This is a genomic window from Mycobacterium yunnanensis (assembly GCF_025823185.1).
GTDB classification, from domain to species: Bacteria; Actinomycetota; Actinomycetes; order Mycobacteriales; family Mycobacteriaceae; genus Mycobacterium; species Mycobacterium yunnanensis.
This window is the reverse complement of record NZ_JACKVK010000008.1, coordinates 572,283-628,642: the sequence shown is the minus strand read 5'-3', so window position 1 is coordinate 628,642 and position 56,360 is coordinate 572,283. Positions and strand designations below refer to the sequence as shown.

The following is a 56,360-nucleotide window of genomic DNA, read 5'->3' as shown; positions in this document are numbered from 1 at the left end:
TGGTCGCCCAACGACTGTGCGCGCTGGCCAAGGAGGACGACGAGCGGGTCGCGCTGGCACTGGCGCTGGTGGTGCGCGGGCTACGCGCCGGCTCGGTGTGTCTGGACCTGCGGTCGGTCGAAGCGCAGGTGGACGTACCCGACCTGCCCTGGCCGGCGATCGAGGGGTGGCTGGCGGCGGTGTGGGCCAGTCCGCTGCTGGAGGCGCCACACGTGTTGCGGCGCCAGGAGCACCTGCTGTACCTCGACCGGTACTGGCGCGAGGAGGTCCAGGTCGCCGAGGACCTGCGGGCGATGGTGTCGCGCAGTGCGGTCGACTCGACGGCCGACGTCGAGCGCCTCTTCCCCGCGGGGTACGAGGAGCAGCGCGAGGCAGCCGAAATCGCTCTGGCGCAACGGGTCACCGTGCTCACCGGCGGGCCCGGCACCGGCAAGACCACCACGGTCGCGCGGCTGCTGGCCCTGTTCGCCGGGCAGGCCGCGACGGGCCGGCGGCTGCGCATCGCCCTGGCCGCACCCACCGGCAAGGCCGCCGCCCGGCTGCAGCAGGCGGTCGGCGAGGAGATCGAGAAGTTGGACCTGGTCGACCGGCGACGGCTCACCGGACTGCAGGCGACCACGTTGCACCGCCTGCTGGGCAGCCGTCCCGACAGCTCCTCGCGGTTTCGTCACCACCGCGGCAACCGGCTGCCCCACGACGTGATCGTGGTCGACGAGACGTCGATGGTGTCGCTGACCATGATGGCGCGGCTGTTGGAGGCCGTGCGACCGCAGTCGCGGCTGCTCCTGGTCGGCGATCCCGACCAGCTGGCCTCGGTGGACGCGGGGGCCGTGTTGGCCGACTTGGTCGACGGACTCGGCGCGGGCGGCGGCTCGCCGGTGGTCGCGCTGCGCACGTCGCACCGCTTCGGCGAATCGATCGGCGCGTTGGCCTCGGCGATCCGCGACGGCGCCGCCAGTGCTGCCATCGCGGTGCTCGAAGCCGGCGGTGACCACGTCGAGTGGATGGTCGACGACGACCCGGCGGTCGCGTTGCGCAAAGTCCTGCTGCCGCAAGCACTTGCGCTGCGTCAGGCTGCGATCCTCGGTGACGCCCGTTCTGCGCTGCAGACCCTCGACGAGCATCGTCTGCTGTGCGCCCACCGCCGCGGACCGCAGGGGGTGGGGCATTGGAACCGGCAGGTGGAGCGCTGGCTGACCGAGGCGACGGGCGAGCCGATCTGGTCGGACTGGTACGTGGGCCGACCGGTGTTGGTGACGGCCAACGACTACGGCTTGGGTCTGTACAACGGCGACACCGGGGTGACGGTGAACGGGCCGGACGGACTGCGGGCCGCGATCGCCGGGGGTGGCGAGCCACGGGCGTTCGCCACCAGCCGGCTGCCCGACCTGGAGACGATGTACGCCATGACGATCCACAAGAGCCAGGGGTCGCAGGCCGCTGAGGTGACGGTGGTGATGCCGCCGGTCGATTCGCGCCTGCTGACCCGCGAACTGTTCTACACCGCCGTCACCCGCGCCAAGACCAAGGTGCGGGTGGTGGGATCGGCCGAGGAGGTGCGCGCGGCGATCGAGAAGCGCGCGGTCAGGGCGACAGGGTTGGCGCTGCGACTGAGGGATTCGAGCTAGCCCGTGTAGGTGCGTGGCCAGTGCGATGAGGTCAACGATCTTCGTGGTTACCCTGACGTCCGTGATCGCCTTCATCACCACCCTGCGCCACCCGCAAAACTCGGCGGACTACGCCATGGTGGAGTCGCTCCTCGCCGACACGCTGGCGTCCGTCACCCGCCAGACGTCCGACGACTTCGTCGCACTGGTGGTGGGCAACCGCCGCCCGCCCTTCGACCTGCCACGTCGGACCCACTTCGTCGAGGTGGACTTCGATCCGCCGACGAACCGCGCCGGTGCCCGGACCGGCATGCGCCCCCTCATCTGGGACAAGGGCACCAAGCTCGGCGTCGGACTGGCCGCCGCTCGCGACTTCGATCCGGAGTACGTGATGTTCGTCGACGCCGACGACTTCGTGCACCGCGACATCGCAGGCTACGTTCACGACCATGCCGGCAGCCCTGGCTGGGTGCTGCGGCGCGGTTTCGTGTATTCGCGCAGGCGAAACGCATATGCCCTGCGGCGCAGGCTGTTCAGGATTTGCGGGACGTCCTTCATCCTGCCGTTCGACGCCTACGGCGTGCCGGACGACCTACTTGTCACGAGTAGTCAGGACGAGGTGGCCGACGCCTTCGGCGACGACGCGCTTCAGGTCGTCATCGGCGAACACCGGTACGGGCTGGAGTGGTGGCGCGAGCGTGGTCGCGAATTGGACACGCTGCCGTTCCCTGGCGCGGTGTACCACGTCGACACTGGTGAAAACCATTCCGGCGCCATGCTATTGGGCTTGGGACTGCCGCATGCCCCGCACCTGTGGGACGACTTCGGCATCGCATCGTCGAAGGACAAGTGGTCCAGTCGGTGGTCGGCCTTCGGTCCGCCGGCGTTCAGGCCCGACCTGACGCCTCGACGCCCGTTCTTCCTCAAGCCCGCGACGATGGAGCTGCCGCGCAACCGTTCGACCTAGCGGGGCAGCCGGTGGTCCGCCATCCAGCGCCGCTCGACGCGTTTGACGCGTTGATGCTCCAACGTGATCAGGATTGCACCGGCCGTGACCAACGCCCCGGCGATGAAGCCAAGCGGCAGTTGCCATTCCGGTTGGTCGTAGGCAGTAGCCGCCAGGAATCCCGCGATCGTGGCGGTGCCGAGCATGATGAGAATGAGTCCGGGCAGCCACAGCGTGTCGATGAACGACTCACCGGCATGCGGCTGGGTCGTCCGGACGTGGTCGACGGGATCTCGATGGGCACCCTTCATGTGCGTCTCCCTTCAGAAGGGATCCTCAATCATACGCCCGTAGTGACCTGTATCACAGCGCTGGTCACGGCCGTATCGGGGCCTAGGGCCGCACAAGATGCCGGCTGAGGATCGACACCCGGTTGAACGCGTTGATGGCCGTCGCCACCCAGATGACCGCCGACAACTCGTCGTCGGTGAGTGCCTCGCGAGCGCGGGCGTATTCGCGCTCGGCGGTGTCGTGATCGGGCAACGTCGTGGTGATCTCGGCCAGCCGCAGCGCCGCCTGCTCGCGGGCGTCGAACAACTCGGTGTCGCGCCAGACCGACAACGTCGCGAGTTGCTTCTCGGTGACCCCGGCCGCACGTGCGCGGGCGTGGTGCACCTCCAGACACGACGGGCAGCCGTTGAGCTGGGAGACGCGGACGTTGACCAACTCGGTCAGGGTGCGCGACAGCCCCGCCTCCCGCGCGGACTTCGTCACCGCGGTCGCCACCGAGACCATCGCGCGGTACGCGTCGGGCGTCTGCTTGTCGATGTGTACGTGCGGAGTGTCCATCGCGCGCCCTGTCGTCGGAAAGATCGGGAAGGATTCGGGGAGGATGAGGTCGGATCGATCGTACGGAGCCAAGGGAGCGCGCCATGACCGAGCTGACCGACAAGACCGGTGCGCCGGTCCACATCGCCCGCGCGGGCGACACGTTCACCGTTGACGTCGAGGGCAAGACGGTGGGACTGACGCGGTTCGTGGAGCGCGACGACCATCGCGTGTTCGTCCACACCGAGGTCGACCCGGCCTTTGGTGGACGCGGCCTCGCGACGGTGCTGATCGCCGAGGCGCTCGCCGCGACTCGGACCGACGGACGGCGCATCGTCGCGCTGTGTCCGATGGTCGCCGCCTATGTGAAGAAGAACCACGACTTCGACGACATCGTCGACCGCCCGACCCGCGAGATCATGGACTCACTGCGGTAGCGAGGGCCTGCCGGGCATAGGCGCGCACGTCGGCGTCACCGTCCTCCAGCGCGCCCTCGAGCGCGTCGCGGGCCGCCGACTCCGAGGCGGCCCACCGGGTGAGGCTGAGCACCGCGGCCTTGCGCACGTCGAGGTGTGGGTCGGCGAGCGCGCGCGAGAGCGGAGGCACCGCGGCGGCTGGCGACGGCGCGCCCGCCAGTGCCCTCGCCGCGCCCTGCCGGATCTGCCAGGCCGACGCTGCGAGTGCCCCCTCGACGGCCGTCGCGTCACCGTCGTCCCAGGCCACCGAGCCCATCGCCGCCAAGGCGGCGGCCCGCACCAGCGGATCGAAGTCGTCGACGAGTGCCCGGACGGCGTCGTTCCCGGTGCGCAGTGTCCCAAGACCGTTGGCCACCGCGATGCGCACCTCTCGGTTGGCGTCTGCCCGCGCTGACGCAACTCCGGCCGCGTCGTCGACGGACACCAGCGCCCGCACCGCCTCGATCCGCACACGATGATCGCGGTCGGACAGCGCGCGCCGGTACTGCTCGCCCTTACCTGCCCACCGGGCACTGAGCACGTACACCGCGACGCTGCGCACCACGGGATCGGCGGAGTCCAGCACGGCAGCCAGTGCCTCCGGCTCGGGTAGCACCTCGACCAGTTCACGCGCGCCGTCGGCGGCGACCGCCCTGACCTCCGCATCGTGGTCGCCCAAGGCGGTGACCAAGGCCTTCGCCCACCCGTCGGCGAGATGCTCGGTGAGCACGTCCACCGCCGTGCGCCGGACGCCGGGGTCGGCGTCGGCGAGGTATGGCGCCAGGTCGTCGAGGGTGGGCTCGTCGAGAGCGAGGACCGCGGCGATTCGCGGCGACGGCGGCAGCCCGACGGACTCGGCGACCCGCGAGACCGCGCTGGCCGGCGCTTGCCCGCCCACCAGGTCGGGCTGGGCGACGACGACGGATTCGGTTTCCCCGCTGGGCAATTGGTCGAGGCCGGGAACGGGAACGAAGTACGGGGCGACGGGCCGCTTCAGGAACTCCATCTCGCCCTCGGACGACAGACGCAGGTTGAGGTGATACCGCCAGTCGACGTCGTCGCGCTCGGGCATGTCGCTGCGATCGTGGTAGAGCCCCCACCGCGACTCGGTACGCGTCAGGGAGGACCGCGCGGCCATCTCCGCACAGTCCCGAATGAAGGACACCTCGACGGCACGCATCAATTCGTGAGGGGTCGTCGCCCCGATCGTCGCCACCTCGTCGCGCATCCGCTCGAAGGTCTGTACGGCCAGGGACAGTTTCGCCGCCGTCTTGGGCGGCGCGACGTAGTCGTTGACGAACCGGCGCAGCTTGTATTCGACCTGCGGCTGCGGTGGACCGTCCGGATGCCGCAGCGGACGGTAGATCAGCTCGTGGGCAGCGGCGATCTGATCGGCCGGGAGCACGTCGGGCGAGACGACGTCGTCGAGCGTGCCCGCCGCGTGCGCGCCGGCCAGCTCCCCGTAAACGAACGCACCGATCATGTAGTTGTGCGGCACGCAGGCCAGGTCACCGGCGGCATAGAGCCCGGGCACCGTGGTCCGGGCGTTCTCGTCGACCCAGACCCCCGAGGCCGAATGCCCTCCGCAGAGACCGATTTCCGAGATGTGCATCTCGACGTCGTGGGTGCGGTAGTCGTGACCGCGGTTGGCGTGGAACGTACCGCGGGTGGGCCGCTCGGTGGTGTGCAGGATGCCCTCGAGCGTGCTCAACGTCTCGTCGGGAAGATGGCTGACCTTGAGATAGATTGGACCGCGGGCGGATTCGATCTCGCTCTTGACCTCGGCCATCATCTGGCCGGACCAGTAATCGGAGTCGACGAAGCGTTCGCCGAGCGCGTTGACCTGGTACCCACCAAAGGGATTGGCGACGTAGGCGCACGCGGGACCGTTGTAGTCCTTGATCAACGGGTTGATCTGGAAGCACTCGATGCCCGAGAGTTCCGCACCGGCGTGCAACGCCATCGCATAACCGTCCCCGGCATTGGTCGGGTTCTCGTAGGTGCCGTAGAGGTACCCGGACGCGGGCAGACCCAGACGTCCGCACGGCCCGGTCGCAAGGATGACCGCCTTGGCCTTCACCACGACGAACTCGCCGGTGCGGCTGTTCAGCGCAACGGCGCCCACGGCGCGGCCGTCGTCGCCCGTCAGCACCCGCACCGGCACCAACCGGTTCTCGATGCGGATCTTCTCCCGCATCGTTCGTTGCCGCAGCACGCGGTAGAGCGCCTTCTTGACGTCCTTGCCCTCGGGCATGGGCAACACGTAGGAGCCGGAGCGGTGCACGCGGCGCACCGCGTACTCACCGTGCTCGTCCTTCTCGAACTTCACGCCGTAGCGCTCGAGCCGCTGCACCATGGCGAACCCACGGGTGGCCGTCTGATAGATGGTGCGCTGGTTGACGATTCCGTCGTTGGCGCGGGTGATCTCGGCGACGTAGTCCTCCGGGGTGGCCTTGCCGGGGATGACAGCGTTGTTCACCCCGTCCATGCCCATCGCCAGCGCACCGGAGTGACGCACGTGCGCCTTCTCCATCAGCAGCACCTGGGCGCCGTGCTCGGCGGCGGTCAGCGCGGCCATGGTCCCGGCGGTACCGCCGCCGATCACCAGGACGTCGCATTCCATCTGGATCGCGTCGTCGATCGCGGGAATCTGCATCAGCTCACCAAGTCCGAATCGTCGAGGGCGGCAATCGCTTCAGCCCTCAGGGAGCTGCGCGACACGTCGGGGTTGCGGGGTGACGGCACCTCGAGCAGCGCACGCAGAGGTCGTCCCGCGCGCCCGAGGACCGCGACGCGGTCCCCCAGTAGGAGTGCCTCGTCGACGTCGTGGGTGACGAAGACGATGGTGGTCGGGTGGGCTCGCCAGGTGTCCACGAGCAATTTCTGCATGGTCGCGCGCGTCTGGGTGTCCAGCGCGCCGAACGGCTCGTCCATCATCACCGCCCGAGGTGCCCCCGCCAGTCCGCGGGCCAATTGCACGCGCTGCCGCATTCCTCCGGACAAACTCTTCGGCAGGTAGCGTTCGAATCCGGACAATCCCACGTCGGAGATCCAACGCAGGGCTTCCTCGCGACGGCCGCTGCGGGGCCTGCCGGCCAGCTTGAGTGCCAGCTCGACATTGGATTGCACGGTGCGCCACGGCAGTAACGCGTTGTCCTGAAAGACCATCGCCCGGTCGCGCGACGTGGTGACGATTGGCGCGCCGTCGGCCAAAAGGTCCCCGCGATCCGGCGCCAACAGTCCGGCCAGTGCCCGCAACACCGTCGACTTGCCGCAGCCCGACGGGCCCGTCAGCACCAGGATCTCACCGGGGCGGACGTCGAGGTGCAGACCGTCGACCACCGGGGTGCCGCCGTAGCTGAGCACCACGTCCCGCAACGTCAGGCTCATCCCCTCGCCGGTCATCGATCGGCTCCCTGGCCTCGCGGCAGCCAGCCGGTTGCCCGTCTGCCGATCAGTTCCACGGCGGCGGAGGTGACGAATCCGAGCACCCCAATCGTGATGATCCCGACGAACACCTCTGGATACGCCAGCACGGTGTAGGCCTGCCAGGTGCGGTACCCGACCCCCAGTCGACCGGAGATCATCTCCGCGGAGATCACGCAGATCCAGGCCACGCCGATGCCCACCGACAGCCCGCCGAAGACGCCGGGGAGGATGCCCGGCAACACGACCCGGGTGAGGACGTCCCACCGATTGCCCCCGAGTGTGCGCACCGAGTCCTCCCACAGCGTGGGTAATGCGCGGACGGCGTGCCGCGTGCTCACCATGATCGGGAAGTACGCGGCGAGGAACGTGATGAAGACGATGCCGGCCTCGTCGGTGGGGAACAGCAGGATCGCGACGGGCACGATCGCGATGGCCGGGATCGGACGGGCCAATTCGACGAGCGGGCCGAAGACGTTGGCGGCCTTCGGTGACCGGCCAAGCATGATGCCGGTGGCGATGCCCACCACCGCGGCCAGCGCGAAGCCGGTGAGGATGCGGATGAGCGATTGCCCGAGGTCGAGCCAGTAGTCCTCGGTGGCCACGCGGCGCGCGAACGCCGAGGCGATCTCGGTGACCGTGGGCAGGGTGTCGAAGCGCAGCCACAACCGAACGTGGTTGACGGTCAACAACTGCCACAGCGCGACCACGGCGGCGACCGAGCCGATCCGAACCAGCCACGCGGGCCATCCTCGTCGCCGCGCCGAGGCGACGCCCAGGACGGCAACGGCAGGCTCGTCGACGGTCAGCACCGCGGGTGGGGCGGTCACGCCGCACCTGCTAGCGCCTGCTGGTAGTCGACGATCGACGCGCCTGGGTGCGCACCGGTGTAGCGCTCGGCGCCGGCCGCGGTGCCGAACGGCAGGAAGTCGCGGCCGTCGCGCACCCACACCGACTTGTCGGCGAACCATCGGGTGCCGAACTCGGCGTCGGGCACGTAGGCGGCGCGGATCTTGGCACCGCGGGCCGTGGCCTCGCGGACGGCACGAAGCAGGCAGCCGGGGTTGGCGGCGGGCTGGGTGGCATCGGCCCCGTCGACCCAGAGTTCGCCGGCCAGTTTGGGATCGTTGACCGCGACGTCGCACACCGGGTCACGGCCCTTGAGCACCGAGGGGTTGGCCGCGGAGTTCAGTGCGGCGTCGTAGTTCTGCCCACGCTCCGTGAAGGCCTTCCGGATGGCGTCGTCGGAGACGAAGCCGTCGACGTTCAGGTCGGCGAAGTCGCCGATGGACTTCAGGTAGGGCACGTCACCCTTGAGCGCCTGTACCAGTGAGGGTTTGAGCGTGGTGTCGAAGCTGGTGCCGCCGGGTCCGTTGTACAGGTAGACCACCTCCTGCGGCAGGCCGCTCCCGTCGGCGACGAGCTTTGCTGCCTCCAAGGGGTTCTGATTGAGGAAGTCGGTGGCGTCGAGCTGGGCCTGCAGGAACGCGTCGAGCACCTCCGGGTGCTGGCCCGCGTAGTCCCGGCGGACCACCACGCCGTGGAAGGTGGGGTAGTTCCCTTCGGCGCCGTCGTACAGCAACTTGGCCTTGTTCTGGAACACCAGCAGTCCCGGCCATGCCACGAATTGCGAGAGCGCTTGCACCTGACCGGATTCCAGCGCGGAGGCACCGACCTGGGGTTGCTGGTTGAGCACCTCGACACCGGTCTTCGGGTCGATGCCCGCGGTGTCGAGCGCCCGGACCAGCGTGCCGTGACCCGCCGATCCGACACTGGCGGAGACCTTCTGGCCCTTGAGGTCGTCGAGGGTGCGCGCCGCTGACGCGGGCGGCACGACGATCATGTTGAGGGCACCGGTCGGGCTGTAGCCGGTGATCGACACCAGCTCCGTCTTGGCCCGCTCGTTGGCCTGGGTCTTGGATCCGTTGATCAACAGCGGGTAGTCGCCCATCGAGCCGATGTCGATCTTCTCGGCGACCATCTGTGCGGTGATGGGCGCGCCGGTGTCGTAGTCCTGCCACTGCACGTCGTAGTGCTTGCCGGAGGACTTGCCGATGTCGTCGAGCCGTTTCTCCAGGAACCCCTTGGCCTTCAGGAGGGTTCCCGCGGTCACGGTGTTGATGGTCTTGGACTGGTAGCCGACGACGACGGTCACGGTGTCGGAGTCGGCGGATGTGGACGTGGAGTCCAGCGAGCAGGCCGACGCGGTCAGGGTGGTGGCGGCAGCGAGCACCGCCGCGAGTGTGCGTTTCATCGACGTTCCCGGGGTCTCGACGGATGGTCTAGCGGATGAGGAAGGGCATGTTGACGGTGACGGCGCCGGTGGGACACCGCGCGGCACACGGGCCGCAGTACCAACATTCGTCGACGTGCATGAATGCCTTGCCGTTCTCCGGGTTGATGGCCAACGAATCCAGCGGACAGATCTCCACGCAGAGGGTGCAGCCTTCGATGCAGAGCGACTCGTCGATCGTCACCGGTACGTCGACTCGCTGATTCACCAGGGCCATCAGATTCCCCTAACTAGGTTGCCGCGCAGGGTTATTCGATCTCCACGCATGCGGATGTACTCGAGGTCGACGGGTCGCCCGTCGTCGAGGTGGGTGAGGCGTTCCAGAAGCAGGACCGGAGTTCCGTCGGGCACCTGCAGTAGAGCCGCTGAATGCGGGTCGGCGGGTACCGCTTCCACCGCGAGATTGGCCTCGCCGAGCCGTCGGCCGGTGACCTCTTCGATGAGGGCGAAGACGTCGTTGACTTCGAGGCTGTGCTCGAGGACTTCGAGGCCGATGTCGGGCGTCAGGTACGTCATGTCCAGGGACAGCGGAAGGTCGCCGAGGTAGCGCAGCCGCTCGACGAACACCGCGGGTTCGCCGGGGCTCAGCTTCAGGCGATTGGCGACCGCAGGGGGAGCCGACACCGTCATGGCGGCGCGAACTTCGTTGCGAATGTCGCCGTAGCCCTTGAAGGTCTCCTTCAGTCCGACCAGGGAATCGAGTCCGTGGTCGTACTTGCGGATGGCGACGTGGGTGCCCGTCCGGGGGCCGCGGTCGATGATGCCCTCGTCCTTGAGCGTCGCGAGTGCCTCGCGAACGGTGTTGCGAGAGACGAAGAACTCGGCGGCGAGGTCGGCCTCGGAGGGTAGGGCGCCCGGATAGCCGCCGGCATGAATCTGGTGGCGAAGCACGTCGGCCACCAGACGAGCCTGGTCGGCCCGCGGTCGACGGATGGGTGTCGGCTCGAGGGGATTCCGGTTGGCCATCGTCACCTCCTGGGCTGTGGTCTGTGACTGACCTGCTCAGGACGGTATCGGTGGTTGCTATTTCACCCGGGGCCTAGTGACTCGGGCCGACCGGGGCCGCCGCCATTGCGCCGCCAGGAACCACCGTGGACCTGCTGTCGGACGGCCGGGCACGGCCATTGCGCCACCCGCCGACGGGGACGACAGTTTGGAATCGCGGTGATTCGAAGGCGCGCGCTCAGGCGCAGATGTTGACGAAGTACAGCCCGGGGGTGGCGCACATGCCCGGCCCGTCGTACGCGGCGTACGGCGACGGGGACGTCGCGTGGTTGTCGCTCTGGCTGCTGGTGCCCTGCACCGACGGCACGGTGGGGTCGGTGGGAGCGGCGTTGGCCACGCCGGCACCAACGCCGAACACGAGCGCGCCTGCGACGCCGACACCAGCTGCGATGGCCTTGAGATCGATCATGTTGCACCCCGTTGCTCGAAGAACTAGTGAGCACAACTAACCGAGTGCGCGTTTCATTCCGCGGTTCACATGCGGGCGCGGACGACGTCCTCGACGCGGCGGGCCGCCTCCGCGGCGTCTTCGTGTTCCCAGATGCGCACGCTGACCCAGCCGGCCTCGGCCAACTTGCCGTCGGTGTCGCGGTCTCGATTGCGGTTCGTCTCGACCTTGTCGGCCCAAAACCTGGCGTTGGCCGTGGCGACGGTGTGGTGCGTGGGGCAGCCATGCCAGAAGCACCCGTCGAGGAACACCGCCACCTTGGCCCGCGGGAACACGAGATCGGCCGTGCGCCGCACCCCCGCCAGGGGTTTCGCCGACACCCGGTAGCGCAAACCCCGCGCATGCACCGCCGACCGCAACGCCATTTCGGGCTTGGTGTCGCGGCTCTTGTTGGACTTCATGCGCGCCCGCGCCTCGGGTGAGGACGCCCAGGACTCGGCCATGCCTCCACACTATTGGCGAACCTGCTGCCTACGATCGCCAGGTGAGCATCATCGCCGACGTCGCCCGTGACGTCGGGCTCGAGCGCTTCCGCACCCGCAACGGCAGCTACGAACGAATGCTGAGCCGTCGCGACGGCAAACAGACCGCCAGCGCGATGGCGGGCTACCGCGGCACCGAGACCCGTGCGACGTGCGCCGACGAGGCGGAGCGCGCCTGGCTCCAGAGCAGGGTGGCGCCCCCTGGCGGGCCTGCCGGGTCGTCGCTGCGGGTGGTCGACCTGTTCAGCGGGTGCGGCGGACTGTCCATCGGGTTGGCGGAGGCGGCGCGGGCCCTGAACCGGTCCTTCGAACCGGTGCTCGCGGTCGACGTCGACGCGGTGGCCGCCCGGACCTACGCCGACAACTTTCCCTCGGCGGTCACCCTCACCCAGGACGTGGAGACGGTGTTCCCGGGCCGGGTCGGCGCCCGCCTGCAGGCCGCCGAACGTCTGCTGGCCACCACGCATCGCGACGTCGACGTCTTGGTCGGCGGGCCGCCGTGCCAGGGGCACAGCGACTTCAACAACCGCACCCGCCACGCCGACGACAAGAACGAGCTGTACCGCACGATGGTCCGCGCCGCCGAAGTGCTTGCGCCCCGGCACATTCTGATCGAGAACGTGCCGGGGGCGGTCAACGACCGCAGGGCCGTCGTCCAACGCACCGCCGACGCCCTCGACGCGCTCGGCTACCGGGTGTCGGTCGGAGTCGTCGACCTGAGCCAGATCGGCGTCCCCCAACGACGACGTCGCCTCGTCTTGATGGCCAGCCTCACCCACTCCGTGACGGTCGCCGAGGTCACCCAGCGGCACCGCCGCAACGCCCGGTCGGTGGCGTGGGCGTTTCAGGACCTGGAGTCCGCGCCGGAGTCGGGTCGGCTGGTCGACGAGCCCGCTCGCTCGGCACCGGCGACGCGGCAGCGCATCGACTACCTCTTCGAGCACGGCGACTTCGACCTGCCCGACCGTCAGCGTCCGGCGTGCCACGCCTCCGGCGGTCACAGCTACAAGGCCATCTACGGCCGGCTGGCGTGGGACCGGCCGTCGCAGACCATCACCACCGGCTTCTACAGCATGTGCATGGGCCGCTACGTGCATCCCAGCCGCCGCCGCACCATCACCGCCCACGAAGCCGCACGGCTGCAATACATTCCGGATTGGTTCTCCTTCGACGGCGTCACCCGTCGCACCGCGTTGGCCCGCATGATCGGCAACGCGGTGCCCTCGCGGTTGAGCTACGCCGTCGCGGTGGAATGGCTGCGGTGAGCCTGAGGGTCGCGGGACTGTTCGCCGGCATCGGCGGTCTCGAGCTGGGCATGGCAGCTGCCGGACACCACACGCATCTGCTCGTCGAAAACTCCCCCGCCGCCATGCACGTCCTACGCCGACGGTTCCCCGACACCACGCTCGAGGGCGACGTCCGCGACGTCGTCGCGCTGCCGCGCGGCACCGACGTCGTCGTGGCGGGCTTCCCGTGCCAAGACCTCAGCAGCGTCGGCCGCAAGGCCGGAATCGACGGCGCCAGAAGCAGTTTGGTCGGCGAGGTGCTGCGCCTGCTCGAGGGCGGTGACGTGCCATGGGTGGTGCTGGAGAACGTGCCGTTCCTCATCTCCCTTGGCAAGGGTGCCGCCTTGGAGGTGGTGACGTCGGCGCTGACCGAACTGGGCTACCGGTGGGCGTACCGCGTCGTCGACACCCAGGCGTTCGGCCTGCCGCAGCGGCGCAACCGCTGGTATCTGGTGGGCTCGCGGGTGGGTGACCCGCGGGACGTGCTGCTGGCTGGCGACTGCGCCAAACCGACTCAGACGTGGGGGTATCCCGACGTCGCCTGCGGCTTCTACTGGACCGAGGGCATGCGCTCGTTCGGCTGGGCAGTCGACGCGGTGCCACCGATCAAGTGCGGCTCCTCGGTGGGGGTGCCGTCTCCCCCGGCCATTCGCCTTCCGTCCGGCGCCTACGTGACACCCGATCTGCGCGACACCGAACGGTTGCAAGGCTTTCCGGTCGACTGGACCGCACCCGCGGAGGAGGTCGCCCGCCGCGGTGAGCGGTGGCGGATGGTGGGCAATTCAGTGAGCGTGCCGGTGGCGACGTGGATCGGCGGACGGCTCGCGGACCCCGGCCGATACGACGCGTCGCGCGACCGACCGCGTGACGGTGCGGCGTGGTCGCGCCGGGCGGCCTGGGCGGACCTCGACGGCGTGGTGCACGACGCCGACGTGGGGCCGTGGCCGGCGTGGGAACCGCGGCTACCGTTGGCGGACTTCCTCGCGTTTCCCGGCAAGCCGTTGTCGGCAAGGGCGGCAACGGGTTTCATCCGCCGGACCCAGAAGGGCTCGCTACGCTTTCCCGACGGGTTCGTCGACGAGCTGGGGGCCTACGCCGACCTCGTCAACCTCGTGTGACATCGCGAGACATAAGCGTTGGCGGCGACACGCCGGTGACGGCCGCCGTGGCTTATGTCTCGCAGGGCGCGGGGCTTGCGCCTACGTCAGCTTGCTGCCCTTGAGCCACTGATCCCACGGCACCGTCCAGTCGCCGTTCTGCGAGATCTGCAGTGGCTTTCCTCCGGTGTTGCGGACCTCGACGACGTCTCCTGGCACCGCGAAGTCGAAGAACCATGCGGCATTGTCGCCGTTGAGGTTGAGGCAGCCGTGCGAGGTGTCGGTGTTGCCTTGGGCCCACACCGTCGAATTCAGCTGATGCAGATAGATGCCGTCGGTGCTGATCTTGGTGGCATAGGAAATCGACTCCTTGTAGCCCAGCCGCGAGTTCGTCGGAAGCCCGAAAGTCGAGGAGTCCATGATCACCGGATTGGCCTTGCTGAGCACCGTGTACACCCCGGGCGGAGTGAAGAACGAGAACGTGGTGCCGGCGATGGTCTGGATGCCGCCCATGCCCATCGACGTCGGCATGGTGCGGACCAGCTTGCCGTTGTCGTACACGCTGACCATGTGCGTGGTGTCGTCGGCGATGGAGACGTGGGCGTCGCCGATCTTGAAGGAGACGTGCTCGTCCTCCTGCCCGTACAGCCCGTCGCCCAGCGGGGTGCCGTAGACGTTGCCCGCCACCGTCACGGTGGTGCCCGGCGCGTAGTACTTCTCGGGCCGCCAGTGGGCGGTCTGGTCGTTGACCCAGTACCACGATCCGGCGACCGGCGGATTGGTGGTCACCGCCAGGTGCCGCTCGGCGTTGGCCTTGTTGTCGATCGCCTCGTCGAAGTGCGCGACGACGACCTCGCCGATGCCGTAGGTGGCGCCGTCCTGCAGCAGTCCGCCGTCGGTGGTCTCGAAGTACACCTGCGTCTGATTGCTGGGCGAGACGGTGTGGAAGGTGGTCTCCTGCCGCGACGGCATGCCGTTGGGGCCACGAGCCGACACCGCCAGCGTGTACGCGCGGCCGTAGCCGAGCTGCATCGTCGGCTTCCAGGTGGTGTGGTCCGGGGTGAGGACCCCGGGGATGACCTTGCCGCTGTCGCTGGTCATCGTGACGTCGGTGATGGAGCCCGTGGTCGCCGTGACCATCACCGGGCTCGCCGGGTTGACCTTGTCGGCGGCGGGCGCAGGCACCACGGACAGCGCGGCAGGCGTCGACGTGGGCACGGCGGCAACCGGCTGCGCCTCGGCCAGATCCTTCGGTGCGGCCAGCACCTGGCAACCGTGCACACACCGTTCCGACCCGCTGACCATGACTCCACCGAGTACGGCCAGCACCGCGAACGATGCGGCCAGCCACGCCCCACGGGCACGACGAATAGACGTCAACGAAACTCCATTGATTTTCCGCGCTGACTAGAAGACGAGCCCAATGGTAGGTGGTCGACAGCCACTCTTCGCAACATGTGTGACGGCACGATCCGGTCACGTGTCAACGAGTAACGAATGGGTAAGACACGCCGAGTAAAGAGGTGATGGCTATCTCCCGAGTGGCAAGAACGGATGAGCACCAATGACGATGGTTCACAGATTCCGGCGGCGCATGGCGACCGCCGCGCTCGTCGCGGCAACCCTGCCCGGCTTGATCGGCTTGACGGGCATGACGGCCACGGCCGCCGCCTACTCACCCCCCGGACTGCCCGTTGAGGACCTGATGGTCCCGTCGCCTGCCATGGGACGCGACGTGCTGGTGCGTTTCCAGCCCGGCGGTTCGCACGCGGTGTACCTCCTCGACGGCCTGCGCGCCCGCGACGACAACAGCGGTTGGGACATCGAGACCAACGCATTCGAGAAGTTCCACAACTCGGGCGTGTCGGTCGTCATGCCCGTCGGCGGCATGTCGAGCTTCTACACCAACTGGGAGCAGCCCGCCGTCGGCAACGGCCAGACCCAGAACTACCAGTGGGAGACGTTCCTGACCTCGGAACTCCCCGCCTACCTGTCGCAGAACAAGGGCATCTCCCCGTCCGGCAACGCCGTGGTGGGGCTCTCGATGTCCGGTAGCGCCGCACTGATCCTGGCCGCCTACCACCCCGGTCAGTTCGCCTACGCCGGCTCCGAGTCGGGCTTCCTGAACCTGTCGCAGGGCATCTGGCCGACGCTGGTCGGGTTTGCCATGCGCGACGCGGGCGGATTCGACGCCGGCGCGATGTGGGGTCCCGGCGGCGGCCCGGACTGGCAGCGCAACGACCCGACCCTGCAGGCCGGTCGCCTGGCGTCCAACGGCACCCGGTTGTACGTCTACACCGGCAACGGCACGCCCAACGAGCTGGGCGGCGCCGATCTACCTGCGACTACCCTCGAGGGCCTGACCCGGGGCAGCAACCAGGCGTTCCAGGATGCCTACACCGGCGCTGGCGGTCGCAACGCGACGTTCAACTTCCCGCCCAACGGCAGCCACGCCTGGGCCTACTGGAGCCAGCAGCTCGACATGATGAAGCCCGACATCATCCGCACCATCGGCTAGGAATCGCTGCGCAGCGTCACCATCCGCGTGGTGGAGCTCTCGTCGAGCTCCACCACGTCGGATCGTGAGCGCAGGAAGTCGCTGAACGACCGGAACCCCAGCGACTTCTCGCTGAACGAGGGATCCATGCGCTTCATCTGCGCCTTCACCGCGGAGTTGTGCAACCACTCCACGTCGTCTTTCTCCAACCCGATCCGCAGCGCCCGCAGCAGCAGACCCGTCGCGACGGCCTGAGGGTCCGGCGCCTCGGGCTCCTCCTCCACCGTCTGCGGCCGGGTGGCACGCCGGCGGGGAGCCCGCTTCTTCGGCTCGGGCGCCGGTTCGGCGTCGTCCTCCTTCGGTGCCACGGGTTCCGGTTCGAACACCGGCACGCCGGGCAACGCGTCGTAGATGACGAAGTCGTCGCAGGCCGCCGCGAGCGACCGGCTCGACGAACCAGCCACCCCGATGCCGACGACGTACCGCCCAAGCCGCTTGCACCTCTGCGCCAGCGCGATGTAGTCCGAGTCCCCCGCGACGATCACCACGTGCGTCAGGTCGGGCAGGCGGAACATGTCCTCAACGGCGTCGACGGCGAGCCTGATGTCGGCGCCGTTCTTTCCGTAGGCCGCCGCCGGGAACAGCTGGACCAGGTCGACGGCGCGACCGACGAGTTGACCTCGGTACCCGGCGTTGACGTCGGCCGACCAGTCGGCGTACGCCCGGGTGAGCACCAACGTCCCGAAGGACGAGGCAAAGTCGATGATCGCGCCGACGTCGACGGTCGCGCGGGCCAATCGGTCGACCTCCAACCCCTTGGTCTTGTCGCGCTGAAACGAGTTTCGCCCGTTGACCTGGTCGTACCGCGAGATGACGATGTTGTCGAAGTCCAGGTAGACCGCGACGCGGGTGTCCTCACGTTCTGTCATGGGCCTAGTTTGGGCTCCCTCGTCGACCGATGTCACGGCGGGTCGCGCGGACGCCGATTCAGCAACTTCTCGCCCTCGGGCCCGCAAACACTGCCCCGAATGGGGCCGTGTGAAAGATCACCCGCACCGCCGCGTCGGCGTCGAACTCACCGCGCCACGGGGATAGAGTCGATGAGCCGGCATGGCGAAGAAGACGCTGGGCGGTACGGCCGCAAAAGCCACAATCGATAGCCGACAGGTTGGTTCATGAATTCCTCGAGTGAGACACGAAGCCCGTCACCTGCACAGTCCCTGTGGCTGTCCAAGTCCGCGTCCCAGACGCGCGGGTCGGACAAGAAGGAAGTCCAGTTCCACTACGACATCAGCAATGAGTTCTTCAAGCTGTGGCAGGACCCTAATCAGGTCTACAGCTGCGCGTACTTCGAAGAGGACGACTACACCCTCGAGCAGGCGCAGCTGGCGAAGATCGACCTGTCTCTCGGCAAGCTCGGCCTCGAGCCCGGCATGACGCTTCTCGACATCGGCTGCGGATGGGGCGCCACCATCAACCGGGCGGTGGAGAAGTACGACGTCAACGTCATCGGCCTGACGCTCTCGGAGAACCAGAAGCAGCACATCGACCAGCACTGGGTCGCCAACTACAAGGGCAACCGGACGATGGACGTCCGCCTCCAGCCGTGGGAGGACTTCAGCGGCAAGGTCGACCGGATCGTCTCGATCGGCGCCTTCGAGCACTTCGGCTTCAACAAGTACGACGACTACTTCAAGAAGACCTACGAGTGGCTACCCGACGACGGCGTGCAGATGCTGCACACGATCATCATCCCGGAGGATGAGGAGATCAAGGCCAAGGGCCTGCCGCTGACCATGTCGCGGGTGCGCTTCATCAAGTTCATCATGGATTACATCTATCCCGGCGGCCGCTTGCCGCTGGGCTCCATGGTCAGGCAGCACGCCGTCGACGCCGGCTACACGGTCACCCGCGAGCAGCACCTGCAGCCGCACTACGTCAAGACCCTCGACACGTGGGCCGACAACCTCAAGGCCAAGCAGGACGAGGCCGTCGAGATCGCAGGCGAGGAAATCTACGAGCGGTTCGTCAAGTACCTCGAGGGTTGCGCCGATCTGTTCCGGGAGGGCTACACCGACGTCGCGCAGTTCACGCTCGAAAAGGCTTGACCGTCAACGCCTTACGGCGTTGACGGACACGTAGGACAGGCAGGAACGAAGAGTCCGAAGCAGACGGACGGAAGTTGGTCGGGGAATGGTTGAGAGCACGGTGAAGCGTCCCAAGGGGCGCACGGAGATGGAGCCGCACTTCGAGGAGGTGCAGGCTCACTACGACCTGTCCGACGACTTCTTCGGGTTGTTCCAGGATCCGTCGCGGACCTACAGCTGCGCGTACTTCGAGCGCGACGACATGACGCTCGAAGAAGCCCAGATGGCGAAGATCGACCTCGCGCTCGGCAAGCTCAACCTGGAACCGGGAATGACGTTGTTGGACATCGGCTGCGGCTGGGGTTCGGTGATGCGGCGCGCGATCGAGAAGTTCGACGTCAACGTCGTCGGTTTGACGTTGAGCAAGAACCAGTGCGCCTTCGGCCAGCAGTTGCTCGACGGGCTGGACACCGATCGCAGTCGTCGTGTGATGTTGCGCGGCTGGGAGCAGTTCGACGAACCCGTCGACCGGATCATCAGCCTGGAGGCCATCGAGGCGTTCCCGCCGGAGCGGTACGCACCGTTCTTCGAGGCGTGCAGCCGGTTCCTGCCCTCCGACGGCCGCATGGTGCTGCAGGCAATCCTCGGGCATCCGCTCAAGCGGTGGCCCGAGATGGGCATCCCGATCGTCATGACCGACCTGCGCTTCATGCGGTTCATCGCCAAGGAGATCTTCCCCGGCGGGTCGGTTCCGTGCGACGAAGACATCGTCAACCTGTCCCAGGCCGCCGGTTTCACCGTCACCGACAAGCAGTTGCTCGACGAGCACTACGTGCGCACGCTGGATCTGTGGGCCACGGCCCTGGAGGCGAATCACGATGCCGCCGTTGCCGCCACGTCCGAAGAGGTCTACCAGCGGTACATGAAGTACCTGGTGGGTTGCAGCGACTTCTTCCAGCGCGGCATCAGCGAATTGGGCCAATTCACCATGGTCAAGGGCTGAGACACCCCTTGACCATTGCGCCCATCTCGACGTGGGCGCCTCTGCGGTCACCGGTCTACCGCGCACTGTGGATCGCCCAGCTGGTGTCCAACCTCGGCACCTGGATGCAAACCGTTGGGGCGCAATGGATGCTGGTCGCCGATCCGCGCGCGGCCGTGCTCGTGCCGCTGGTGCAGACCGCGACCACGCTGCCGGTGGTGCTGCTGGCGCTGCCGTCGGGAGTCCTAGCCGATCTCGTCGACCGGCGCCGGCTGCTCATCGCGACGCAGGGGGCCATGGCCGCCGGGGTGGGGTTGCTCGCCACGCTGACGGGCTTCGGGCTGACGACGCCGGCGGTGCTGTTGACTCTGCTGTTCGTCATCGGTTGCGGTCAGGCGCTGACCGCCCCGGCCTGGCAGGCCATTCAGCCCGACCTCGTTCCCGCCCAACAGATTCCGGCCGCCGCAGCGCTGGGCAGCATGAGCCTCAACGGGGCCAGGGCGATCGGTCCGGCCATCGCCGGGGTGCTGGTGTCGGTCGCCGGGCCGACGTCGGTGTTCGCGCTGAACGCGGTGTCCTTCGTCGGCATCGTCGTGGTGCTGGTGTGGTGGCGCCGACCCGCCGTCGAACAGAACTATCCGCCTGAGCGTGCGCTCGCCGCCCTCAGCGCGGGCGGCCGCTTCATCCGCAGCTCCCCGATCGTGCGGCGGATCCTGCTGCGAGCCGCGCTGTTCATCGCCCCGGCAAGCGCGCTATGGGGCTTGTTGCCGGTGGTGGCGGCCAACAACCTGGGAGTGTCCTCGTCCGGCTACGGGCTGCTGCTGGGTGCGATCGGCCTCGGCGCCGTCATCGGAGCATTCCTGTTAGGCCGGTTGCGGTCTCGATTCGGTCAGAACGTCTTGCTCACCGTGGGCGCCTCGGGTTTCGCGGTCGCGACCGCGGTGCTGGCTCTGGTGCCCGTGTTCGGAATCGTGCTGGCGGCGTTGATCGTCGGCGGCGCCTCCTGGTTGCTGTCGCTGTCGACGCTGAACGCCTCGATGCAGCTGAGCCTGCCGGCGTGGGTCCGCGCCCGCGGATTATCGGTCTACCAGCTGATCTTCATGGGCGGGCAGGCGCTCGGCTCGGTCGTGTGGGGCGTGGTCGCCGGCGCCGCGTCGAGTTCGACCAGCCTGCTGGTGAGTTCGGGACTGCTGGTGGTGTGCGCCCTGTCCTCGCTGTGGTGGCCGTTGCACGCCAGGACCAGCAGCCTCGACCTCACCCCGTCGTCGCATTGGCCCGAGCCGACGCTCATCTTCGAGCCCGAACCGCTCGACGGACCGGTGCTGGTGCTGACCTCCTACCGCGTGGCCGAGGCCGACGAAGACGCCTTCTTGGCGGCCATGACGGCGCTCGGCCGGTCGCGTCAACGCACCGGGGCGTCGCAATGGCGTCTGTATCGGAGCGTCGAACGCGAGTCGACGTTCGTGGAGACCTTCGTCGTGCGCTCCTGGGGTGAGCACATGCACCAGCACTACACCCGGCAAACCGGGCAGGATCGGGTCATCGAAGAGACCGTGGAGCGCTACGTCGACGGCGAACCGGTCTCCGAGCACTACCTGGCCGTGCGCGAGGCCAACGCTAGACGGTGAATCCGCCGTCGACGTTGACGTTCGCGCCGGTGACGTACGCGGATTCCGGGCCGGCCAGGAAGCTCACGACGGCGGCCACCTCATTGGTCTTTCCGTAGCGCCCGAGCGCGGTCAGCGGTCGCAGGGAATCGGCGAATTCGCCTTCGTCGGGGTTCATTTCGGTGTTGATCGGGCCGGGCTGCACGTTGTTGACGGTGATGCCGCGCGGGCCGAGCTCGCGGGCGAGTCCACGGGTGAAGGACGACACCGCGCCCTTGGTGAGTGCGTACACCGCGGTCGCCGGGGTGGGCACGCTGTCGGCGTTGACGCTGCCGATGTTGATGATGCGGGCGCCGTCACCGAGATGGGCAAGCGCGGCGTGAACCGTCCAGAACACCCCGCCCACGTTGATGGCGAGCAGCCGGTCGTACTGCTCCGGGGTGAACTCGTGGACCGGGGCGAGAATCGCCGTCGCGGCGTTGTTGACCACGATGTCCAGCCCGCCAAGTTCGGCAACGGCGCGGTCAACTGCGGCTCCGGTCTGCGTCGGGTCGGCGGCGTCTGCCTGGATGGCGACCGCGGTGGCGCCGGTCGCGGTGACCTCGGCGACGACTGCGTCGGCCTCGGTCTTCGACGACGAGTAGGTGAATGCGACTGCGGCGCCGTCCGACGCCAGCCGCCGGACGATCTCGGCGCCGATGCCGCGGGACCCTCCGGTCACCAGTGCTCGACGTCCGGTCAGGGGTGCTGCGCTCATGTCATGGCCTCCAGGTAATTACGAACTGTCGTGTTACTAAGTACGATGTGGTCAAGTCCGACGACCGCGCCGGCATTCCAGGTGTGACCGGAGTCACGACGGAAGGAGGTCGCATGGCGATCGGTCGGCCGAGGGAGTTCGACCCGGGCCAGGTCGAGGACGCCGCGATGAAGTTGTTCTGGGCACGCGGATTCGACGGCGTGTCGATCAGCGACGTCAGCGAGGCAACCGGTGTGAACCGGCGCAGCATCTACGCCGAGTTCGAATCCAAGGAGAACCTGTTCGCGCGCGCCGCCCAGCGCTACATGGCCGGTCCCGGCGATTATCTGGTCGACGCTCTCGCGCAACCGACGGCTCGCGAGGTCGCCGAGGCGATGGTGCGCGGCGCGGCGCAGACCGTCAGCGGTGAGATACCCGGTTGCCTGACCGTCGGGCGGGCTCCCGGGTTGGCCGAACTGCGGGAGGCTACCGTGGGCAGGCTCGCCGAACGCTTCGACAGGGCGGTCGCCGACGGCGACCTGACCAACGTCGATCCGATGCTGTTGGCCCGATGGGTCTTGGTGGTCTGTCAAGGGCTCGCCGTTCAGGCTCGCAGCGGCGCCACCCGCGAGGAACTGCGAGCCGTTGCCGATCTGGCTCTCGCCGGATGGCCGGTTTCCTAGGTGTACAACGTGATTGGCTGCACGTCACCGGTGAGGTAGTTGGCGCCGACCTCGAGCTTCTTGTAGTCGACGGGGTCGTGCAGCGAGTGCGTGCGGATGTTGCGCCAGTAGATGTCGAGGCCGACGTGGCTGCGGGTCGAGCTCGAGCCGGTGACCTCGTAGACGCGGTGGGCGACCTCGAGTGCGGTCTCGGTGGCGACGACCTTGAGCTTGGCGATGCCGATCTCGGCCTCGGTGCGGTCGTCGGCGGTCACGTCCGCGCCGCGGGCAATCACCCGGTCGAAGCGGGCATTCCAGCGATCGGCCAGCGCTTCGACGGCCGCGGTGCGCGACAGCAGCTCGCCGAACACGCGCTGCACGAACGGGTCTCGCGAGTAGTGCTCGGCGGTGCCCAGCAGCCAGGAGCCACGCCGTTCCAGCGTCAACTCCCGGGCCCGCTCCAACGCGCCTTCGGCGATGCCGAGGTACAGGTTGGCGAAGCCCAGCTGCACGCCCGGCGTGACGAGCGTCGAATAGGGTTCCTCGCCGACCTCGCCCAGGATGTCCCCCGGCTCGACGGCGACGTCGTGGAATTCGACGCTGCCGCTGGCGGAGAGCCGCTGCCCCAACGCATCCCAGTCACCGGCGAACTCGACGCCCTCGCTGTCGCGCGTGACGACCGTGGCCAGGATCCGGGCGCCCGGCTCGCCGTCGGCGGCCATGGCGAGGGTGACGTCACCGGTCGAGGCGCCGGTCGCGAAGCGCTTGCGGCCGTTGAGCCGGTAGCCCTCGCCGTCGCGGGTCAGCACCAGGTCGGGGTCGACGGGGTTGACTGCGTCGCCCCACAGCCAGCTGCCCTTCGCAGACGCGCCGTACCAGTGCTCCCAGCGCGACGGGTCGGCGAAGAAGACGATGGCCGCCTGATTGGCCAGGTGATAGCTCAGGATCTGCGCGATCGACGCGTCGTGGCGCGCGAGGATCCGCACCGCGCGCAGGCCGGTCGACCAGTGTCCGCCGTGCCCGCCGAACTGGCTCGGAATCAGCAGGTTGGCCAGCCCGGAGTCCTTGAGGAGCTTCAGCTCGCCCTCGGGGTCGACGTTGGCGCGATCCCGGGCAAGAGCGTCTCGGGCCAGGAGGCGGCCCGTCTCGTCGGCAACCGCATCCCACTTCTCGGTCTCGTCGTCGGTCGGCAGCGTGGTCCAGGGCGTACGTGTCACGGCGACACCATAGGACCCACAGCTGCGAGGGCGGCGGGTTGCACTCTGGCAGAGTCAAAGCCGCGCAATCTGGGCGTTACCGCTGTTCACTACAGCGTTGTGACGATCATCGCCGACGACCGCGTCCAGGACGCCCGCGCCCGCTTCGCCCCCGTACTGGAGGAGATCGCGTCCGGAGCACGCGACCGCGACCTCGCTCGTCAGCTGCCGATCGAGGCCGTGCAGGCGTTGAAGCAGGCCGGATTCGGGGCGTTGCGGGTCCCCGTCGAATTCGGTGGCTGGGGCCTGGACTGGCGGGAGACGACGGCGCTGTGGATCGACGTCGCGACCGCCGACGCCAACCTCGCCCAGGCCCTTCGCGGACACTTCGTCTTCGCCGAGGACGTGCTGTTCCGGCACCGTCGCGGTGAAGACGTCAGGCGCTGGTTCGAGCGCTTCGTCAGCGGCGAGGTCGCGGGCAACGCGTGGACCGAGACGGGCTCGACGTCCATCGACCGCGTGCAGACCGAGGTGACCCAGGTCGACGGACAACCGGTGCTCAACGGCCGCAAGTACTACACGACCGGCACCATCTTCGCCGAATGGGCCGACGTCTACGCGCGCGTCGGCGACGACCCCACGATCGCGATCGTCGACACCCGCCAGCCCGGGGTCGTGGTGCACGACGATTGGGACGGCTTCGGTCAGCGGGGCACCGGCACCGGCACCACCGAGTTCCATGACGCCCGCGTCGAGGACCTGGTGCCCTTCGAGCGGCGTCACCCGTATCAGACCGCCCTCTACCAGCTCAACCATCTCGCCTCCCTGGCGGGCATCACGCGTGCCGTCCTCGGCGACGTGACCCGCGAGGTGCAGCAGCGAGAGCGGAACTTCAGCCACGCCAACAGCGCTCGCGTGCGCGACGACCCACAGGTGCTGGCCCGCGTCGGCGAGATCTGGGCGGCGGCCTACACCACCGAGGCGCTGGCCCTGAAGGTCGCCGAGGCGATCGACGCGGCCGCGACCCTCGACCCGTCCGACACCGAGGGTCTGCAGAAGGCCAGCGAGCGTGCCGAATTGGAGTCCTCGGCCGCACAGGTGACGGCCTCGCAGTTGGCGATCGACGCCGCGTCCAACCTCTTCGACACCCTCGGCGCGTCGGGCACGTCCTCCGCCCGCGGACTGGACCGGCATTGGCGCAACGCGCGTACGGTGGCGTCGCACAACCCACGCATCTTCAAGGCCAAGGTGCTGGGGGCGTTCCAGGTCAACGGCACTCCCCCGCCATACGCGTGGGGCATCGGCCGCACCGAGCGCTGATCCCTCTCCCGCGAGCAGTCGCAAACCTGCGGCAATTGCGGCGTGTCGCGACAGGTTTATGTCTGCTCGCGGGGGGACTTAGGCGAGGCGGCGGCCTGATTCCGTGTCGAACAGGTGCACCCGGTCGGCCCGAACGTCGACGCTCACCCGGTCCCCGGGTGTCGGCGCCGTCCCCCACCCCGCCACGGTGGCCGCCTCGACCACCGCGGTCAGCCGGTGCGCCCCGGCCGCCACGATGAACACGTAACGCGGACCAAGCAATTCGACGATCTCGACCGTGCCGTCGCCGTGCTCGGACGGAACGACGAGCAGGTCCTCGGGTCGCACCCCCAGCGTGACCGCCGGGCCGTCGGCACCCGGTACGACGAAGCGCACGCCGTCACCGTCGAAGACGCCGTCCCGCACAGCGCCCTGCAGCAGGTTCATGCTCGGCGACCCGATGAAGCCGGCGACGAACGTGTTGGCCGGCCGACGGTATAGCTCCTCGGGAGTCCCGACCTGCGCGATGGCGCCCGCGTCGAGGACCACGAGTTGGTCGGCGATCGTCATCGCCTCCTCCTGGTCATGGGTGACGTACAGCGCGGTGATGCCCGAATCCTGTTGCAAACGGCGGATCTCCGAGCGCAACTCGACGCGGAGCTTCGCGTCGAGGTTGCTCAGCGGCTCGTCGAAGAGGAACACCTTGGGTGTGCGGACCAGCGCCCGCGCGATGGCGACCCGCTGCTGCTGGCCACCGGAGAGTTGCCGCGGCTTGCGGTCGAGCAGCGGGGTGATGCCGACCCGTTCGGCGGCCTCGCGGGCCTGCCGGGATGCCTCATCCTTGGCAACACCGTTGTTGCGCAACGGGAACGCGATGTTCGCGGCCACCGTCAGGTGGGGGTAGAGCGCGTAGTTCTGGAACACCATGGCGATGTCCCGTGTGCGCGGCGACTCCGCGGTGACGTCGCGACCACCGATCGAGACGGTGCCGCCGTCGGCGGTCTCCAGTCCGGCGACGATGCGCAGGGTGGTCGACTTGCCGCAGCCCGACGGTCCGACCAGCACGGTCAGCGATCCGTCGGGCAGGGTCAGGGACAGGTCGTCGACGACGGCGCGGTCGGCGTAGGTCTTGGTGAGGCCGACGAGTTCGACGTCCGAGGACGGGACGGTCATTTGGTGGCTCCGGTGGTCAGTCCGCCGACGAGGTAGCGCTGAGCTGCCAGCGCGAGCACGTAGACGGGGGCGACGCCGAGCAGCCCGGCGGCGGCCTGTTGGCCGAACTGCACGTTGCGGTCGCCTTGGAAGAGGGACAGTCCGACGGTCAGGGTTTGACTCTCCTTCGTCACCGCGAGGTAGACCGCGAAGAGGAAGTCGTTGTAGGACAGGAAGAACGTGACCAGCAGCGCGGCGACGATGCCGGGCCACAGCAGCGGCAGGACCACCTTGCGCAGGGTGGCGGCCACCGTGAGGCCGTCGATGACGGCGGCCTCGTCGATCTCGACGGGGATGCGCCGCACGAAGCCGTCGAGCAACCAGGCCGCCACGGGGACGCCCGCGAGACCGTTGACCAGGATGAGCCCGGCCACGCTGTTGGTGAGCCCGGCGTATCGCAGCAGGAAGAACAGCGGGATGATCGCGACGATCGGCGGTGCGCAGTAGCTGGCCAGCAGGATCGTCAGCAGGCGGTCACCGCGGACGTGACGCGCGGTGAAATAGGCTGCCGGCGTGGCGATCAGGACCGCCAACACCGCGGCCCCGACGGCCGAGACCCAGGAGTTGGTCAGCATGGTGCCCAGCTCGATGGTGTCGAACACCTTGACGAAGTTGTCGAAGGACACCGTGTCGGGCAGCAGGCTGGAGTTCAGCACCTCACCGGCCGGGCGCAGGGCCAGGGACAGCAGGTAGGCGATCGGCAACAACGCCACCGCGACGCCGGCGAGCAGGACGAGTCGAGACTTCACGCGTCGGCCTTCACCGCGCGGGACCGCAGCGCCGTGACCACGGTGGCGACGGCGCCCACGACCAGACCGAACACGAGCGTTTGGGCGGCCGCGGTGCCCATGTCGAAGCTGCCCCGCAGACCGGTCTGGTAGATCACGAACGGGGACAGGCTCGTCGAGAAGCCGGGTCCGCCGGCGGTGATGACGACCAAGACGTCGAACACCTTGTAGCCGATCACCAATTCGAGCACGGCGACGGCCCAGATGCTGGGCGCGATCGCCGGCCAGGTGACGGTGGTGAAGGTGCGCCACGGGCTGGCGCCGTCGATGAGCGCAGACTCGAGCAGTTCGGGGCGCACCACCCCAAGCGCAGCGAAGGCGATCAACGTCGCGAACGGCGTCCACTGCCAGACGTGGATGACCATCAGCACCACGAACGCGCCGACGCCGTGCCCGAGGGGGTTGAATCCCGCCAGACCAAGGGCCCCGAACACGCCGGCCAGCCCACCGCCGACCGGAGCCAGCAGCAGCTTCCACGCGACGCCGACGAGTACGGGCGCGGTCACCAGCGGCAGGAGGAACAGGGCGCCCACGACGCCAAACCCGCCACCGCGGTGCCGCAGGAGCAGGGCGATGGCGAGGCCGAGCAGCGTCGTGGTGACGGCGACGACCACCGCGAAGACCGTCGACTTCCACAGCGACGGGGTGAACGCAGGTGAGGCGAACGCCCCGGTGAAGTTGTCAAGACCGGTGAAGCGGTTGAGCGGCTTGGCAAGTGAGGACTTGGTCAGGGCGAGCGCGACGAGGTAGATCGTCGGATACACCAGCAGCAGCGCCACCCCGGCGATGGCTGGGGCTGCCAGCCAGCCGGGAACGCGTTTGGTCACGTGGGGGCACGATAGATGCACGTCGGCTCGGGACGCGAGGAATTTACTCACCGCGATTGTGGCATCGTCGACGGACTGGTAAATTTCGCTGATCTTGGTCTGCGTTGGTGCCTATGCTGCGCGACATGCCCGAGTACGCACCAAGCTCGCCCCCGTCGATCGACTCTGTCCCAGCCGTGGACGGCCCGCTGCCGGCGGCTGCCGAACTCGCCGGCAGGCCCTACGCGCTGCCCATCGACGTGCTCGCCGAACGCCACGGCCCGATCTTCTACGGCACCTGGAGCGGAACCCGAAAGCTCTACGCGTGCTCGGTGGAACTCGTCGCGGAATTGTGCGACGAGAGCAGGTTCGCCAAGAACCTCACGCAGTCTCTGGCGCGGGTGAGACCGCTGGCGGGCGACGGACTGTTCACCGCCTTCCACGGTGAGCCCAATTGGCAGAAGGCGCACGACGTTCTGCTGCCCGGCTTCAGCTACGCGGGGCTGCGCGCCTATCACGACGCGATGCTCGACATCAATCGCCAACTGGTCGCGCGGTGGGACGCGCGGGTCGGCGTCGGTCCGGTCGACGTCTCCGACGATCTGCAGAAGCTGGCCATGGACACCGTCGGGCTGGCGGGATTCGGAGCCCGATTCGACTCCTATGACTACGACGGGCTGGCGCCGATCCCGCAGAGCTTCACCAACGCGATCACCGAGGTCTTCCAACACGGTGAGACCCCCGAGTTCGAGGCCGAGCTGTCGACCCTGCACGCCTACTTCGACGAGCTCATCGCCGGGCACACCGTGGGAGAGACGGGAGATCTGCTCCACGTGATGCTCGGCGCGCAGGGCGACCAGGCGCTGGGCACCGACAACGTCCGCAACCAGATCATGACCTTCCTCATCGCCGGACAGTTGACGACCTCCGAGCTCATGCCGAACACCGTCTACAACCTGCTTCACCATCCCGGGGCGATGGCACGGGTGCGCGCCGAAGTGGACGCGGTGTTCGGGCCCGACGACGATCATCTGCCGACCTACGACGACGTCGGCAAGCTCGCCTATCTGCGTCAGGTGATCAGCGAAACGCTGCGACTGTCCCCACCGGTGCTGAACTTCGACAGAATGGCGTTGGCCGACACGGTCATCGGCGGGCACTATCCGGTCAAGGCGGGCGAGGCGGTCACGATCCTGACCGGGGCCCTGCACCGCCAACCGGAGTGGGGCGACAATCCCGAGCTGTTCGACCCGTCCCGGTTCGATCCCGCCATCGCCGAAGCCCGTTCGACCGCGTCGTTCAAACCGTTCGGCACCGGCGAACGCTCCTGCATCGGGCGGCAGTTCGCGCTGCACGAAGCGGCCATGCTGATCGCGCGGGTCGTGCACCGCTACCGGCTCGTCGACTCTCAGCACTACACGCTGCAGTGGGACGGACTGAGCCGCCGCCCGGTCGGGTTCCACGTCGACCTCCTTCGGCGGACCCCCGCCGATCGGGTGGTGACGCCCGTGGCGACCGTTGCGACACCGGCGAATTCGGCGGCTTCCCGGGTAAGGGCGGGAACGACGCTGGCGGTCCTGCACGGCTCGAATCTCGGCACGTGCCGCGCGCTGGCGAGGCAACTCGCCGAGGAGGCCGCCGACATCGGCTGCGATGCGACAGTGGCGCCCCTGGACTCCGCTGCCGAAAACTGGCCCGACGCCGACGCGGTGGTGATCGTCGCGTCGTCCTACAACGGCCAGCCCACCGACGACGCACGCGAGTTCGTGGACTGGCTGTTCGGAGCCGACGCCGAACTCACCGACGACCCACTGTTCGCCGTCCTCGGCGTCGGTGATCACAACTGGGCCGACACGTATCAGGCCATCCCGATCCGCATCGACGAGCGGCTCACCGAACTCGGCGGTCAGCCGTTGCTGCCGCGCGCTGCGGCGGACACCTCGGGGGACCTCAACGGAACGCTCGAAGGATTCTCCGGCGCGCTGTGGTCGGCGTTGGCGGCGCGCTACGGCGACCCCGACGCCGTGGCGGTGACGAGCAACGACGAGCCGCTCTACGACCTGCGCCCCATCCAGGGTCCGGTGACCGCGGCGATCGACGCGCGGTTCGCCGTCCAGCCGATGACCGTCACGCTCAACGACGAACTGGTGAGCACCGCGGGTCAGGCCAAACACTATGTGCGGGTGGCACTTCCCGATGACGTGTCCTACTCGACGGGTGACCATCTGACGGTGTTGGCCGACAACCCTCCCGAGGTGGTCGACACGGTCTTGCGACTACTGAAGATCGACTCGGACCTTCGGCTGGCGGTCAACCCCCGGCGCACCTCGCGGCGGCTCATCGCGCTGGACCGCGAGGTCAGTGTGCGCGACCTTCTCACCCACTTCGTCGAACTCCGCAAACCGGCGACCCGCAGCCAACTGCGTCGGCTCGCGGCGGCCAATCCGTGCGATCCGGAGCGCGCGAAGCTGGAGGAGCTGGCTGACTCACCCGACCCGTGCGTGCTGAGCCCGTTGGAATGCTTGCACCAGTTCCCGGCCTGCGTCCTGACGGGCGCCGAACTGCTCGAACTTCTCGAACCCATGACACCGCGGCACTATTCGATCGCCTCGTCGTCGAAGTTGTCGGCGCGCGAGGTGGCGGTGATCATCAGCGTCGTCGACCTGCCGGCACGCTCGGGCGTCGGGCTGTTCAAGGGCGTCGCGTCCAATCACCTGGCGGGAGCCGCCCCCGGAACGACGATCCGGGCCAGGATCGATCCCGCCCGGCAGGCGTTTCGGGCGGGCGCCGACCCGCAGCGCAACGTCATCCTCGTCAGCGCCGGTACGGGGGTGGCGCCGTTCTGCGGGTTCCTCGGCGACCGGTTGGCGGCAAAGCAGGCCGGCGAGCCGTTCGCCCCGGCGCTGTGTTTCTTCGGCGTTCGAGACCCCGACGTGGACTACATCTTTCGCGATCAGTTCGAGGACGCCGAGCGACAGGGCATCGTGCGCATGCGGCCGGCGTTCTCCCGGGCGCCGCGGGCCGGGGTGCGCTACGTACAGGACCGCATCGCCGCCGACGCCGACGACGTCTGGGAACTGCTCGGCGATCCCGACAAGGACACCCACGTCTTCGTGTGCGGCGACGGCGGCCGAATGGCCCCGGCCGTCCGCGAGTCCTTTCTCGCCATCTACCGGGCGCGCACTGGACGGGACGACGCCGAGGCGAAGGACTGGCTGGAGGATTTGGTGGCCTCGGACCACTACGTCGAGGACGTGTGGGCCGGGTAGGCCAGTTACGTCAGGGCCTTGTCCCACTGATTCTGGGAGTTCTCCAAGGACTGCTGCACGGTCTGCGTGCCGTTGACGGCCAGAGCGATCTGGTCGACGAGACCCTGCAGCAACTGTGGCGCGCCCGCGGTCTTGGGCCACACCAGCGGGTTGCCGTTGAGTCCCTCACGGATGGGGCCGATGGCCTTGGTGACCACCTTGGCGTACCCGTCGGAGTTCAGCACCTCGCCGCGGGCGGGGTCGATGCCGGCGCCCGGGGTCGAGGAGACGACGAGGTTCTGCGGGGCGGCGGTGGCCCACGCGATGAACGCCGAGGCGGCGTCCTGGTTCTTGGTGGCCGTGGAGATGCCCAGCCCGAAGCCGGCGTCGAGCGCGGTGCGTGGGGTTTTGTTCGCACCACCCACGGGTAGCGACAGGGCGCCCCACTTGCCGGCGATCTTGGACGCCGTCGGGTCCTCCGCGCGCAGGGCCATGTCCGTCCAGGTGTCGAGCATCGCGCCCTGACCGCTGAGGAACGCGGTGTTGGCCTGGTCGAAGCCGATCTGCAACGGAGTGGGTAAGGCGGCGGGCGACACCTTGACGAGGTGGTTCAGCGCCGCGACCGACGCATCAGAGGTCAACTCGGGCTTTCCCTTGTCGTTCAACAGGTTTCCGCCGTACCCGGTGAGACGGTTGATGTAGGAGCAGCCGAGGATCATCGGCACCTGCTGGCCGGAGACGATGGCGCCGTAGGCGGCGCCCTTCGCGTCGGTGGTGATCTTGGCGGCAGCGTCGTCGTACTCGTCCCAGGTGGTCGGCGGCGCGACCTTGTACCGGTCGAAGAGTTCGGCGTTGTAGAAGAGGATGTGCACGTCCCCGTCGTAGGGCAGGCCGTACCGCTTGCCGTCGAGCAGGGTGTACGGGTCGTAGATGGACTTGAGGTAGCCGCTGGTACCGATCTTGTCGCCGTTGGCGTCGATCCAGCCGGTGAGGTCGGTGAGGGCCCCGGCATCGACGAGATCACCGAGGCCGAAGTAGAAGTAGTCGAAGACGTCGAATTCGCCGGTGCCGCTTTGCACGTCGAGGATCTGCTTGCTGGTCAACTGGTCGTACGGCGCGGCGGTGACCTCGAGGGTGCCGCCGGTGGCCGCCTTCCACTTGGGGGCCAGGACGTCGCGGAAGGACGTCACGTGCGGCTGGTTGACCAGCAGCTTGAGGGTGACGCCGTCGAAGCGGCCGCTCGTCGGGGCGGAGGTGGACAGCGCCGAGGTGCTGGCGTCGGAACCGCAGGCAGCCAGGGCGGGCGCGAATGCCATTGCACCGCCCGCGAGTCCGAGGAGTTGGAGCGCACGGCGACGGCTGAGATGGGCGGAGGTCACGTGGGGGGACGGTAAGGGAGGGACTGGCGATCAGGCGATGGTTTGACTCGTGATGATCGGTTAAGTCAGGGCGTCGTCCACAATGGAAGACGATGACGACACTCGACTCACCCCATGCTGCCGATCTGCCCTCGGTGTTGGTCTTCGACGTCAACGAAACCTTGCTCGACATCGAGTCGTTGGGCCCCCACTTCGAGCGGATGTTCGGCGACGCCGGCGTCCTGCGCACGTGGTTCGGGGAGCTCGTCACCTATTCGATGACGTTGACGCTGTCCGGTTACTACGCGGACTTCTCCACCCTCGGCGGCGCCGTACTGCAGATGGTCGCGACGATCAGGGGCGCAGTGGTCACCGACGACGACCTGCAGTCCTTCGCCGAGGGGATGCGCACGATGCCAGCGCACCCCGACGCCGCGGCGGGCTTGGCGCGGTTGCAGGCCGACGGCTACCGCCTGGTGACCCTGACCAACTCACCGCATCGGCCCAATGTGCCGTCACCGCTTGAGAATGCGGGCCTCGGCGACTTTTTCGAGCATCAGTTCACCGTGGACACGCTCGGCGTGTTCAAGCCGTCGATTCACCTGTACCGCCGGGTGGCCGCGCAGGTAGGGGTCGACGTCTCGGGCTGCATGATGGTGGCGGCTCACACCTGGGACACGATCGGTGCGCAGGGCGCCGGCATGCGCAGCGCGCTGATCACGCGGCCCGGGAACGCGCCGCTGGTGGCCCCTGGCGTCCCGCAGCCGACGGTGATCGCGAGCGACGTCGTCGACTTGGCAAAAGTGCTTGCGGCTCTTTAGTTCCGTTGAATCTCCGCGGCGCAACCGTCAGGATGGCTTCGCCATCCGCGCCCGAGACCTGGCCGGTCGTGCGGCGAAGCTGGTGACGTAGTCGAGCGCGGCGGCCGCCGACGTCTCGAACGGTTCGACGCTGCCGGTGACGTGCGTGAGCAACGCGCCACCCTGGTGCGCGGCGACGATCGACACGGCGAGGTGGCGCGGATCGGCGTCGGCCCGCAGTTCGCCGCGCCGGCGCATCGCCGACATACCGTCTTCGAACAATCCTGACCAGCGGTCGTACCCGGCGGCCAAGTCGTCGAGGACGACGTCGTCGGCCTCGAGGAGTTCTCCGGTCAGGGAGCCGTAGATGCATCCCCCGCGCAGGTATTCCGCAACGGCGTGTTCGCGGCACAGGTCCACCCAGGTGCGCAGCGACTCCAAGGTGTCCAACCGACCCAGCACGTCCTGGGTGTGAAAGGCGACCACGAAGTCGGTCCGCGCCGCGATCACCTGACGCGTCAGGTCCAGCTTGTCCGAGAAGTAATGGGAGATCTGCGATCCGCTGACGCCGACGGCCCGACGCACGTCGTCGAGGCTGGTGCCGTTGACCCCGTGCTCGAAGATGAGCTCGGCCGCGCCGTCGATGATGCGAGTGCGCGTCGCCATGCCCTTGGCGGTGAAGCGAGGCGTCTCACCCGGCTGGTCATGCCGAGGACGGGGCCGGGGCCTGGACTTGCGCGGGGGCCGTGGAGCGCGTTCGTCGGGGTTCTTGGCGTGCAGGCGAACGTAGTTCACGAGGAACCGGGTGACGTCGGCCAGTGGCCATTCCTGCCGGTAGGTGAAGGCGAGCAGTCCCGCACCCTGGTGCAGGGCGACGACCGCCAGGGCCATCTGGCGGGACTGGGCGGATCGCACCAGCAGACCGCGGCTCTTCATGCGGGCAAAACAGTCCTCGAGCAAGGTGACCCAGCGCCAGTAACCGTCGGCGAAGGTCTGCCGGGTGGCCGTGTCCGACTTCGCCAGCTGACCGGCCAAGGCGTGATAGGTCGCGTTGCCGCGATAGCCGACCTTGCGCAGATAGCGCACATTCAGGGCGGCCCACTGCTCCCAATCCTCGAAGGTGTCGAGCCCACCCAGGCGTGGCTGTCGGTGAAACTGCAGCACGATCTCGACCTGGCGCGCGACGACGGCGCGGACGAGGTCCTGCCGGTCGACGAAGTAATGGTTGAGCTGCGATCCGCTGACCGATGCCGCCTGACGCACCTTGTCGAGGTTGAATGCCGTCAGTCCCTCGGCGAGCAGGACCTCGGCGGCCGAGCGCAGAATTCGTTCGCGTGTCGCGAGCCCCTTGGCGGTGAAGCTCCGGTGCTCCGAGGCATCTGCGGTGGTCATCGTGCTCGTCAAGATACCGTGCATGCGTCACGTGTCGCAGGCCCGAGGGCACGTCGGCCGCGCGCCCGTCATCACGTGATGACGGTCCACCCCCCGGCGCGGTCGACGTGGACAGCGACCTCCAAGGCTCAAATCCGCCGACACGCAGTCGAGCGGGACTAGGGTTTGGGGGAACGGTCCCATTCGCGCGGAGAGCGGGCCAACCGTCGTCGAAGGAGACCCAAGAGTGAATGGCAGCCGGATCGCCGACCCGTGGACCGACGAGCACTCGGGGACCCGAACTCTCGACCTCGCCCTTGGCGTCCTCGTCGGGTTGCGGCGCTGCGGCGCCGGGGTGGCGTTCGCGGAGTTGGTTCAGGTGAGTACCGACCGGGGCCTGTCACCATTTGCGCTCGGCCGGGCGTTGGTGGCCGCGGCCAGCCGTACCTCGGTAGCCGACACCGCCGCCGCGACCGCGGTGACCGAGGAGTGGGGCGGGTTGCTCGACGCCACCGTCCCGTCGTGACCGCTCCCGCGGCCCAGATGCAGGTGGGTTCGCTCTACCGGTATCCGGTGAAGTCGATGCTCGGTGAGGCCGTCGATGCGCTAGCCGTCGATGAACAGGGCGTCGAGGACGACCGTCGTCTCGCGCTGATAGATGAAGAGACGGGCCGGGTGGCCAGCGCCAAGCAGGCGCGGCTGTGGCGTGGTCTTCTAACCTGCAGTGCCACAGTCGATTCAGGCGAGGTGAGCATCCTCCTGCCGGATGGGGCTCGACTGGCGGCCGACGCCGACGAGGTGGACGCGCGGCTCTCCGAGCTGCTCGACCGGCCGGTCAGGCTGGCGAACAGCCGGCCGACGGGCGCGTCACTGGAGCGGGCCGACCCCGAGCAGGTGCTCGAGTTCGGCCTCGACGCGGTGGTCGACGCGCCGCTACTGGAGCTGGCGGAGGCCACCCCGGGTACGTCCTTCCTCGACTACGCTCCGGTGCACGTCATCACGACCGCCACCCTGGAGCACATCGGCACCGAGGCCGAGCGGTACCGACCCAATCTGGTGATCGCGACGCCGCCGGGACACCCGGCGTATGCGGAGAACGACTGGACGGGCCGCACGCTCGTCGTCGGCGGGGCGCGCTTGCGCGGCATCGGCCCGACGCCGCGATGCGTCATCCCCACCCTGGAGCACGGTTCGCTGCCTCGCGATCCCGGAGCCCTGCGTACGCCTGCGGCCGAAAACCGCGTCTCCGCAATGGACATGGGTGTGCTGCCGTGCGCCGGGGCCTACTTCGAGGTCGTCGGCGCGGGCACCATGCGGGCCGGGGACGGCGTCACGCTCGAGCCCTGCTAGAGGCTCAGCCCCTCGCGAGTTCGAAGACGGGGATGACCCGGTCGGTCTTCTTCTGGTACTCGCCGAAGCCGGGAGCGCGCTCGACGATGAGGTCGTAGACGCGGTCGCGTTCGTCCTTCGGGAGCTCGTTGGCGACCATCTGCTGAGGCGGCTCGGCCCCGATCTCCACGGTGACGGCCGGGGTGGCCCGAAAGTTGAACACCCATCCCGGGCTCGCGTCGCGGCCGGCCGCCGATCCGACGACGTAGATCTTGCCGTCGATGTCGAAGTAGCCGATCAGGTTCTCGCGTGGCTCCCCGCTCTTGGCGCCCGTGGAGGTCACGATCAGCAGCGGGAAGCCTTCGAACTGCCCGCCCACCTTTCCGCCATTACTGCGGAACTCCGCGATGTTGCGGGCGTTGAATTCGCGCTCGGACGTCATCTCGTCAGCCATGGGTTCCATGGTGGCACCGTTGCGCGCTTTGGTGCAGCCGATTCGCCCGTCGCACCGCCCACACCACGACGACGAGCGCCACGGCGCTGAGCGGATAACCCATCGCGATTCGGGCGAACGCCAGCCATCCCGTCGCGTCGAGTCCGTAGAGCCAATTCTGCACCACGAACCGGGCCGCGAACGTGACGGCCAGGGCGAGCGTCGCGATGTCGTAGCCCAACCGGGCCGACGGGTCCACCCGCCATCCCTGACCGCCCCCGCTCATGGCGCCCCAGATGACACCCACCAGCGGTCGTCGCAGCAGGATCGAGGCGAAGAACACCACCGCCACGGCAAGACTCCCCCAAATACCCACGAGGAAGTAATCTTTCGCATCGCCGCTCTGGTAGGCGATGAAGGCGCCGATGGCGACGCCCACCAGGCCGGACACCGCCGGCTGCAAGGGTTCCTTGCGCAGCACGCGCAGCAGCGTGATGCCCGCGCCGGCGCCCACCGCCAACGCCGTCGCGGTGTTCAACCCGGTCACGGCGTCGGCTACCACGAACACCACGCTGGGCACGCTGGCGTAGATCAACCCCGGCACGCCTCCCGCCTGCTGCAGAACGCTGGGCTTGCCCTCGTCGACGGTCCTCGTCACGCGCGACCGCCCAGGTGTCGCGCGAGGAACCCCGTGACGGCATGCCACATCTGAAACACGTTCTCGGAGTTGACCGCGCCGTGTCCCTCGTCGGCCTGGACGAGGTAGTCGACGTCGGCGCCACGGGCACGCAACGCGGTGACCAGGTTGTCGGACTCGGCCTGCACCACGCGGACGTCGTTGGCGCCCTGGATCACCAGAAGCGGTGTCCGGATCTCGTCGACCCTGGTGATCGGTGAGCGGGCCATCATGTCCGCCAGCTGATTCGGATCGTCGGGATCTCCGACGTACCGGTGCCAATTGTTGACCAGGTGCGGCCGCGCAATCGGCGGCAGCGTCCGCATGAAGTTGGCCAGATCGGAGATGCCGACGTAGTCGACGGCCGCGGCGAAGAGGTCGGGGGTGAACGTGACCCCGACCAGGGCGGCGTACCCGCCGTAGGAGCCGCCGAAGATCGCCACGCGGTCGGGGTCGGCGTAGCCCTGCTCCACCGCCCAGTTCACCCCGTCGACCAAGTCGTCGTGCATCTTCCCGGCGAACTCGCCGATCGCCGCTGTGAGAAAGCCCTTCCCGTAGCCTAGCGATCCGCGAAAGTTGACCTGCAGCACGGCACAACCGCGATTTGCCAACAGCTGCACGCCGGCGTCGAAACTCCAGCTGTCGCGGTACCACGGCCCACCGTGAACGACGAGCACCAGCGGCAGGTTCCTCGGCTCGACGCCGACCGGCAGTGTCAGATAGGAATGCAAGTCCCACCCGTCCCGGGACGGGATGGTGACCGGTTGCATGGGTGCCAGCGTCTCCGGATCCAGATGCGGCAGGGGCCGGAATAGCAGGCGACTCTCGCCGGTGTCGTGGTCGTACAGGTAGGTGGCGCCTGGGTCGCGGTCGTGGTTGAACCCGACGACCCATCGTCGGCCGGACTCGTCGGAGGAGAGGCGACCGAGGTCCCCGTCGGAGAGCTTCTCCAGGTTGGCCAGCACGTCGGCGAATTCGGGGTCCAATGCCCGAATGACCTGACGCTCGCCGAGATAACGCACCCCGAGCAGTGCACCGGTGCGCCGGTCCTGGATCAGCGGGGCGGGAAAGATGGGGCTGACGACGGCCCGAGGGTCGACGTCCAGCTCTGGATGGGCGTCGACCTCGGTCTCCTCCCCGGTGCTCAGGTCGACGCGCACGATGCGGGTGCGGTCCGTTCCGCGGCTGGACCCCATCCACACCTCCGTGCCGTCGGGGGTGACGACCAGCGGGTGAATGCCGACGGGGTAGTCACCGCCGTCGAGGACGACGATGGGGTGCAGGGTGCCGCTCGCGTCGTCCCACCGCGACAGCTCGAGGTCGCCGTCGGAGTTCAGGGCGGTGGCGAACAAATCCCCGCGCTCGCTGCTCAGCCAGCCGTTCACGTTCCCCGGGTTGACGGCGCGGAGTGTGAGAACGCCTGTGGCGACGTCGAGTTCGTGGACGTCGAGCAGCGTGACGTCCCGGTCGTTCAGCATCACGGTGGTGGTGCCGTTCTTGACTTCGCGCACGGGTAGGGCCATCGCCCCGGGGAAGGGCGTGAGGTCGACGACGGGAGCGTCCGGGTCGTCGAGGTCGACCCGATGGATGTGCCAATTCTCGTCGCCGTTGGTGTCCTGGAGATAGATCAGCCAGCGGGGATCGTCGGTCCACTCAAAGTGCATGACGCTGCGGTTCGAGTCGGCGGTCACGCACCGGGCCCCATCGGCGTCGGGCTCGAGACCCTGGACCCACACGTTGAGCCGGTCCTTCCAGGGGGCGAGGAAGGCGATCTTGGTGCCGTCCGGGGAGATCGTGGCGGCCGCTCGAGTGGGCGGACGGAAGATGCCTTCCACGGGAATCAGGTCGGGCAATGCCATGACGGTCCTTTCGGGTATGAGGGCATGACTGAGTACGCCGCCAGGGGTCGGACGTCTGGCGCGCGGTAATGCTGGATGGGTTGTGGGAGAGGTGCTTTCGGTCGACTAGGGTTCCACCGGCCCGCCCAGGCGGCCGTTGGTGGCGTCGCGGATGGCTCGGTCGACCAACGCCAGAGCCTCCTGCTGACTGACCTTTTCCTTCTCGACGATGGCCCGGCGGCCGACGTCCTCGTCGACGACGCGGAACGCCGCGGTGACGGCGGCGGCGAACAGTCGTGCGGTGAGGTCGTCCGGCGGCAGGCGTAGCCGTTTGGCGACGACGGGAGCGAACCCGCGCTCCATCTCGTCGTGCACCATCAGGTACGCGGTGCGCAGAGCCGGTTCCGTCGCCGACATCGTGGCGATCCTCAGCGAGGCAATCTCGTCGGCGAGTTCCCGCTCGGTGAGGGGGTTTTCGATCATGTCCGCCGCCATGTGGTCGGCCAGTGACAGCTCGTCCGGCCAGCGATCGGCCAGCGCGATGAAGCGTTTCGCCGACTGCGCCAGGACCGGCTCGACGCAACTCTCCTTGGTGCGGAAGTAACGCCAGATGGTCCTGGTGGAAAGTCCTGCGGCAGCGGCAATGTCGTCACCCGTGGTGCCGGCCACACCGCGTTCCCAGAACAGCTCGCAGGCATGCCGGGACACACGCAGGCGCGCTTCGGACTGCTTGTCCTCGGCGGTGTCGATGGTGGACCTCCTGTCACTTAATGACAGGACCACTGTGTCACTAAGTGACACGACGGTCAAGCGGCCGAGGTCAGACCGGGTTCGTCGCCTCCACGACGCGGAAGCGCCGCAGCGCAATCGCCGGGTTCTTCGCTCGCACCCGCTTGACCCGTTCGGGATCGAGGGTGGCAGTGCCGAGACCCTCCTCCTCCCCCACCGACGCCAGCACGACGCCCATCGGGTCGACGATCATGCTGTTGCCGGCCCCGGACGTTCCGCACTGGTCGGCGGCGGCCAGGTAGACGGTGTTCTCGATGGCGCGGGCCCGCAACAGCGTCGTCCAGTGGTCTTCCTTCAGCGGACCGGGCACCCACTCGGCGGGCATCAGCACGGCGTCGGCCTCAGCGTCCACCAGCCGCCGCGTCACCTCGGGGAAGCGCAGGTCGTAACAGGTCTGCAGACCGAAGCGCAGACCGCCGACGGTGAAGGTCTGCGGCGGCTCGATCTCTCCGGGCCGCACGAGGCTGGACTCGGTGTAGCCGAAGGCGTCGTAGAGGTGCAGCTTGCGGTAGGTGGCCACCACCTTGCCGGAAGCGTCGACGGCCAGCAGCGTGTTGTGGATGCGGTCACCCTCGTCGGTGGCCTCGTTGAGGCCGCACACGATGGCGATGCCCTGCTGTGCCGCAAGCGCTTTCAGCTCGGCGACGAAGGGGCCGTCGAGGCGTTCGGCCGAGGCGACGAACCGCTCGTCCATCACCGGGACGGTGAACATCGAGTACTCCGGGAACACGACGAGCTCGCTGCCCTGCGCCCGCGCCTCGGACACCAGGCCGCGGATCGACGTCAGGTTGGCGGTCTTGTCGTCGCCGGGGGCGAACTGGGCGACCGAACACGTGACCATGGGGACCTCCTGTGACGGGTCAGGCGGGGGCGGGCGGCGGGGCCATGCGGTCCATCCGTCCGAGAACGACGGTATAGCAGAGAATTCCGAGGAGCAGCACGACGCCGGTCACCATGAAGGCTCCGGCGAACGATCCGGTGGCGTCGACGACCAGGCCGGTGACGATCGGCGCGGCGATGCCGATCAAATTGGCGATGAAGTTGACGATGCCGCCGAGTGATCCGGTGAGACCTTCCGGCGCGATCAGGGAGACGATGCTCGAGCCGGCGGGCACCGACACCGCGAGTCCGGCCGCGCCGATGGAGATGAAGACGATGGCCATGCCGATGGTGTCGACGTAGGCGGCGCCGGTGACGGCGAGCGCAGCGAGCATGCTGACCACCAGCACGATGCGGCGCACCTTGGTGACCTGACCGGTGCGCTTGATCCACCAGTCCATCAGCAGGCCGGCAATGAGGAACTGTGCGATCACCGCGACCAGCCATGGGATCATCGAATACAGGCCGCCCTGAAGCAGATTGACGCCGAACTCCTTCTTGAGGTAGCCGGGCAGCCAGGTCAGCAGCACGTAGTAGGCGTAGGTGTAGGAGGCGTAGCCGAGCGCCAGTCCCCACGTCTTGCGTTGCCTCAGCAGGTGACCGACGCCGCGCAGTGACCCCTCGGCGATGTTCTCCTCGTTCTCGGCGTCACCGGCCTTGAGGTAGGCCAGTTCTTCGGCCGACATCTTGCCGTCGGCGACGGCTTGGGCCGGGCTGCGGTACAGCAGCCACCAGGCCACCAGGTAGACCAGGCTCAGCACTCCGGTGAAGAGGAACGCCGCGTGCCAGCTGAAGGTCGACACCAGGAAGGCCATGATGGGAATGCCGATGACGTTGGAGAGCTTGGCGCAACCGTCGAAGATGGCCGTGGCCGTGCCGCGTTCCTGCTTGGGGAACCACTGCCCGATGGCCTTCCAGCCGGCGGGGACGGTCGGCGCCTCGCCGACGCCGAGCGCCAGGCGGGCAACGATCATCAGGCCGAGTCCACCGGCGGCCGCCGCGAGGAACGACGCGAGCGCCCAGAGGAAGACGCCGACGCGGTTGACCCACGGCACACCGATCTTGTCGATGATGCTGCCGATCGGCATCTGGAGCAGGGCGTAGGTCCACAGGAACGCCGACGCGAGGATTCCCATCTGGGCGGCACTGATGTCGAAGTCGTCCATGATGGCCGGGGTGGCCACCGACAGGTTGACCCGGTCGATGTAGTTGACGAACATGCCCGCGCCGAGCAGTCCGCCGATCTGCCAGCGAAAGCGCCCCGGGCTCTTGGTCATCGGCGCATCGCTGATCGGTTGCGCCTGAACCTCACTCATCGGCTGCTGCCGTTCAGGGCGAGGCTGCGGTCGACGTCGGTCATCGCGTCGTGCGCGGCGGACAAGCCGGCCAGCAGCGCGCCGTGCTCCATGGTCAGCGCCATCTGGTCGGCGCCGTGCTCGACGGCGAACCGCTTCTCCTCCGGGCTCCAGGCGGGCAACAGCCAGGGCTTGCCGGCAGTGCGGGCGGCCGCGGCGATCCGGGCCAGGTCGGTGAAGTCGCCGTCGGTGCGGGCGTAGGCACCGCGGTCTCGCCGCAGCGAGAGGTCCGACGGGCCGATGAAGACGCCGTCGACGGTGTCGAGGGCCAGGATGGCGTCGATCTCCTCGATCGCGCCCGCGTCTTCGATCATCGGGTAGCACCGCGTCTTGGCATCCTGGGTGGATACCCATTCGTCGGTGAAACCGCCGTAGGAGGAGGTGCGCCCGCCGGCGAAGCTGCGGTCGCCCAGCGGCGGGAACTTGGCGTAGCCAGTGACGACGGCGGCGTGCGCGGCGTTCTCGACGTGCGGGATGGCGACGACGTCGGCGCCGAAGTCCAGCGCCTGTTGGATCGGGCCGCGTTCGGGTCCAAGCACTTTCGCGACGACCTCGAGGCCGATGGCCTTGAGGAACGGGATGAAGCGTTCCAGATCGGCAAGGTCGAACGTGCCGTGCTCGATGTCGAGGACGGCGGCGCCGTAGCCGATCTGGCGGGCGATTTCGGCGGCGGCCACGTTGGGCCCGGACAGCCACACGGCGTAGCGACGATTCGATTCCACGGTCTCTCCCTGAGGTGGTCGGGCGACGGGCGTAGCGTGTGTACATCTCTTGTATACACAGAGTGTGCGTCAAGTGTCCAGTAGTCTGCGAACATCGGAAGGAGTCGACATGGCCGTCGAGGTCTCTGAGGCGGGGGCGACTCCGTCGGCGCGCGACCGGGTCTACCAGTGGGTGCGCGACGAGATCATCAAGGGCACGCTGCCGGCTGGCCGGTTCCTCGACGAGGTGTGGGTCTCCGAACTGGTCGGCACGTCCCGGACGCCGGTGCGTGAGGCGTTCCACCGACTCAACTCCGAGAAGTTCATCGACCTGCTGCCGCGGCGGGGCGCGCAGGTACGCAGCGTGACCTCTCGCGAGCTCGAGGAGGTCTACGCCTCACGTCGGCTGATCGAAGGGCACGCGGCGCGCGAGCTGTGCCTCGCTTCCTTGGGCGCTCCGCCGACGTTGGACGAGCTGGCCGCCGGCATGGAAGAGGCTGGCCGCGAACAGGATTGGTTCACCGTGGCCCGGTTGGACCGGGCGTTCCACCGCGCCATCGTCGACGCCCACCACAACTCCGTGCTGACCGAGCTGTACGACGCGCTGCGCTCCCGCCAGCAGCGGGTGGCGGTCCGGGCATTGCAGATCCGGCCGCAACGGGTGCCCGAGATCGACCGCCAGCACCGCGCGATCGTCGACGCGCTGGCCCGCAACGACGTCGACGGCGTGGCGGTCCTGCTCGACGAACACCTGCGGCCGATCCCGGAGATCACCGCGGCGTTGGGATGACCCGGTAGCGCAGGTGCGCCACCCCGGGCGCCTCCAGTACGCGGACCAACTCCAGCTGGGGACTGCCCGCGTCGAAGCCGTCGAACAGGCGCTCCCCTGCTCCGAGGATCACGGGGCTGACTTGGAGGTCGATTTCGGTGACGACGCCGGCGCGAATCGCCTGCCGGGCGCACGACGCGCCGCCGGCGATGCTGATCGGCCGGTCGCCAGCCACCTCGACCGCCTGCGCGTACGCTGACTCGACGCCGTCGGTGACGAAGTGGAACGTCGTCCCCGTGAGCTCGATCGCGTCGTGCGCGTGGTGGGTCAGCACGAACACCGGGCAGTGATACGGCGGCTCGTCACCCCACCAGCCGGTCCAGTCGGAGTCACCCCATTCGCCGCGCACCGGACCGAACATGTTGCGGCCCATGATGGTTGCCCCCATGCCGTCCATCATCTCCGCCACCACCTGCCGGTTGACGGGATGCTCGCTCTCGGGCCCCATGTGCCACCCGTGCAGCAGCTGGCCGCCGACACCAAGCGGGTGCTCCGCGCTCTGGTCGGGACCGGCGACATAACCGTCGGCCGAGATCGACATCGAGAGATTGGTGCGCGGCATGTGTCCTCCGGTGGCGAGCGTAGATGCTGACGTGGTTCGGACTCGCGCGGTCGACGAAAGTCATCGTTGCTCGCGTGCCACCATCGAGGACATGGCCGAGGATTGGTTCACCCGTCTGACGGGCTTTCCCGAAGGCGACTACGACGAGACCCGGGATCTGTTGAGCGTCGAGGGCGACGAGCTGGTGTCGACTATCACCGGGGCGCGGCATAGCATCGGCACGTTGTCGCTGCCGACGCTTGCGCAGCTACGCGCCGACACGGATATTCCTGCACGCCAACGGTCCACGGTGCGGTGCGTCGTCGGCGAGGCGCGTTCGATGCACGCCGATCCCGATTTGGAGGGCGCCCTGTTCCAGGTGGCGTCGCAGTTCAACCTCCTGGAGATGACGACCCCGCACATCACGCCCGTGGACGGCGTGACGCGCTACGCCGACGATCACACCCAAGGGCCGGCCTGCGCGGTCGCGGCGGGCGCGGCCACGATCTACCGCAACTACTTCGCGCCGGTCGGCGACGAGCGCGGCCAGACCCGCGACCGCCAGATCGACGCGCTGGGGGGTGTGGGTGGGGCGCTGTCGGCCGCGGTGGACCGCCCGGTGTCGGAGCTGTGGACGATGCGCAACGGATACGCACTGTGCACGCGCGATGGACTGCGGGCGATCACCGACTTCCTCGCGCAGGCCACCGAGGAGGACCGCGACTCGTTGCGGTCTCGTCTGGCGATCGGGCTTCATCGCGACGTGCAGGTGACCGACGTGGCCGAGCCTCGTCTGGTGTCGCAGGCCTTCTGCTCGGCGCTACCGGTGGCCTACGGCGACGGCCGACCGGCGGAGTGGGAGGCCTTCGCCCGACTCGTGCTGGAGGCGGCCTACGAGGCGACGCTCGTGGCTGCCGTCGGGCAGCAGTCGGGCGTCGTGCTGCTGACGCGGCTGGGCGGCGGGGTGTTCGGCAACGCCGACGCGTGGATCGACGACGCGATCGTGCGGGCGATCGAGATCGTGGTCGACGCGGGGCTGGACATCCGATTGGTCAGTCACGGCCGTGTGCACCAGTCGTTCCGAGCAATCGAGGAGCGCTTCGCCTGAGCTGTCGCACCACTGCGCTACATTCATGGTGAGGGGTTGGCCACCTGGTTCTCCGGCGGATCGCCAATCCCGTTCGCGTCCAACGATTGCGATGGGCTGCAGATCGACTCGCTCCACGTGACGGAGCCGAAGGCCCCAACGGAAGGAGACGCCCATGCCCGCGTCCACCACTACGAGCGGTTACGACGTCATTGGTGATGTCCACGGCTGCGCCGCCGAGCTCGTCGCACTACTGAAGCGTCTGGACTATCGCGTGCAGGACGCGACCGGCGCCTACGCGCATCCGACCCGGCAGGCGATCTTCGTCGGCGACCTGGTCGACCGCGGGCCCGCCCAGCTGGAGGTCCTGCGGATCGTCAAGGGCATGGTCGACGCCGGCAGCGCGCAGATCGTCATGGGCAATCACGAGTTCAACGCCGTCGCCTACGACACCCCCGGCCCTGGCGGCGGGTATCTGCGACCGCACACCGAGAAGAACGCGGTCCAGCACCGGGCGTTCCTCGAGCAAGTGGAGGGCGACGTCCGCGCCGAGTACTTGGACTGGTTCGCGACCATGCCGCTGTGGATGGATCTTGGTGGCCTGCGGGTGGTGCACGCCTGCTGGCACGAGCCGTCGATGCGGGTGGTCGAGCAGGCGTGCGGGTCGAACCGCTTTACGTCCCGCGACCAGTTCGTCCGCGCGACCGCCGAGGGCGACCCGCTCTACGAGGCGGTTGAGGTGCTTTTGAAGGGACCGGAGATCGACCTGGTCGCGCTTGGGCAGCAGCCATACTTCGACAAGGACGGCAACGGTCGACGCCGCGCGCGGGTGGCGTGGTGGGACGACGACGCTACCACGCTGCGGAAGCTGGCCGTGATGGGCGAGAACTTCAAAACCGTTGACGACGAGCAGTATCCGTTGCTTCCGGAGATGGAAGTAGGCGAGCAGCTCTACGCCTACCGCGGGGACGTCCCGGTCTTCTACGGCCACTACTGGCGCGAGGGACACCCACAACGCGGGGTCGACTTCACCGCGCGCACGGCGTGCGTGGACTTCAGCGCGGTCAAGGGCGGCGCACTGGTCGCCTACCGGTGGAGCGGCGAGACCGAGATCCGTGAGGAGCATTACGTGGGTGTGGGGTGAGAGCCGGATCCGCCGTCACACCAGTCGAGGGGGTAGGGGCCCCGGGCGGGCAACCGCAGACGCCGCCCAGGGCCCGCCCGGAACAGTCCCGCGTCACGCCATCAGGCGTGTCTCCCGGTGGTGCGCTTAACCGGGATTCGCCCGCACGTCCATGAGGGCGCGTATACGTTCTCCGGTTACGAGCTTGCGCTGCAGCGAACGGAGGGCGGGCAGCGCCACCGAGTCAGGCATGTTAGTGCCGAATTCGCTTGCCGCGCCTAGGATATCGCTCGCCCAGCAGATCTCAGTGAGCACCAAAGCACGCGCCCAGTCCAGGTCGGACAGCGGCGCCTGATTTTTGATCGCGACGCGTAGACGTTCTGTTAGCTGATAAAAGGCGTCAGTGGAAACTGCGCCCACAAGCGGGGCCAGCGCAGGAGCGCCCGCGGCCGGCCCACCAAATTCCGTCAGCCCTGCGAGCAGCAGCCGGCGTTCAATGTCGGTGAGATCGACATGCACGAGTTCACCGGGGTCCACTAGTCAATCTTAATTGCCGGATCCGGCACGACCAGTGCGTCAGATCTGAACCGGCCGGATGGCAGACGCGGCAGTTCGTCCTGAGACGCGGGTTCGGTGCTGCTGTAGCTGAAAAGGGACGTACGAAATTTCCAAGCGTGCAGCTGCAGCTAGTGACTTGGTTTCACCCCCATTACCCCGGGTAAGCCCCGTCGATGAAGTCAGCCCACTTCACCGACGTGTCCCTGCGCGTGGACGGTACGGACCACACCGTGCACGTCGACAACCGCCTCACCCTGCTCGATCTGCTGCGCGAGCACCTCGGCGTCACCGCGCCGAAGAAGGGGTGCGACCACGGCCAGTGCGGGTCGTGCACCGTGCTGCTCGACGGCCGACGCGCCACCACCTGCCTGGCGCTCGCCGTCGCCCACGACGGTGCCGAGGTGCAGACGGCGGCCGGCCTCGGCGAGCCCGACAACTTGCACCCCGTCGCGCAGGCCTTTCTCGAGCACGACGGCTTTCAATGCGGGTACTGCACCCCCGGCCAGATCTGCTCGGCGGTCGGCATGCTCGACGAGGTCAAGTCCGGCGCCCCCAGTCACGTCACCGACGACCTCGAGGGCACTCCTGACCTCACCGACGCCGAAGTCCGAGAACGCATGAGCGGCAACCTCTGTCGGTGTGCCGCCTACCCCAACATCGTCGACGCCATCCAGAAGGCCGCCCGATGATCCCCTTCGAGTACCACCGCGCCAGCAGCGTGCAAGATGCCCTCACCGCCGTCGCCGACCGGCCCGACGCCGTCTTCCTCGCCGGCGGCACCAACCTCGTCGACCACATGAAGCTCGGCGTCGTCGCACCCGGCCTGCTCGTCGACGTCGGTCACCTTCCGCTCACCGACGTCGAACGCCTTCCCGACGGCTCCCTGCGCATCGGCGCCGACGTCCGCAACAGCGACCTCGCCGCCCACCCGATCGTCCGCAGCCACTACCCCGTCCTTGCCCGCGCGCTGCTGTCGGCGGCCTCCGGCCAGCTGCGCAACCTCGCCACCACCGCTGGCAACCTGCTGCAGCGCACCCGCTGCGTCTACTTCCAGGACGTCACCACGCCCTGCAACAAACGCACGCCCGGCAGCGGCTGCTCGGCCATCGGCGGCTACACCCGCTACCACGCCATCCTCGGCGCCTCCGAACAGTGCATCGCCACGCACCCGTCGGACATGGCGGTCGCCATGGCCGCCCTGGACGCCGTAGTCGTCTACCTCGACGCCGACGGGGAACATCGCTTGCCGCTCAGCGAGTTTCACCGTCTCCCCGACGACCGGCCCGACCTCGACACCACCTTGCCCCGCGGTGCGCTCATCACCGCCGTCGAGATCCCGCCCGCTCCCGATGGTGCGCGGTCGACCTACCGCAAGGTCCGCGACCGCGCCTCGTACGCCTTCGCTCTCACCTCCGTCGCCGCCGAGCTGGTGATCGACGACGGCACCGTCGCGGGCGCGCGCATCGCCTTGGGCGGCGTCGCCCACAAACCTTGGCGCGCCACCCGTGCCGAACGGGACCTGCTCGGCCAACCCGCCACCGACGACAACTTCCGCGCGGCCGCCGACGCCGAACTCGCGCAGGCAGAACCGCAGCAGGGCAACGAGTTCAAGGTCGAGCTGACCGCGCGCACCATCGTTGCCACCCTCACCACTCTCGCGGAAGGACGGCAATGATGACCGCCGTACAGCCTCGGGCCATGGGCACCCGACTCACCCGACTGGACGGTCCCGCCAAGGTGACCGGCAGCGCGTCCTACGCCTACGAATACCCGGTCGACGCCCCGCTGTACCTGCACGCGGTGCAGGCCACCGTCGCCAAGGGGCGTGTCACCGCCATGGACACCGCTGCGGCCGAAGCACTCGAGGGCGTCGAGGCCGTGCTCACCGCCTTCGACGCGCCCACGCTGGCCGACACCTCCGACGGTGACCTCACCATCCTGCAGGACGACCAGGTGCACTACCGCGGCCAGATCATCGGCGGAGTCGTCGCCGACAGCGCCGAAACCGCCCGGCACGCAGCAGGTCTCGTTGTCGTCACCTACGAGGAAGCCGACCACGACACCGAGATCCGCGTCGACCATCCCGGACTCTACGCACCCGAGCAGGTCAACCCGTCGTTTCCCACCGACACCTCCGAGGGCGACGCGGACGCGGCGATGCGCGACGCACCGGTCGTCGTCGACCAGACGTACACGACGCCCCAGGAGACGAACAATCCGATGGAGCCGCACGCCACCATCGCGACCTGGGATCCCGACGGCCCGATGCTGACGCTGTACGACTCCACCCAGGGCGTGCACGTCGTCCGCAAGCAGATCGCCACGATGTTCGGTCTCGAGCTGGAGCAGGTCCGCGTCGTCGCCAAGAACGTCGGCGGCGGCTTCGGCTCCAAGGGTGCACCGCATTCGCACAACACCCTGGTCGTCATGGCCGCGCAACGAACCGGCGGCCGTCCGGTGAAGTTTGCCCTCACTCGTCAGCAGATGTTTCACGTCGTGGGGTACCGGACGCCGACCATCCAGCACATCCGGCTCGGTGCGCAGCCCGACGGGACCATCGTCGCGTTGACCCACGACGTCGTCGAACAGACCGCCACCGTCAAGGAATTCGCCGAGCAGACTGCCGTCTCGTCCCGAATGCTCTACGCCGGTGAGCACCGACGGACTAGTCACCGGCTCGCGAAACTTGACGTGCCCGTGCCGTTCTGGATGCGCGCCCCCGGCGAATGCCCCGGCACCTACGCCCTCGAGGTCGCGATGGACGAGTTGGCCGTCGCGTGCGACGTCGACCCCGTCGAGCTGCGCATCCGCAACGATCCCGAGGTCGACCCGGAGACCGGCCACCCGTGGTCGGATCGTCGGCTGGTCGAGTGCCTACGCACCGGTGCGGAACGGTTCGGTTGGGAGTCAAGGGATCCCACGCCGAGGTCTCGGGTCGACGGGGAGTGGCTGGTTGGCACCGGTGTGGCCTCGGCGGTGTACCCGGCGATGATCCAGCCCGGCAACAGCGCACGCATCGAGTGCATCGCACCGGGCCGCTACGCAGTGCAGATCGGCGCCGCCGACATCGGCACCGGAACGTGGACGGCACTCACGCAGGTGGCCGCCGACATCCTCGGCGTCGAGGTCGACGCGGTCGACCTGCAGATCGGTGACACCGACCTGCCGGTGGCGTCGGTGGAGGGCGGCTCGTCGGGCATCAGTTCGTGGGGTCGCGCGATTTACGCTGCCGCGCAGCGATTCCGGGAAGATCACGGCGACGATCCGGACGTCGGCGCCGCGACCACCGCCGACGCCCCGGACAACGAGGAGGCGGAGAACCACGCGATGTACTCGTTCGGCGCGCACTTCGTCGAAGCGCGGGTGAACCGCTACACCGGCGAGATTCGGCTGTCCCGGATGCTCGGTGTGTTCTCGGTCGGTCGGGTGGTCAACCCGATGACACTGCGCTCACAGCTCATCGGCGGCATGACGATGGGGTTGTCGATGGCGCTGCACGAGGAGAGCGTGCGCGACCACCGTTTTGGTCACGTCGTCACCCAGGACCTGGCGACCTATCACTTCGCCAGCCACGCCGACATTCCCGAGATCGACGCCATCTGGCTCGACAGCGTCGACCCGTACTCGAATCCGATGGGTTCGCGCGGGGGTGGGGAGATCGGCATCGTGGGCTCGGCGGCGGCGGTGGTCAACGCCATTCACCACGCCACCGGCATCCGGGTGCGCGACCTGCCCGTGCAGTGTGACGCCCTGCTGGGCGGGCTCTGACGCCGTCACCGCTGGAAACGAAACAGCCGCCCCGCGAGTTGCGAGGCGGCTGTTTCGGTGGTGGGTCTGTTTACAGCGGGATCCAGATTCCGAAGAAATAGAAGCCCCATGCGTTGAAGTTGGGCTCCCAGATCGGGGTTTCGTTGAAGCCCCAGTAGTTGATGGGCCCGTAGTTCCAGTAACCGCCTGGGGGCGGCAGCGGCCGATCCCAACCGACGCGCGGCGGCGCTCCCCAACCCCATGGTGCCGGTCCGCCGCCCCAGGGGGCGTCGCGCCATCCACCGAACGCGTCCGGGGGTCGTGGTCCCCAGTCGTGACCGTCCGGCCCGCGGTTGTCTCCGGGGCCACCCGGGCCACGGAAGTCGCCTGGACCACCGGGACCGCCAGGTCCGCCCGGTCCACCAGGACCGCGGTCGTCGCCCGGACCACCCGGCCCGCGGAAGTCACCTGGACCACCTCCGGGGCCGCCCGGGCCTCGACCGTTGCCGGGACCGCCGGGTCCACGGAAATCGCCGGGTCCCCCTGGCCCTCCCGGACCGCCAGGCCCACGTTGTCCACCGGGACCACCTGGTCCTCCTGGACCGGGCCCTCCCGCACAGAACGGCGGCTGGCAACCTCCACCGCCACCGCCTGGAGCCGCGAAAGCGACTCCTGAACTGCCTGAGATAAGGGCCAGCCCGATGCCGCCCGCAAAGGTAACCCCTGCGACGGCTCTCTTGAGGTTCATCGTCTTTGCTCCTTAGTCCGGAGTTGTTACTCCGAGTCGCCCCGACCCCTGAACACTACATAGCCAATCTATGATTTATTCCAGCGTGAGCTGTGACTCGGCCTCAAGCCTGTGCCGAATGCTCGGCTCCGCCTGCCCGGGCGGTGGCCACACACGGGTCCGACATGGCGAGGATGGCGCAGGCAAGGACGGCGGCGATCCGGGAACTGAGCATGGGACTGACTCCTTTGGGTTGGTGATGGGGTCAACGCACGACGGGCGCTTCTGCGTCACTACCCGCGGTCGCGGACCCGGGTGGCCGACGACCGACCGTGAAGCGGATTGGCACCGCGTGCGTTCTGCCACCCGTGTACGTCGTGGGCCGACACCACCTACACGCCCACACAAGAACCGACGAAAGGCCGACACCCATGCCCGTGATCCGATTCCGTCTCGACTCCGTACTCGAACCTGCCGCCGTATTGGCGGTTCTCACCGACTTCAGTGCTCGCCGACCAAAGACCTGGCCGAGCATCGACGAGAAGCACTTCGAAGTGCATGGGTTCGGAGACGATTGGGCAGAGGTCACCGAGGGCACCGAATCCGCCTGGGAACGAGCGCGTTACGACTGGAACGCCGAGGCCGGCCGGGTCACGGTGACCACCCGCGACTCGAAGGTGTTCGGCCCGGGTGGTGGCTGGCTGTTCACACTGACACCCGCGGAGTCCGGCGGTACTCGCATCGACGTCGAGCTGTCCCGTCACCCCGTGGGCGTCAAACGGAAGGTGTTGGCGGCACTGCTCAAAGTGGCCGCCCCGACCGTGCTGCGCAAATCCTTCGCGGGTCCGCTCGGCGCACGATGAGGTCGTGACGGGCAACACCGCCGCTGCACTCGTCGCGACGATTCCGAGCACTCTCGGCGCGTCACCACGTGGTCGAACAGATGAGGCATGACCACTTGTCGGACATCGGACAACACCCACCGGCCTCCTCCCAGGGCGGGATGTTCTCGTGGTCCGACGGCATGCCGTAGAAGATCTCGCGTGCCCGGCGCCCTAGGCACTGGGGGCAGCTCGGATTAAGCGAGAACTTGTAGTCGACGAACGTCTCATGGCCTTCGTCGGCCATGCGGTCGCGACAATGCCGGCACATCACGGCTGGCCAATCGGGGTAGCCGAGCCAGCGCGACGTTCGCTGCATTTGCGCGTCGACCGTGTGGACGAACAGCTGGTCGCGGGCATCTGGACGGGTCAGATCGATCTCTTGGTTGCAGCCGTCGCACCGCCCGTCGAACCGCAGGAGCGTCCGGACTTTGGAGACGTCGTCGTGGCCCAAGCGCAGACCCGGATCCCAGTCATAGCGGTGCTGGTAGAGCGCGTCCTCGACGGTGTCGGCGTCGTCGCCGTCGAAACGGCCGGGGCGCAATTCGAAACCGAGCTCACTCGAGAGCGTGTAGGAGTCCACCACGGTGGCGCCGTTCGGCGGCGGAGAAAAACTCGCCTGGCGCAGTTCGCGGGGACCGTCTACGTGCGAGACTTCGGCCAGGATCGACGGCGGATCGGTGTTCAAGACGAACGCGACGGTGTCGCTCTGCTGGCCCTCGTCCGCCCCGCCGCGCCACGGCCGGTAGGGCGATCGTGGCTCCAGAAGTGTGATGACGGCGTCCTTCCAGCCGATCGATTCGAGGACGTGCAGACGGTGGTGGGACGGTTGCTCCATGGCTCAATTTTGCCAGCAGGGTATGACAATTCGTGTTCGCTACCATTAGCCGTCGGCCCGTCGGAGCATCGGCGAACCCCGCCGACTACCGGGCGTTTCTCAGCAGATCGCCGGGCTCCCGGGCGCCGGCACTGCCGGTTCGATTCGACTCGCTAGAAGGTCACTCGGTCGCTTGCCTTCGACACGCACCCAGAGGACAACCCCCGCCACGCTTCCACCAGCGAGGCTTGCCTGCAGCCAAGTGCTCACGACGCTCGATCTGGGCGGGTAAGCCACGGTGGCTGCTCGACGTCGTCGTCCTCGAGGCCGCGGGCCGCATCGTCCAGCAGAAGTCTCTTGTAGGTGAGGCTCATCCGATCGATCGTCGCGACAGCGTCGTCGGTAAGATCTTCACCAACCTCGCTGTGCGCGTGTGCGAATGGCACGAAGGCTCGTAATAAGGCCGGAGCGTCCACCGCCACTTCGAGTGGGACCTGACCGTCGTAGCGAGGATCGTCCAGTGCATGTGCAATGCGGGTGACGCTCCACCGGGCGGCGTCACCGCTGCCCGTGTCGCACAGTTCGACCAGAAGGTCCCGGTACGCGGCGTCCCGGAACGGTGCGCCCGCCGAACAGGTGAAGAAACCGTCGATCAACCCCAACGCGTCCAGCAGGTCGAATCGACCAGGCGCTCCGATCGACCCGCCATCGGGCATAAGCGCGATCAGCCAGCTGATCAGCGGACGGCATTGCCGCCACGATTCGTCTCGAGGCAGGGCCTCGGACATCGTCAGGCCCCGGGCGATCCAGGCGCGCGCGTCGGACAGACTCTCGTCGATGGGGTTGGCAACGGTCTCGATGTGGAGGCTTGGATTCGCGATCACCTCATCGATCGAATTCCGTTGCACCGCAATCCTCGTCGCAGCCGACAGCACATTGTGGTCGAGATAGATGGAGACGGTCAACTCGGATCCGTCGATGAATCTCACGCCGATGGCCCATTCGTCACCATCGCTCAAGACCTGACGCTGTCGAACCGCGCGATACGCCTGAGCGGATGACGGTTCGACGAGCCACTTCGGCAGGCGATCGCTTCGGGAGGTCACTTCCTGGCGGCACCGGCCTCGTACATCGTCATCGTCGACGAGTAACTCGGCGAGCGCGGCCAGCAGGACGGTGGTCTCAGCGCAGCGCCGGCCCACGAGTCCCGTCACGAGGTTCATCAGCGGAGATCGCTCCCCGGCCTCGCGCGTCTCTCGCCAGCGTCGATCGGGCGTCGTCATCCCGATGACGTAGGAGGTGAACGACAACAGGCGCACCGGATGCTTCGCCATGCACCGCCGGACCGCCTGGTCCAGCACGTTGTCCTCGCGCTCTCCGCTCTGCCGTTGGGCCGTCCGGCGTGCATGTCGTCGTTCTCGTTTGGCGCTGCGGCGCCTACGTGCGCCATTCATGTAGCGGAGGTTACGAAGGGCGGGTGACAAATCGAGGAAACGGTGTCGGCGGCTGCGGCTACTGTCGAAGGACGGGAGGAGGGGGCACCATGGCCGAGATTTCAGGCGCCGGGGCGGAACGCGCAATCAGTCCGAAGGATGTCTTCCAGAGGTCGAACATGCCCTCCCGATGGGAACGGATCGCGGGTGTGGCGCCCAAGATCGACGCTGACCGCAAGTTCCTCGCCTACGTGGCCGCCCGCTATCAGGGCGAAGAACGGCTGCCGCACCCCAGCGACGTGACCCCGCCGGCGGCGCTCTTCGTCAGAAGGATCGCCATGGTCGTTGCTCCGGGATCCGTGTTGATCGTTGCCCTCGGCCTGGCTGAGCACCCTGCGGTGGCCGTCGTGGGCGGGGCGCTTCTGACGTGCGCCATGCTGGTGCTTGTGGTGGTCGCGGCGTGGGCCAGTCAGTCCATCCGGCGGTACCGGGACCTCCACGCCCGCGCGATGCAGGCCGAATCCCGTTTGCAGTCCGAACGATTGAGCACGGCGGACGCCGACACGCTGAACGAGATGATTCAATGCGACGAAGGCACACTGGCCTACTGCGCGGCGAAGATCGCATCGGAGATCGACCGCGATCCTGGGTGGGAAGAGCACTCGGTGGGATTCCTGCAGATCGACCTGTGGGATGAACTCGCCGACGTCGGCGCGAGTGCACGCCGCATCGCGCAGGACCGAAAAGCGACCGAGCAACTCGAACGTGGACGGCTTCGCGACGACACCGAGGTCCGCGCGGTGATCACCGAGGACAAGGAACACCGTCGGGCCGCGCTCGCCACCCTTGCCGCTCGCGTTCACGACTTCGCCGACTACCGTGACCGCGTCCAGAGGATCTCGGCACGGGAGGTGCGCGACCGCACCTCGCTCGATCGGGCGACTCGCTTGGCGTCCGACGAGCAGGCGAGGAATCGACTGACGTGAGGGCAGCCGTAATCAGGGTTGCACGGGTCCACACATCATCGTGGCCACCAACGTCTCCGGGCCTGCCGCTAGCAGACTCTCGTCAAAGGTGTATTGCAAAATCCGACTCAAACTAGCGCGGTGGACCGATGCCCCATCACCGACCGAATATGCCCAAGATCTTCTGCAATAGATTCCGGTCGTCAGGTCTGTGCGATTCGCGCGCAACCCGTCCTGTATTTGGGCCGGCCGTTCCATCAAGATCGACAACTGCATCTCGCCAGTGCCGACCCATCTGACCATCGAAATCGCAGGCGTCGTTGCATTCACGGATTCTGAGGAATACAGCGCCATCTTGTGCGTCGAAGAACACGCCATCCCGTGCGTAAAACCGACCTCCTCTACCGTCCCGCCGCCATTCATTGAATAAGGCTGCGGCCTCATCTAGCAACGGCGAGAGACCGGTCACGTCGTTTCGACGCCCAGACGGCAGCGACCAACCGTCCGTGTCGGCGGTGAACACCTCACCAGAGGGCGAAAACCCGAATTGGGCTGCGCCCGAAGTTCGTGCAAGGGTCATGACAATCAGCATTTCAATCGGATGCGCTTCGCGAGTGAAGACGATGGGCGCCTGTAAACTCTGGTGTGGACGCTTGTAGTGCCGTGACCGTGTGCGGGGAGGCAAAGCCTTCCCAGATCGCTTGAGCCGCAGGGACAACTCATTCGCGACACCAATTATCAGACCTGCGTCTGATGTTTCATCTGCTACCCGCATTTGGATTTCATCGCGCAAACGAGCTCCTCCTGTCTAGACCTGTCTGCTGAATCACAAGCATCCCAGCCGCCTAGCAAGGTCGGGCCCGCCGACCTCGCGGATGAAGTCGGGATTCCCGCAGACGACGAGTTGCTCACGGGCTCGGGACAATCCCACGTAGAGCCGCTCGCGCGAGCGCTCGAACTTGCCCTCCTCGTTGACCACGACGACGACGGCACTGCGTTCGAGTCCCTTGAAACCCAGAACGTGTCCGTAGAAGACCTGGCCGGTGTCCCAGAATGTGTCCCAGTAGGCCTTGTGGCCGTCTCGCTGCCGTTCTGCCTGCTCGGGATGACGACTGCCGGTGGTCAGCAGT

55 protein-coding genes (2 of these 55 cut by a window edge) are annotated in these 56,360 nt (G+C 67.9%); 23 read left to right on the top strand and 32 right to left on the bottom strand.

Annotated elements, in window-relative coordinates:
* Together recD and H7K45_RS13025 are read left to right on the top strand one after the other, a co-directional pair.
* Positions 1–1,628 carry the 3' portion of an exodeoxyribonuclease V subunit alpha gene (recD, locus tag H7K45_RS13030; protein WP_263996989.1) on the top strand. The gene continues 46 nt to the left of window position 1, outside the view, so the window shows 1,628 of its 1,674 coding nt (coding positions 47–1,674); its start codon lies off the left edge, out of view; its stop codon occupies positions 1,626–1,628.
* A 61-nt stretch (positions 1,629–1,689) separates the two neighbouring features.
* Positions 1,690–2,574, top strand: a complete 885-nt coding sequence (locus H7K45_RS13025; RefSeq protein WP_263996225.1) for a glycosyltransferase family A protein — start codon at positions 1,690–1,692, stop codon at positions 2,572–2,574.
* On the opposite strand, the gene usfY is transcribed toward H7K45_RS13025, so the two are convergent.
* Together usfY and H7K45_RS13015 are read right to left on the bottom strand one after the other, a co-directional pair.
* Positions 2,571–2,864: a protein UsfY gene (gene usfY, locus H7K45_RS13020; protein ID WP_263996224.1), complete on the bottom strand. Its 294-nt coding sequence runs from the start codon at positions 2,862–2,864 to the stop codon at positions 2,571–2,573. The genes H7K45_RS13025 and usfY overlap by 4 nt on opposite strands.
* An 82-nt stretch (positions 2,865–2,946) precedes the next feature.
* Entirely contained in the window at positions 2,947–3,402 is a 456-nt protein-coding gene (locus H7K45_RS13015; RefSeq protein ID WP_263996223.1) for a carboxymuconolactone decarboxylase family protein, read from the bottom strand.
* 83 nt (positions 3,403–3,485) lie between these two features.
* On the opposite strand from H7K45_RS13015, the gene H7K45_RS13010 reads away from it, so the two are divergent.
* Entirely contained in the window at positions 3,486–3,818 is a 333-nt protein-coding gene (locus H7K45_RS13010; protein WP_263996222.1) for a GNAT family N-acetyltransferase, read from the top strand.
* Here H7K45_RS13010 and H7K45_RS13005 read toward each other — a convergent pair.
* From H7K45_RS13005 to H7K45_RS12970, 8 genes are all read right to left on the bottom strand, one after another.
* The gene (locus H7K45_RS13005) at positions 3,799–6,492 is read right to left on the bottom strand and encodes a fumarate reductase/succinate dehydrogenase flavoprotein subunit (protein ID WP_263996221.1); all 2,694 of its coding nucleotides are present in this window, start codon (positions 6,490–6,492) and stop codon (positions 3,799–3,801) included. The genes H7K45_RS13010 and H7K45_RS13005 overlap by 20 nt on opposite strands.
* Positions 6,492–7,241: an ABC transporter ATP-binding protein gene (locus H7K45_RS13000; RefSeq protein WP_263996220.1), complete on the bottom strand. Its 750-nt coding sequence runs from the start codon at positions 7,239–7,241 to the stop codon at positions 6,492–6,494. Before H7K45_RS13000 ends, H7K45_RS13005 begins: the two co-directional genes overlap by 1 nt.
* Positions 7,238–8,092 (bottom strand): ABC transporter permease, encoded by an 855-nt coding sequence (locus H7K45_RS12995; RefSeq protein WP_372512534.1) that lies wholly within the window; start codon positions 8,090–8,092, stop codon positions 7,238–7,240. Before H7K45_RS12995 ends, H7K45_RS13000 begins: the two co-directional genes overlap by 4 nt.
* Positions 8,089–9,516, bottom strand: a complete 1,428-nt coding sequence (locus tag H7K45_RS12990) for an ABC transporter substrate-binding protein (RefSeq protein WP_263996219.1) — start codon at positions 9,514–9,516, stop codon at positions 8,089–8,091. Before H7K45_RS12990 ends, H7K45_RS12995 begins: the two co-directional genes overlap by 4 nt.
* A gap of 28 nt (positions 9,517–9,544) precedes the next feature.
* Positions 9,545–9,772: a 4Fe-4S dicluster domain-containing protein gene (locus H7K45_RS12985; RefSeq protein ID WP_149480443.1), complete on the bottom strand. Its 228-nt coding sequence runs from the start codon at positions 9,770–9,772 to the stop codon at positions 9,545–9,547.
* A complete protein-coding gene (locus tag H7K45_RS12980; protein WP_263996218.1) occupies positions 9,772–10,521 on the bottom strand; it encodes a GntR family transcriptional regulator in 750 nt (249 codons plus the stop codon). Before H7K45_RS12980 ends, H7K45_RS12985 begins: the two co-directional genes overlap by 1 nt.
* A gap of 217 nt (positions 10,522–10,738) precedes the next feature.
* A complete protein-coding gene (locus H7K45_RS12975; RefSeq protein ID WP_263996217.1) occupies positions 10,739–10,969 on the bottom strand; it encodes a hypothetical protein in 231 nt (76 codons plus the stop codon).
* A gap of 65 nt (positions 10,970–11,034) precedes the next feature.
* A complete protein-coding gene (locus tag H7K45_RS12970; protein ID WP_263996216.1) occupies positions 11,035–11,451 on the bottom strand; it encodes a very short patch repair endonuclease in 417 nt (138 codons plus the stop codon).
* Between the two features lie 41 nt (positions 11,452–11,492).
* Between H7K45_RS12970 and H7K45_RS12965 the strand changes: the two genes are divergently transcribed.
* The gene (locus H7K45_RS12965) at positions 11,493–12,755 is read left to right on the top strand and encodes a DNA cytosine methyltransferase (protein ID WP_263996215.1); all 1,263 of its coding nucleotides are present in this window, start codon (positions 11,493–11,495) and stop codon (positions 12,753–12,755) included.
* On the top strand, positions 12,743–13,894 hold the full coding sequence (locus tag H7K45_RS12960; protein ID WP_372512533.1) for a DNA cytosine methyltransferase: 1,152 nt from the start codon (positions 12,743–12,745) through the stop codon (positions 13,892–13,894). The genes H7K45_RS12965 and H7K45_RS12960 overlap by 13 nt, the downstream gene beginning before the upstream one ends.
* Before the next feature lie 81 nt (positions 13,895–13,975).
* Here H7K45_RS12960 and H7K45_RS12955 read toward each other — a convergent pair whose 3' ends face one another.
* Positions 13,976–15,253: a L,D-transpeptidase gene (locus H7K45_RS12955; RefSeq protein ID WP_263996213.1), complete on the bottom strand. Its 1,278-nt coding sequence runs from the start codon at positions 15,251–15,253 to the stop codon at positions 13,976–13,978.
* A gap of 184 nt (positions 15,254–15,437) precedes the next feature.
* Between H7K45_RS12955 and H7K45_RS12950 the strand changes: the two genes are divergently transcribed.
* Positions 15,438–16,391, top strand: coding sequence for an esterase family protein (locus H7K45_RS12950; protein WP_263996212.1), 954 nt, complete (start codon positions 15,438–15,440; stop codon positions 16,389–16,391).
* On the opposite strand, the gene H7K45_RS12945 is transcribed toward H7K45_RS12950, so the two are convergent.
* A complete protein-coding gene (locus H7K45_RS12945) occupies positions 16,388–17,299 on the bottom strand; it encodes an NYN domain-containing protein (protein WP_263996211.1) in 912 nt (303 codons plus the stop codon). The genes H7K45_RS12950 and H7K45_RS12945 overlap by 4 nt on opposite strands.
* A 246-nt stretch (positions 17,300–17,545) precedes the next feature.
* Between H7K45_RS12945 and H7K45_RS12940 the strand changes: the two genes are divergently transcribed.
* The 3 genes from H7K45_RS12940 to H7K45_RS12930 all read left to right on the top strand — a co-directional run bounded on the left by H7K45_RS12940 (position 17,546) and on the right by H7K45_RS12930 (position 21,067).
* Positions 17,546–18,478 carry a cyclopropane mycolic acid synthase family methyltransferase gene (locus H7K45_RS12940; protein ID WP_276069876.1) on the top strand — a complete coding sequence of 311 codons (933 nt, stop codon included), beginning with the start codon at positions 17,546–17,548 and terminating at the stop codon, positions 18,476–18,478.
* Between the two features lie 85 nt (positions 18,479–18,563).
* Entirely contained in the window at positions 18,564–19,460 is an 897-nt protein-coding gene (locus H7K45_RS12935) for a cyclopropane mycolic acid synthase family methyltransferase (RefSeq protein ID WP_263996210.1), read from the top strand.
* Positions 19,461–19,468: 8 nt separating this feature from the next.
* Positions 19,469–21,067: an MFS transporter gene (locus H7K45_RS12930; RefSeq protein WP_263996208.1), complete on the top strand. Its 1,599-nt coding sequence runs from the start codon at positions 19,469–19,471 to the stop codon at positions 21,065–21,067.
* Here H7K45_RS12930 and H7K45_RS12925 read toward each other — a convergent pair.
* Positions 21,057–21,803, bottom strand: coding sequence for a 3-oxoacyl-ACP reductase family protein (locus tag H7K45_RS12925; RefSeq protein WP_263996207.1), 747 nt, complete (start codon positions 21,801–21,803; stop codon positions 21,057–21,059). The two genes, H7K45_RS12930 and H7K45_RS12925, sit on opposite strands and share 11 nt — an antisense overlap.
* A gap of 113 nt (positions 21,804–21,916) precedes the next feature.
* On the opposite strand from H7K45_RS12925, the gene H7K45_RS12920 reads away from it, so the two are divergent.
* Complete coding sequence (locus H7K45_RS12920; RefSeq protein WP_263996206.1) at positions 21,917–22,465, top strand: TetR/AcrR family transcriptional regulator; 549 nt, start codon at positions 21,917–21,919, stop codon at positions 22,463–22,465.
* Here the strand turns inward: H7K45_RS12920 and H7K45_RS12915 are convergent.
* Positions 22,462–23,661, bottom strand: coding sequence for an acyl-CoA dehydrogenase family protein (locus H7K45_RS12915; protein ID WP_263996205.1), 1,200 nt, complete (start codon positions 23,659–23,661; stop codon positions 22,462–22,464). The genes H7K45_RS12920 and H7K45_RS12915 overlap by 4 nt on opposite strands.
* Positions 23,662–23,760: 99 nt before the next feature.
* On the opposite strand from H7K45_RS12915, the gene H7K45_RS12910 reads away from it, so the two are divergent.
* A complete protein-coding gene (locus H7K45_RS12910; protein WP_263996204.1) occupies positions 23,761–24,960 on the top strand; it encodes an acyl-CoA dehydrogenase family protein in 1,200 nt (399 codons plus the stop codon).
* Between the two features lie 78 nt (positions 24,961–25,038).
* Here the strand turns inward: H7K45_RS12910 and H7K45_RS12905 are convergent, their stop codons facing one another.
* Genes H7K45_RS12905 through H7K45_RS12895 form a run of 3 tightly spaced genes read right to left on the bottom strand, consistent with a single transcriptional unit; the run spans position 25,039 to position 27,766 of the window.
* Positions 25,039–26,112, bottom strand: coding sequence for an ABC transporter ATP-binding protein (locus H7K45_RS12905; protein ID WP_263996203.1), 1,074 nt, complete (start codon positions 26,110–26,112; stop codon positions 25,039–25,041).
* Complete coding sequence (locus H7K45_RS12900; RefSeq protein WP_263996202.1) at positions 26,109–26,900, bottom strand: carbohydrate ABC transporter permease; 792 nt, start codon at positions 26,898–26,900, stop codon at positions 26,109–26,111. The genes H7K45_RS12905 and H7K45_RS12900 overlap by 4 nt, the downstream gene beginning before the upstream one ends.
* The gene (locus H7K45_RS12895; RefSeq protein WP_263996201.1) at positions 26,897–27,766 is read right to left on the bottom strand and encodes a carbohydrate ABC transporter permease; all 870 of its coding nucleotides are present in this window, start codon (positions 27,764–27,766) and stop codon (positions 26,897–26,899) included. The genes H7K45_RS12900 and H7K45_RS12895 overlap by 4 nt, the downstream gene beginning before the upstream one ends.
* 125 nt (positions 27,767–27,891) lie before the next feature.
* Between H7K45_RS12895 and H7K45_RS12890 the strand changes: the two genes are divergently transcribed.
* Positions 27,892–31,014: a bifunctional cytochrome P450/NADPH--P450 reductase gene (locus H7K45_RS12890; RefSeq protein WP_263996200.1), complete on the top strand. Its 3,123-nt coding sequence runs from the start codon at positions 27,892–27,894 to the stop codon at positions 31,012–31,014.
* Between the two features lie 5 nt (positions 31,015–31,019).
* Here H7K45_RS12890 and H7K45_RS12885 read toward each other — a convergent pair whose 3' ends face one another.
* Positions 31,020–32,372: an ABC transporter substrate-binding protein gene (locus tag H7K45_RS12885; protein ID WP_263996199.1), complete on the bottom strand. Its 1,353-nt coding sequence runs from the start codon at positions 32,370–32,372 to the stop codon at positions 31,020–31,022.
* Positions 32,373–32,464: 92 nt separating this feature from the next.
* Here H7K45_RS12885 and H7K45_RS12880 point away from each other — a divergent pair, with 92 nt between their 5' ends.
* Complete coding sequence (locus H7K45_RS12880; protein ID WP_263996198.1) at positions 32,465–33,172, top strand: haloacid dehalogenase type II; 708 nt, start codon at positions 32,465–32,467, stop codon at positions 33,170–33,172.
* A 27-nt stretch (positions 33,173–33,199) separates the two neighbouring features.
* On the opposite strand, the gene H7K45_RS12875 is transcribed toward H7K45_RS12880, so the two are convergent.
* Entirely contained in the window at positions 33,200–34,543 is a 1,344-nt protein-coding gene (locus tag H7K45_RS12875; protein ID WP_263996197.1) for a TetR/AcrR family transcriptional regulator, read from the bottom strand.
* A gap of 226 nt (positions 34,544–34,769) precedes the next feature.
* Between H7K45_RS12875 and H7K45_RS12870 the strand changes: the two genes are divergently transcribed.
* Entirely contained in the window at positions 34,770–35,048 is a 279-nt protein-coding gene (locus H7K45_RS12870; protein WP_263996196.1) for an ANTAR domain-containing protein, read from the top strand.
* A gap of 17 nt (positions 35,049–35,065) precedes the next feature.
* Positions 35,066–35,872, top strand: a complete 807-nt coding sequence (locus H7K45_RS12865) for an MOSC domain-containing protein (RefSeq protein ID WP_263996985.1) — start codon at positions 35,066–35,068, stop codon at positions 35,870–35,872.
* Positions 35,873–35,876: 4 nt separating this feature from the next.
* Here the strand turns inward: H7K45_RS12865 and H7K45_RS12860 are convergent, their stop codons facing one another.
* The 7 genes from H7K45_RS12860 to H7K45_RS12830 form a co-directional block, all read right to left on the bottom strand.
* On the bottom strand, positions 35,877–36,305 hold the full coding sequence (locus tag H7K45_RS12860) for a nitroreductase/quinone reductase family protein (protein ID WP_263996195.1): 429 nt from the start codon (positions 36,303–36,305) through the stop codon (positions 35,877–35,879).
* A complete protein-coding gene (locus H7K45_RS12855; RefSeq protein ID WP_263996194.1) occupies positions 36,298–36,942 on the bottom strand; it encodes a DUF3159 domain-containing protein in 645 nt (214 codons plus the stop codon). Before H7K45_RS12855 ends, H7K45_RS12860 begins: the two co-directional genes overlap by 8 nt.
* Positions 36,939–38,819 carry a S9 family peptidase gene (locus tag H7K45_RS12850; RefSeq protein WP_263996193.1) on the bottom strand — a complete coding sequence of 627 codons (1,881 nt, stop codon included), beginning with the start codon at positions 38,817–38,819 and terminating at the stop codon, positions 36,939–36,941. Before H7K45_RS12850 ends, H7K45_RS12855 begins: the two co-directional genes overlap by 4 nt.
* A 105-nt stretch (positions 38,820–38,924) precedes the next feature.
* Positions 38,925–39,581, bottom strand: coding sequence for a TetR/AcrR family transcriptional regulator (locus H7K45_RS12845; RefSeq protein ID WP_443677448.1), 657 nt, complete (start codon positions 39,579–39,581; stop codon positions 38,925–38,927).
* Positions 39,582–39,618: 37 nt separating this feature from the next.
* A complete protein-coding gene (locus H7K45_RS12840) occupies positions 39,619–40,428 on the bottom strand; it encodes a carbon-nitrogen hydrolase family protein (RefSeq protein ID WP_263996192.1) in 810 nt (269 codons plus the stop codon).
* Between the two features lie 19 nt (positions 40,429–40,447).
* Entirely contained in the window at positions 40,448–41,782 is a 1,335-nt protein-coding gene (locus tag H7K45_RS12835; RefSeq protein WP_263996191.1) for an MFS transporter, read from the bottom strand.
* On the bottom strand, positions 41,779–42,543 hold the full coding sequence (locus tag H7K45_RS12830; RefSeq protein WP_263996190.1) for an HpcH/HpaI aldolase family protein: 765 nt from the start codon (positions 42,541–42,543) through the stop codon (positions 41,779–41,781). The genes H7K45_RS12835 and H7K45_RS12830 overlap by 4 nt, the downstream gene beginning before the upstream one ends.
* A 109-nt stretch (positions 42,544–42,652) precedes the next feature.
* Here H7K45_RS12830 and H7K45_RS12825 point away from each other — a divergent pair, with 109 nt between their 5' ends.
* Positions 42,653–43,312: a GntR family transcriptional regulator gene (locus H7K45_RS12825; protein ID WP_263996189.1), complete on the top strand. Its 660-nt coding sequence runs from the start codon at positions 42,653–42,655 to the stop codon at positions 43,310–43,312.
* Here the strand turns inward: H7K45_RS12825 and H7K45_RS12820 are convergent.
* Positions 43,293–43,913, bottom strand: coding sequence for a dihydrofolate reductase family protein (locus H7K45_RS12820; RefSeq protein ID WP_263996188.1), 621 nt, complete (start codon positions 43,911–43,913; stop codon positions 43,293–43,295). The genes H7K45_RS12825 and H7K45_RS12820 overlap by 20 nt on opposite strands.
* A gap of 91 nt (positions 43,914–44,004) precedes the next feature.
* On the opposite strand from H7K45_RS12820, the gene H7K45_RS12815 reads away from it, so the two are divergent.
* Together H7K45_RS12815 and H7K45_RS12810 are read left to right on the top strand one after the other, a co-directional pair.
* Positions 44,005–45,000, top strand: coding sequence for a hypothetical protein (locus tag H7K45_RS12815; protein WP_263996187.1), 996 nt, complete (start codon positions 44,005–44,007; stop codon positions 44,998–45,000).
* Between the two features lie 154 nt (positions 45,001–45,154).
* Positions 45,155–46,123: a metallophosphoesterase gene (locus H7K45_RS12810; protein WP_263996186.1), complete on the top strand. Its 969-nt coding sequence runs from the start codon at positions 45,155–45,157 to the stop codon at positions 46,121–46,123.
* Positions 46,124–46,249: 126 nt separating this feature from the next.
* Here H7K45_RS12810 and H7K45_RS12805 read toward each other — a convergent pair whose 3' ends face one another.
* Positions 46,250–46,639: a hypothetical protein gene (locus H7K45_RS12805; RefSeq protein ID WP_263996185.1), complete on the bottom strand. Its 390-nt coding sequence runs from the start codon at positions 46,637–46,639 to the stop codon at positions 46,250–46,252.
* 194 nt (positions 46,640–46,833) lie between these two features.
* Between H7K45_RS12805 and H7K45_RS12800 the strand changes: the two genes are divergently transcribed.
* The 4 genes from H7K45_RS12800 to H7K45_RS12780 all read left to right on the top strand — a co-directional run bounded on the left by H7K45_RS12800 (position 46,834) and on the right by H7K45_RS12780 (position 51,997).
* The gene (locus H7K45_RS12800) at positions 46,834–47,349 is read left to right on the top strand and encodes a 2Fe-2S iron-sulfur cluster-binding protein (protein ID WP_263996184.1); all 516 of its coding nucleotides are present in this window, start codon (positions 46,834–46,836) and stop codon (positions 47,347–47,349) included.
* Positions 47,346–48,335: an FAD binding domain-containing protein gene (locus tag H7K45_RS12795; RefSeq protein ID WP_263996183.1), complete on the top strand. Its 990-nt coding sequence runs from the start codon at positions 47,346–47,348 to the stop codon at positions 48,333–48,335. Before H7K45_RS12800 ends, H7K45_RS12795 begins: the two co-directional genes overlap by 4 nt.
* Positions 48,335–50,428 carry a xanthine dehydrogenase family protein molybdopterin-binding subunit gene (locus H7K45_RS12790; RefSeq protein ID WP_263996182.1) on the top strand — a complete coding sequence of 698 codons (2,094 nt, stop codon included), beginning with the start codon at positions 48,335–48,337 and terminating at the stop codon, positions 50,426–50,428. The genes H7K45_RS12795 and H7K45_RS12790 overlap by 1 nt, the downstream gene beginning before the upstream one ends.
* Positions 50,429–51,565: 1,137 nt before the next feature.
* On the top strand, positions 51,566–51,997 hold the full coding sequence (locus tag H7K45_RS12780; RefSeq protein WP_263996180.1) for a hypothetical protein: 432 nt from the start codon (positions 51,566–51,568) through the stop codon (positions 51,995–51,997).
* A gap of 61 nt (positions 51,998–52,058) precedes the next feature.
* On the opposite strand, the gene H7K45_RS12775 is transcribed toward H7K45_RS12780, so the two are convergent.
* Positions 52,059–52,853, bottom strand: a complete 795-nt coding sequence (locus tag H7K45_RS12775) for a hypothetical protein (protein ID WP_263996179.1) — start codon at positions 52,851–52,853, stop codon at positions 52,059–52,061.
* Positions 52,854–53,098: 245 nt separating this feature from the next.
* Positions 53,099–54,166: a hypothetical protein gene (locus tag H7K45_RS12770; protein ID WP_263996178.1), complete on the bottom strand. Its 1,068-nt coding sequence runs from the start codon at positions 54,164–54,166 to the stop codon at positions 53,099–53,101.
* A 68-nt stretch (positions 54,167–54,234) separates the two neighbouring features.
* Here H7K45_RS12770 and H7K45_RS12765 point away from each other — a divergent pair, with 68 nt between their 5' ends.
* Positions 54,235–55,251 (top strand): hypothetical protein, encoded by a 1,017-nt coding sequence (locus tag H7K45_RS12765; RefSeq protein ID WP_263996177.1) that lies wholly within the window; start codon positions 54,235–54,237, stop codon positions 55,249–55,251.
* A 136-nt stretch (positions 55,252–55,387) separates the two neighbouring features.
* Here H7K45_RS12765 and H7K45_RS12760 read toward each other — a convergent pair whose 3' ends face one another.
* Positions 55,388–56,023, bottom strand: a complete 636-nt coding sequence (locus tag H7K45_RS12760; protein WP_263996176.1) for a hypothetical protein — start codon at positions 56,021–56,023, stop codon at positions 55,388–55,390.
* A 33-nt stretch (positions 56,024–56,056) separates the two neighbouring features.
* Positions 56,057–56,360, bottom strand: the 3' portion of a protein-coding gene (locus tag H7K45_RS12755; RefSeq protein WP_263996175.1) for an NERD domain-containing protein. Its footprint extends 1,358 nt past the window's final position; only the last 304 of its 1,662 coding nucleotides appear in the window; its start codon lies beyond the right edge, outside the window — the gene reads right to left on this strand; the stop codon is at positions 56,057–56,059.

Coding starts and splice junctions, on each gene's coding strand:
- H7K45_RS12795 (WP_263996183.1), top strand. CDS start 47,346: ATGATCCCCTTCGAGTACCACCGCGCCAGCAGCGTGCAAGATGCCCTC.
- H7K45_RS12840 (WP_263996192.1), bottom strand. CDS start 40,428: ATGGTCACGTGTTCGGTCGCCCAGTTCGCCCCCGGCGACGACAAGACC.
- H7K45_RS13005 (WP_263996221.1), bottom strand. CDS start 6,492: ATGCAGATTCCCGCGATCGACGACGCGATCCAGATGGAATGCGACGTC.
- H7K45_RS12790 (WP_263996182.1), top strand. CDS start 48,335: ATGACCGCCGTACAGCCTCGGGCCATGGGCACCCGACTCACCCGACTG.
- H7K45_RS12775 (WP_263996179.1), bottom strand. CDS start 52,853: ATGGAGCAACCGTCCCACCACCGTCTGCACGTCCTCGAATCGATCGGC.
- H7K45_RS12990 (WP_263996219.1), bottom strand. CDS start 9,516: ATGAAACGCACACTCGCGGCGGTGCTCGCTGCCGCCACCACCCTGACC.
- H7K45_RS12905 (WP_263996203.1), bottom strand. CDS start 26,112: ATGACCGTCCCGTCCTCGGACGTCGAACTCGTCGGCCTCACCAAGACC.
- H7K45_RS12875 (WP_263996197.1), bottom strand. CDS start 34,543: ATGACCACCGCAGATGCCTCGGAGCACCGGAGCTTCACCGCCAAGGGG.
- usfY (WP_263996224.1), bottom strand. CDS start 2,864: ATGAAGGGTGCCCATCGAGATCCCGTCGACCACGTCCGGACGACCCAG.
- H7K45_RS12940 (WP_276069876.1), top strand. CDS start 17,546: ATGAATTCCTCGAGTGAGACACGAAGCCCGTCACCTGCACAGTCCCTG.
- H7K45_RS12985 (WP_149480443.1), bottom strand. CDS start 9,772: ATGGCCCTGGTGAATCAGCGAGTCGACGTACCGGTGACGATCGACGAG.
- H7K45_RS12935 (WP_263996210.1), top strand. CDS start 18,564: ATGGTTGAGAGCACGGTGAAGCGTCCCAAGGGGCGCACGGAGATGGAG.
- H7K45_RS13000 (WP_263996220.1), bottom strand. CDS start 7,241: ATGACCGGCGAGGGGATGAGCCTGACGTTGCGGGACGTGGTGCTCAGC.
- H7K45_RS12880 (WP_263996198.1), top strand. CDS start 32,465: ATGACGACACTCGACTCACCCCATGCTGCCGATCTGCCCTCGGTGTTG.
- H7K45_RS12825 (WP_263996189.1), top strand. CDS start 42,653: ATGGCCGTCGAGGTCTCTGAGGCGGGGGCGACTCCGTCGGCGCGCGAC.
- H7K45_RS12865 (WP_263996985.1), top strand. CDS start 35,066: ATGCAGGTGGGTTCGCTCTACCGGTATCCGGTGAAGTCGATGCTCGGT.
- H7K45_RS12770 (WP_263996178.1), bottom strand. CDS start 54,166: ATGGCGAAGCATCCGGTGCGCCTGTTGTCGTTCACCTCCTACGTCATC.
- H7K45_RS12800 (WP_263996184.1), top strand. CDS start 46,834: ATGAAGTCAGCCCACTTCACCGACGTGTCCCTGCGCGTGGACGGTACG.
- H7K45_RS12810 (WP_263996186.1), top strand. CDS start 45,155: ATGCCCGCGTCCACCACTACGAGCGGTTACGACGTCATTGGTGATGTC.
- H7K45_RS12815 (WP_263996187.1), top strand. CDS start 44,005: ATGGCCGAGGATTGGTTCACCCGTCTGACGGGCTTTCCCGAAGGCGAC.
- H7K45_RS12860 (WP_263996195.1), bottom strand. CDS start 36,305: ATGGCTGACGAGATGACGTCCGAGCGCGAATTCAACGCCCGCAACATC.
- H7K45_RS12925 (WP_263996207.1), bottom strand. CDS start 21,803: ATGAGCGCAGCACCCCTGACCGGACGTCGAGCACTGGTGACCGGAGGG.
- H7K45_RS12820 (WP_263996188.1), bottom strand. CDS start 43,913: ATGCCGCGCACCAATCTCTCGATGTCGATCTCGGCCGACGGTTATGTC.
- H7K45_RS12780 (WP_263996180.1), top strand. CDS start 51,566: ATGCCCGTGATCCGATTCCGTCTCGACTCCGTACTCGAACCTGCCGCC.
- H7K45_RS12960 (WP_372512533.1), top strand. CDS start 12,743: ATGGCTGCGGTGAGCCTGAGGGTCGCGGGACTGTTCGCCGGCATCGGC.
- H7K45_RS12945 (WP_263996211.1), bottom strand. CDS start 17,299: ATGACAGAACGTGAGGACACCCGCGTCGCGGTCTACCTGGACTTCGAC.
- H7K45_RS13010 (WP_263996222.1), top strand. CDS start 3,486: ATGACCGAGCTGACCGACAAGACCGGTGCGCCGGTCCACATCGCCCGC.
- H7K45_RS13015 (WP_263996223.1), bottom strand. CDS start 3,402: ATGGACACTCCGCACGTACACATCGACAAGCAGACGCCCGACGCGTAC.
- H7K45_RS12835 (WP_263996191.1), bottom strand. CDS start 41,782: ATGAGTGAGGTTCAGGCGCAACCGATCAGCGATGCGCCGATGACCAAG.
- H7K45_RS12850 (WP_263996193.1), bottom strand. CDS start 38,819: ATGGCATTGCCCGACCTGATTCCCGTGGAAGGCATCTTCCGTCCGCCC.
- H7K45_RS12970 (WP_263996216.1), bottom strand. CDS start 11,451: ATGGCCGAGTCCTGGGCGTCCTCACCCGAGGCGCGGGCGCGCATGAAG.
- H7K45_RS12890 (WP_263996200.1), top strand. CDS start 27,892: ATGCCCGAGTACGCACCAAGCTCGCCCCCGTCGATCGACTCTGTCCCA.
- H7K45_RS12975 (WP_263996217.1), bottom strand. CDS start 10,969: ATGATCGATCTCAAGGCCATCGCAGCTGGTGTCGGCGTCGCAGGCGCG.
- H7K45_RS12920 (WP_263996206.1), top strand. CDS start 21,917: ATGGCGATCGGTCGGCCGAGGGAGTTCGACCCGGGCCAGGTCGAGGAC.
- H7K45_RS12950 (WP_263996212.1), top strand. CDS start 15,438: ATGACGATGGTTCACAGATTCCGGCGGCGCATGGCGACCGCCGCGCTC.
- H7K45_RS12980 (WP_263996218.1), bottom strand. CDS start 10,521: ATGGCCAACCGGAATCCCCTCGAGCCGACACCCATCCGTCGACCGCGG.